This is a genomic window from Nonomuraea sp. NPDC050383 (assembly GCF_044459125.1).
In the GTDB taxonomy this organism is placed as follows: Bacteria; Actinomycetota; Actinomycetes; order Streptosporangiales; family Streptosporangiaceae; genus Nonomuraea.
Genome location: NZ_JBITIP010000008.1, coordinates 219048 through 271775 on the forward strand (window position 1 = coordinate 219048; position 52728 = coordinate 271775).

The window sequence follows — 52728 nt, forward strand, 5'->3', positions numbered from 1 at the left end:
CGCCGACGCGCTCGTCGGAGCCGGCACCGCCGGCTACTACGCCGCCCGCACCTCCCAGGAGGCCATCGAGACCTACCGCCCCATCTTCGACGCCCGCCGCGCCCTGTCCGAGAAGCACGGGGTGCGGCCCGTCTTCCACTCGCTGGAGGACGCCGTCGAACGCGGCTCCATCCTCGTCGGCAGCCCGCAGCAGATCATCGACAAGGTCCACCGCTACCACGGGCGTTTCGGCCACGAGGTCATGCACCTGCACGCCGACGCCGACGGCCTGACCGACAAGCAGCACCGCGAGGCGATGGAGCTGTTCCAGGCCGAGATCGCGCCCGTGCTGCGCAAGGAGATCCCCAGCCGGCCCTTCCCGGAGGCACGCGCATGACGACCCCGCTGTCCGTCCTCGACCTGTCACCCATCCCGTCCGGCGGGAGCGCCGCCGACGCGCTGCGCAACACCCTCGACCTGGCCCGGCGGGCCGACGAGCTCGGCTACCACCGGTACTGGCTGGCCGAGCACCACCTCGCCGCCGGGGTGGCCGGCTCGGCGCCCGCCGTGCTCATCGGGCTCGTGGCCGCCGCCACCAGCCGCATCAGGGTCGGCTCCGGCGCCGTCCAGCTCGGGCACCAGACGCCGCTGGCACTGGTCGAGCAGTTCGGCCTGATCGAGGCGCTGCACCCGGGCCGCGTCGATCTCGGCCTCGGCCGCTCCGGCCACCGCGGACCGTCGTCCGAGAAGACCCCCGGAACGCCCCGTGAGCCGGTCACCCGCGCCGGCCGCGTCGTGGACGGGCTGCTCATCCCGCCGCCCTTCGACCCCACCCGGCTGATCGCCTCGCCCCGCCTGGCCTTCCAGGCGTCGCTGCTGTGGCAGCCCGGCGGCCACGCCCCGGCCTTCGCCGACCAGGTGGACGACATCCTCGCCTTCCTCCGCGGCGAGTACCGGGCGCCGGAGGGCTGGACCGTCCACGCCGTGCCGGGCGAGGGAGCCGACGTGGAGGTGTGGATCCTCGGCAGCAGCGGCGGCGAGAGCGCCCGGGTGGCGGGCGAGCGCGGCCTGCCCTTCGCGGCCAACTACCACGTCAGCCCGGCGACGGTGCTGGAGGCCGTGGCCGGCTACCGGGAGGCGTTCAAGCCGTCGGCGGCGCTGGCCGAGCCGTACGTCATCGTCTCGGCGGACGTGCTGGTGGCGCCCGACGACGACACCGCCGCTGAGCTGGCCGAGCCGTACGGGCTGTGGGTGCGCGACATCCGCACCGGGGCGGGCGCGCCGCCGTACCCGACGACCGGCCAGGCCCGCGCGCACACCTGGAGCGACGAGGATCGGGCGCTCGTCCAGGACCGGATCGACACCCGCTTCGTCGGCACCCCCGAGCGGGTCGCCGAGCGGCTGGATGTGCTGCGCCGCGTCACCGGCGCCGACGAGCTGCTCATCACCACCATCGCCCACGGCCACGCCGAGCGGGTCCGCTCGTACGAGCTGCTCGCCGCCGCCTGGCACGAGCTGGAAGCCCGCACGGAAGGAACGGCGGCATGACGGAGACCCTGCACGGCCGGGCACGGGGCGAGGCGGTGGACGCGGACCGGTTCAAGGAGGCGCTGGCCGTCCACGCCGCCGGCGTCGTCGTGATCACCGCGCGGAGCGAGGGCGTCCCCGTGGGGCTGACCGCGACGTCGTTCTCGTCCGTCAGCCTCGACCCGCCGCTCGTCTCCTTCTACGTCGATCGTTCCTCCACCACCTGGCCCTGGCTGCGCACCGCCGACCACTTCGCGGTGAACATCCTGGCCGGCGACCAGGCGGAGCTGGCCGCCCGGTTCGCCCGCAAGAACGTCGACCGCTTCGCCGAGCCCACCCGGTGGCGGCCGGGCCCGCTCGGCGCGCCGCTGCTCCAGGACGTGTCCGCCCACCTGATCTGCCTGCCGTACGACACCTCGCACGTGGGCGACCACGTGCTCGTCGTCGGCCTCGTCGCCGAGGCCACGGTGCACGGCGAGAGCCGTCCCCTCCTCTACCACCAGGGCCGGTTCGGCCGTTTCCTCGCCCATCCCCCGTCGTGAAGGGAACATCCGTGAAGCACCTCCGCAGGACGCTTCCCCTGCTGGTCGCCGCGTCGCTGACGGTGACCGCGTGCGGCGGCGCGCCCCGCGAGACGGCCGCGGCCGCCGGCGGCGGCAGCCTCACCTGGGCCGTCGAGACGCAGCCGGTCACCTTCAACCCGCACCTGTGGGCGCAGAACAAGGCCCGCCTGCTCGTGTGGAACCAGTTCGACGCGCTGCTGTCCCGGGGTGAGGACGGCTCGTTCGGGCCCTGGCTGGCCCGCTCCTGGGAGGTGTCGCCCGACGGCCGCACCTACACCTTCCACCTGAGGGAGGGGGTGACGTTCCACGACGGGGAGAAGTTCGACGCCGCGGCCGTCAAGGCCAACCTCGACCAGTTCCGCGTCCCCGGCTACAACCCGACCGTGGCGTCGATCCAGCTCAGCGCCTTGGAACGGGTCGAGGTGGTGTCCCCGGCCGAGCTGAAGGTCCACCTCAAGCGGCCCGACGCGCTCTTCCTCGACTTCCTCGCCTCGCCGTACGGCGGGCAGGTCTCCCCCAGGTCGCTCAGGACGGCCAAGAACCTCAAGGCCGGCGGCCCCGACCTCGTCGGCACCGGACCCTTCATCCTGGACCGGTACGTCCAGGGCCAGGAGGTCCACTACCGGCGCAACCCCGCCTACGCCTGGGCGCCCCCCACGGCCGCGCACCAGGGGCCCGCCCACCTGGCCGAGGTCACCTACCGGTTCCTGCCCGAGGCGGCCGTCCGGGTCGGCGCCCTGACCTCCGGCCAGGCCGAGGTCATCGAGGGCGTCCCGGCCACCGAGGTGGACCTGGTCAAGAAGGACCCGGACCTCGCCTTCCAGACCGCGCTCAACTCCGGCTCCGCCTACACCTACTACTTCAACACCGGCCACGCCCCCTTCGACGACAAGCGGGTGCGGGAGGCGTTCCGCGAGGCCGTGGACCTCGACGCCGTGCTCGCCTCCGTCTACCGGGGACAGGCCACGCGCGCGTGGAGCGTCGTCGGCAAGGCCGGCCCGTTCTACGACGCCTCGCTGGAGCGGACGTACGGAGGCGACACCGCCAAGGCCAACGCCCTGCTCGACCAGGCCGGCTGGACCACCCGCGACGCCCAGGGGTTCCGCACCAAGGACGGGAAGAGGCTGACGGTCCGCACGGTCTCCGCGGCCCCGTTCGTCCGCGACCGGCGCGAGATCCTCGCCCAGGCCATCCAGGCCCAGGTCAAGCAGAACGCCGGGATCGACTTCCAGATCAGGATCGTGGACCAGGGCTCGGCGCAGCAGGCGCTGGACCGCGACGAGTACGAGGTGTTCGAGAACTCCCGCGGCGACACCGACGCCGGCGCGGCGCTCAACCTCATCCTGGCCAGGCAGGCGCCCATCAACCGCACCCACTTCTCCGACGCCTCGATCGACACGTGGCTCACGCGGGCGTCGCGCGTGTCCGACGTCAAGACCCGGACCGCCCTGTACGCGAAGGTCCAGCGGGCCGTGGTCGCCGAGAACGCGATCGCCTTCCCGATCTACGTGCCGTCGGACCAGCTCGCCGCGCGGCGCAGCGTCGGCGGGCTCGGCTTCGACCCGGTCTCGGGCACCCCGAAGAGCGCCTACGACGTCCGGATCGCCCCGTGACCGCCCTCGTGAATCCGTTACGGGTGGCGGCCCTGCGGGCGGTGCTGCGCATCGGGTCGGCCGTGGCCGTGCTGTGGGCCGCCGCGACCGTCTCCTACCTGGCGCTCTGGCTGGCCCCCGGCGACACCGTGGACATCCTCGTCGGCGACGGCCCCGACACCCCCGAGATCAGGGCGAGGATCGTCGCCGAGTGGGGCCTGGACCGCCCCGAGGTGGTCCAGTACCTCGCCTGCCTCGGCCGCCTCCTCCACGGCGACCTCGGCCGGTCGTACCAGCTCCAGCGGGGCGTCGGCGAGGTGCTGGCCACGCAGGTGTGGCCCACGGCGCAGCTCACCCTCGCTGCGGCCGGCGCCGGCGTGGCGCTGGCCGTCGTGATCGCCCTGCTCACCGCGGGCCGGTCACGGTGGCCGCGCCGCCTCGCCTCCGCCGCCGAGCTGGTGTCGGTGTCCGTGCCGCAGTTCGTCATCGGCATGCTGCTCCTGGTCGTGTTCTCGTTCTCGCTGGGCTGGTTCCCCGTCTCGGGGGCGCGGGACCTGTCGGCGCTGGTCCTGCCGGCCCTGGCTCTCGGGCTGCCGATCGCCGGGGTGCTGGGGCAGGTGCTGCGCGAGGGGCTGGAACGGGCGCTGGAGCAGCCGTTCGCGGTCACGGCCCGCTCGCGCGGTCTCACCGAGCGGGCCCTGGTGGCCCGGCACGCGCTCCGGCACGCCGCCCTCCCCACCGTGACACTGACCGGCTGGTTCGTCGGCGTGCTGCTGGGCGGGGCCGTCATCACCGAGGCGCTGTTCGGCCGGCCCGGGCTCGGCCAGGTCACGATGCAGGCGGTCACGGGCAAGGACATGCCGGTCGTCATGGCCGTGGTCATCCTGTCGGCGGGGGTGTACGTGACCGTCAGCACGCTGCTGGACCTGGCCTACCGCCTCATCGACCCGAGACTGAGGAGCACGTGATGACCGCCGCCGCGGACGCCGCCCCGCCTCGCCCCACCCGCGCCCCGCTGGTCCTCCCGGCCCTCTTCCTCCCGATCCTCTTCCTCGCCGTCCTGGCCGTGGCCGTCGCCGCCCCCGGCCTCGTCGCCGGCGCCGACCCGCTCGCCGCCGACCCGCTGCGCGCGCTGGCGCCCCCCGGCGCCGGGCATCTGCTGGGCACCGACCACCTGGGCCGCGACGTGCTGGCCCGGGTCGTCCACGGGGCGCGGCACTCGCTCAGCATCGGCGTCCTCGCCACCGCCGTCGCCGTGACGGCCGGCGTGCTGCTGGGCCTGGCCGCCGGGCTGGCGCACCGGTGGGCGGGCGAGGCGCTGGCCCGCGCGTTCGACGTGCTCTCGACCTTCCCCGAGCTGCTGCTCGCGCTCCTGGTCGTCGCCGTCACCGGCCCCGGCACGGTGAACGTGGTGCTCGCCATCGGCATCGCCCAGATCCCCACGTACGCGCGGGTGGTGCGCGCCCAGACCTTCGTGGTCCGCAGGTCCGGGTACGTGGAGCAGGCGGTCACCTTCGGCCACTCCCGGGGCCGGATCGTCGCCCGCCACGTGCTCCCGAACGCCCTGGGCCCCATCCCGGTCCTGGCCACCCTCGGGCTCGGCCAGGCGATCGTCGCCGCCTCGGGGCTCAGCTTCCTCGGCATGGGGCCGCAGCCGCCCGCCGCCGAATGGGGCGCGATGCTCTCCGAGGCCCGCAACTACCTGCGGGTCGCCTGGTGGGAGGCGCTGTTCCCCGGGCTGGCCGTCACCCTGACCGTCGTCTGCGTGACCGTGGTCGGCCGCCGCCTGCAACGCCGCTTCGAGGGGAGGGCCGCATGACCCGCCCGGCCGTACAGGACATGACACCGGAGGACGACCGATGACCGAGCTCGCCGTACGTCAGGAGGGTCCCGTCGCGGCCGGTGGGCCGCTGGTGGAGGTGCGGGACCTGCGCGTGTCGTTCCCCGGCGCGGGGGTGGAGGCCGTGCGGGGCGTGTCGTTCACGACCGCGCCCGGCGAGTGCGTGGCCGTCGTGGGGGAGTCGGGGTCGGGGAAGAGCGTCACGGCCCGCGCCCTGCTCGGCCTGGCCGGGCCAGGCTCGGTCGTCGGGGCGTCGGCGCTGACGGTCGATGGCCGGGACGCGCTCGCCTTCGGGCCGCGCGACTGGCGGCGCGTGCGCGGCGGCTTCGCCGGGCTGGTGCTGCAGGACGCGCTGGTCTCGCTGGACCCGCTGCGCACCGTGGGCGCGGAGATCGCCGAGGTCCTCGCCGTCCACGGCCCCGGATCCTCCGCCGTCTCCCGAGCCGGGTCCCGGGCGGAGCGGGCGGCTCGCGTACGGGAGCTGCTGGAGGCCGTCGGCGTGCCCGAGCCCGAGGTGCGGGCGGGACAGTACCCGCACGAGCTGTCCGGCGGGCTGCGGCAGCGGGCGCTCATCGCCTCCGCCATCGCCGCCGGGCCCCCGCTGATCATCGCTGACGAGCCCACCACGGCGCTGGACGTCACCGTGCAGGCCGGGATCATCCGGCTGCTCGCCGCCCGCAAGGCCGCCGGCACGGCGCTCCTGATGATCAGCCACGACCTGGCCGTGGTGTCGTCGATCGCGGACACGATCCTCGTGATGAAGGACGGCCGCGTCGTCGAGGAGGGCCCCGCCGGGGACGTCCTGGCCTCGCCCGCGCACCCCTACACCCGCGCCCTGCTCGCGGCGGTCCCGTCGGCGGCCACCAAGGGCACGCGCCTGTCCGCCTCACCTCCCATCCGCACCGCGCCCACTCCTCCCGTGCCCACCCCGTCAGTGCCACCGGACCCGGCCGCCGGGAACGGTCCGGCCGCGCTCGACGCGTCCGGCCTGTCCGTCCGGTACGGCCCGCGCACCGCCGTGGACGGCGTCTCCTTCACCCTGCGCCCCGGCGAGGCGCTGGGCGTGGTCGGCGAGTCGGGCTCGGGCAAGACCACCCTGGCCAGGCTCGTCCTCGGCCTGCTGGAGCCGCACGCTGGCGAGGTGCGGCTGCACGGCCGCCCCTGGAGCGGCGTCCCCGAGCTCCACCGCCGCTCGCGCCGGTCCCTCATCCAGGTCGTCTCCCAGAACCCGCTCGACTCCTTCGACCCCCGCCACACCGTGGGCCGCCTGGTCGCCGAGCCGTTGAGGGGACCGCGCGGGCCGCGCCTCGTGCAGGCGCTGGAGCTGCTGGAACGCGTCGGCCTGCCCCCGGAGCTGGCCCGCAGGCATCCACGCGAGCTGTCCGGCGGGCAGCGGCAGCGCGTGGCCGTCGCGAGGGCGCTCGCCTCCCGCCCCGAGGTGCTGGTCTGCGACGAGCCGGTCTCCGCGCTGGACGTCTCGATCCAGGCCCAGGTGCTGGACCTGCTGGCGGAGATCCAGCGGCGGGACGGCACGGCGCTGCTGTTCATCTCGCACGACCTGGGCGTCGTCCACCACCTGTGCGACCGGGTGCTGGTGATGAAGGACGGCCGGGTGGTGGAGGAGGGCGGCGTGGACGAGGTGTTCCACCGCCCCCGCGACCCGTACACGCGGGACCTGGTCGCCGCCGTGCCCCGGCTGACCCCGTCTCCTGGGAGGGCGTGAACGCGGCCCGCCGCCTGCGGAACTCCTCGGCCGTGGGACCCGCCCGCGTGAGACTCGCCGGTGTGAGCTCACGGCGGTGGCGGCTCCGCGGGGGACGGCGGGTCGTCGGGCAGGCGGAACCAGAAGACGGTACTTCCGGGCCCGCCGTCCACGCCGGCCGTGCCCCCGTGCGCGGAGACGACGGCGCGCACGATCGCCAGCCCGAGGCCCGTGCCGCCGGAGGCGCGCGAGCGGTCCTTGTCCACGCGGGAGAACCTCTCGAAGATCTCCTCCCGCAGCTCAGCCGGGATGCCGGGGCCGTCGTCGGCGACGGCCAGCTCGGCGCCGTCCGGCAGCCGCCGCACGGTGACCGTCACGGTGGTGCCGGCGGGCGTGTGGACCCGCGCGTTGGCCAGCAGGTTGGCCACGACCTGGTGCAGGCGGAGCGGGTCACCCGGGACCGTGACAGGCTCGTGCGGCAGCTCCAGCCGCCACCGGTGGTCCGGTCCGGCGGCGCGGGCGTCGCCCGTCGCCTCGATGGCCAGGCGCGTCAGGTCCACCTCGTCGCGGGCCAGCGGCCGTCCCGCGTCCAGGCGGGCGAGCAGCAGCAGGTCCTCCACCAGCTCCCCCATCCGGCCCGACTCGGCGTCGATGCGGTCCAGCGCGTGTCGTACGGAACCCGGCATGGGCTCGGTGGCGCGCAGCGCCAGCTCGGCGTGCCCGCGGATGGCGGCGAGCGGGGTGCGCAGCTCGTGGCTGGCGTCGGCGGCGAAGGCGCGCAGCCGCTGCTCCACGGCATGGCGTCGGCCCAGCGCGTCGGCCACGTGCCCCAGCATGCGGTTCAGGGCCGCGCCGACCTGCCCGGTCTCCGTCCGCGGGTCGGTGTCGGGCACCCGCTCGGCGAGCGTCACCTTCCCGCTGGCCAGCGGCAGCTCCGACACCCGGCGGGCCGTCGCCGTCACCCTGTCCAGCGGGCGCAGCGCGAGCCGCACCCACACCGCCCCGGCGACGCCCGTCACGGCCAGCGCGGCGCCGAACAGCACGACCTCGAAGAACTGGAGCCGGCGCATCGTCTCCTCCGCCTCGTGCAGCGGCAGGCCCGTGATCAGCACGTCGCCGTCCGCGCCGGGCAGCGCGAGCACCCGGTAGTCGTCCAGGTCGCCCAGGTCCACCGTGCGGGGCACCCCGTCGGCCGGGACGGCGGCCAGCACGGCCTGGTCCTCCGCCGTGAGCACCGGCTCGGCGCCGAGCCGGGAGGTCACCACGGCCGCATTCGTGATCTTGCCGTTCAGCAGCCGCACGCCCAGCGTGCCCCGCGCCTGGCCCCGGGTGTCGCCCCGTTCCCTGGACTCCTCCGCGTGCTCCAGGCTCGCGGCGTACCGGCCGCCGGCCCCGACGAGCTGCTGGTCGACGCGTTCGAGCAGGAAATGCCGCATCGCCAGGGAGGTGGCGACGCCCACGGCGACGCAGGCCAGCGCCAGCAGCACCAGCAGCCCCGCGATCAGCCGCCCGCGCAGCGTCCGCGGCGCCGCCGGCCGCCACGCCCGGCGCCCCTTCCCGGCCGCCGGGCCGGTGGCGGCCTCGGTCACGGGTCCGGTCATGGCCTGAGCACGTACCCGACGCCGCGGACGGTGTGGATGAGCGGGGCGCGGCCCGCGTCGATCTTCTTGCGCAGGTAGCTGATGTACAGCTCCACCACGTGCGCCTGCCCGCCGAAGTCGTACGACCAGACGTCGTCGAGGATGCGTGACTTGCTCAGCACCACGCGCGGGTTGCACATGAGCAGCCGCAGCAGCTCGAACTCGGTCGGTGTCAGGTCGATCAGCGTCCCGCCCCTGGTCACCTCCCGCGCCTCCTCGTCCATCACCAGGTCGGCGACGACCAGCCGGTTGCCGTTGCCGGGGCGGGCCATCCCGGCGCGGCGCAGCAGCCCGCGCAGCCGCGCCAGCACCTCGTCCAGGCTGAACGGCTTGGTCACGTAGTCGTCGCCGCCGGCGGTGATGCCCGCCACGCGGTCCTCCACGGCGTCGCGGGCCGTCAGGAACAGCACGCACACCTCGGGGGCGTCCCGCCGGATCCGGCGCAGGATCTCCAGCCCGTCGAAGCCGGGCAGCATGACGTCCAGCACCACGGCGTCGGGCCGGAACTCGCCCGCCAGCCGCACCGCCGCCGGGCCGTCGCCGGCCGAGCGGACCTCCCAGCCCTCCTGGCGCAGGACCTCTTCCAGGACCTCGACGATGTCGGGCTCGTCGTCCACGACGAGCACGCGGATCGGCGCGCCGTCGGGACGCAGCAGCATCGTCATATCCACCCCCGTTCCCACAACATATGTCCCAGCTCTGAGACTCCTCTGAAAACTCCTGGTACACGGTCTTTCAGAGGACTCTCAGAGGTTCGGCTGGCACGGTGACTCCGGTGTGACCCGCACACGAGCGACGCGAGGAGGATCCGTGACCACCGCTTACGCCCCCACCCGGGTGTCCGGGCCGCCGGCCCCGGCGCCCCGGAGCGCCGCCATCGTCCGCCCCGAGCCGTTGCTCGCCCTGATCGGGCTGGGCGCGGTGGCCGTCGTCGCGCTGTGGTGGCGCGACACGCCGTACGTGGCGGGAGCCGACGGGTGGCTCACCAACGCCGCCCGCATCACCGGGCTGCTCGCCGGCTACGCGATGGCCGTCCTCATCGGGCTCATGGCCAGGGTCCCGGCGCTGGAGCACGGCGTCGGCACCGACCGGCTCACCCGCTGGCACGCCCTCGGCGGCAGGTACGTCGTCGGGCTCGCGGCCGCGCACGTCCTGACCGTCGTCTGGGGGTACTCGCTGGCCGACCGGATCGGCGTCGTGGACGAGACGGTCACGATGGTGCTGACCTTCCCCGACATGCTGAAGGCCACTGTCGCCGTGCTCCTCCTGCTCGGCACCGGCATCGTCTCCGCCCGCGCGGCACGCCGCCGGCTGCGTTACGAGACCTGGTACCACCTGCACTTCTACACCTACCTGGCGGCGTTCCTGGCGTTCGGGCACCAGCTCGGGACGGGGGCCGAGTTCACGGGTGATCCGGTCGCCCGGGTCGCCTGGTACGCGCTCTACCTGGGGGTGGCGGCGCTGGTCATCTGGTACCGGTTCCTGGCGCCCGTCCGGCTGTCGCTGCGGCACAGGCTGCGCGTGGCCGAGGTGGTCAGGGAGGCGCCGGACGTGGTGTCCATCCACGTCACCGGCCGTGACCTGGGCCGGCTGCGGGCCGAGCCCGGCCAGTTCTTCCGCTGGCGCTTCCTCACCCGTGAGCTGTGGTGGTCGGCCAACCCGTACTCGCTGTCGGCCGCGCCGGGCGGGACGCTGCGCATCACGGTCAAGGCGCTGGGCGACCACAGCGCCGCCCTCACGGCGCTCCGGCCCGGCACCCGGGTGCTCGCCGAGGGCCCGTACGGCGCGCTCACCGGCCGCCTGCGCCGCCGCGACAAGGTGCTGCTGATCGCCGGAGGGGTCGGCATCACGCCGCTGCGGGCGCTGTTCGAGACGCTGCCCGGCGAGGTCACCCTGCTCTACCGCGCCCGCACCGAGGCCGGCCTGGTGCTCAAGGAGGAGCTGGAGCGGATCGCCCAGGCGCGCGGCGCCCGGCTGTTCTTCTCGACCGGGCCCAGGAGCGACGCGGAGCCGCTGTTCGACCCCGGCGTGCTCGCCCGCCTGGCGCCCGGCCTGAAGGACCACGACGTGTACGTGTGCGGGCCGCCCGAGATGACCCGCGCCGCCATCGCGGCGGTGCGGGCCGCGGGGGTGCCGGCCGGCCGCGTCCACCACGAGTCGTTCACGTTCTAGGAATCTCGCGATCTTCCAAGGGGGAACCGATGCGCAGGGCGCTGCTCGCCATCGTCGTCACAGCCGCGGGCCTGGTGCTGCTGCTGTCGTTCAAACCGCACCAGGTCACCTCGGCCGCCACGCCGCCGGCCGCGGTCGCGCAGGCGCCGGCGGGGCGTTCCGGCGGCTCGGACGACTCCGGCGACCGCGACGGCTTCGACCGTTCCGGTGACTCCGACGGCTCCGGCGGGTCCGACCGGCTCGATCTCCCGGCGCCCGCCCCCACGACGAGCGCCACGCCGCCGGCCGCGGGCTCCGGCGGGAAGACCGTCACCGGGGCGGCCGCCGACACCCGCTGGGGCCCGGTGCAGGTGCGCATCACCGTCGCCGACAAGAAGATCACCCAGGTGGAGGTGCTCCAGGCGCCCGACGGCAACCACCGCGACATCGAGATCAACCAGCGCGCCCTGCCCGTCCTGCAGCAGGAGACGCTGACGGCGCAGAGCGCGCGGATCGACACCGTCTCGGGCGCCACGTACACCAGCGAGGGCTACATGACCTCCCTCCAGAGCGCCATCGACCAGGCGGGCCTGTGACCGCCGCCGCGGTGCCCATGACACGGCACGCCGAGCACGTCATGGGCACCGTCTTCTCCTTCGACGTGCGCGGCGACGGCGACCACCGGGACGGCATCGGGCGGGCGGTCGCCTGGCTGCGCCACGTGGACGCCGTTTTCTCCACCTACCGCCCCGACAGCCCTGTCAGCCGGCTCGGCCGCGGCGAGATCGGCCTCACGAACTGCCCCGCCGAGGTGGCCGAGGTACTGGCGCTGTGCGCGCGGGTCGAGCGCGACAGCGGCGGCTACTTCACGGCCCACCCGCCCGGCGGGCGCCTCGACCCCTCGGGCCTGGTCAAGGGCTGGGCGATCGAGCGCGCCTCGGACCTCCTCACGGCGGCCGGCCTGCCCCGGCACAGCGTGAACGGCGGGGGAGACGTCCAGCTCGGCGCCGAGCCCGAGCCCGGCCGCCCCTGGCGCGTCGGCGTCGCCGCACCGCCGACGGCGGCCGGCCGTCCCGCGGACGGCGCGCTGGCCACCGTGGTCGCGGGGGCCGGCCTGGCGGTCGCCACCTCCGGCACGGCCGAGCGCGGCCACCACATCGTGGACCCGCACACCGGGCGGCCCGCCACCGCCCTCGCTTCCATCACCCTGGCCGGCCCCCGTCTCACGACCGTCGACGCCTACGCCACCGCCGCGTTCGCCATGGGGGAGGCGGCCCGCGACTGGGTGGAGGACATGGAGGACCTGGAGGCGCTCGCGGTCACGGCTGCGGGGCAGACGTGGCGGACCAGCGGCTTCCACCGGCACGTGCCGCCCGAGTTCAGAGGATTCCTGCCCGCTTGGCCGCCCCGTTGATGAGCGCGGCCGTCAGGCCGCCGTGCTGGTACGGGAACGCGTGCGCCCCCGGAACGGTCACCGACCGCCCATCGGCGGCGGCCGTGGCCAGCCGGTCGGCCCACGCCTGGGGCGAGAACGCGTCGTGGACGCCCCGGGCGACGACCATCGGGCACGACACGGCCGGGGCCAGCTTCTCCGGCTCGTCCTCCTGCGCCGTGCGCACGAACCGGGCCAGCGCCTTCAGCCCCGCCCGCCCGTAGTACGGCATCGTGGCCGGGAGCAGGCCCGCCGGCTCGTGACGGGTCGTCCGGAGGTACGGCACGAGCAGCCCGGGACCGGTGCGCAGCTTCGGCGGGAACGTCGGCCCCAGCAGGACCAGCGCCCGCACGAGATCGGACCGCTCGGCGGCCACCCGGAGCGCGACCTGCGCCCCCGTGGAGTGCCCCGCGAGCACGACCGGCCCGGCCGGCACGGACTCCAGCCACCGCGTGACCAGCTCGGTGACGGCGGGCAGCTCGGGCGCGCACGACCACGGCGGCCGGCGCCCGAACCCGGGCACGTCCAGCAGGAACGAGCGCGCCCACGAGCCGCACCCGGCCAGCGTGTCGAACAGGTAGCCCAGGGCGCCGAGCCCGGGGACGATGACGACGGTCCGGCGGTCGGGGTTCTCCCGGCCCGTCTCCAGGCTGCGTACCCGCCGCCCTCCGGCGCCGTCCCAGCGCTCGTCCACCCGCACTCGCCCCATTCCTTCACCCACTCGTCCGTGTCCCCGCCATCCCGGACTACCTATCATGAGTCCCGCCAAACCCACCCGCGTGCCTACAAGCGGTAACACTCGTGACGATCGGGTAGCGACAGCACCATGAGCACGAAGGAATACCACGCCACCCGCGAGGTGGCGGCCCTGGCCGAGGTCGTCTACAACACCGCCGGCGACCTGGATCGGCTGCGCCGCTGGCTGCCCGCCGGCGTCACCGCCGAGCACCTGGAGGACGGGCTCGTGCTGGTCCGCTGGCGGCTCGGCGGGCGGCAGGGGGAGACGCGGTGCGCCCTGTCCACGGACGACGAGCGGCTGCGCGTGGAGTGGCGCGCCCAGGACGTGCCGGAAGTGGGCGGCTGGCTGGAGGTCGGCCAGGCCGGCGCCGGCGCGTCCCGGGTAGAGGTGTGCGTGACGGCCCCCGCCGACGTCCACGCGACCGTGGAGAGCCTGACGGAGAGCGCGCTGACCCACCTCCAGGAGGAGGTGGACGAGAACTTCACCGCCGGATGACGGCCGGGCGCTCAGCTCACGAGGGCCTGGGTGGCCGAGTCCTTGAGCCGGGCGTTCGCCCACCGCACCTGCCGGAGCGTCTGCGGGTGGCACCGCTCGGCCAGCTCCAGCAGGTCCCGGCGGCGCGCGCCCTGCGCGGCCTGGGCCAGCAGCTCCCGGTCCAGCGACACCCCCGACGCCACCCGGTACAGGTGGCGCAGGTCGATCGCCGTGTCCCAGTCGGTCTCGACCAGCCGCCCGTCCGCACGCACGAGCGGCCGCGTGAGCCGGTCGGGCGAGTGGTTCGCCTGCCAGCCGTACAGGTCCTTGGGGTCCAGCCGGCCGTGGTTGACCCGGTCGGCGGCGCGGCCCCGGACACCGACCACGCGGCCGTCCTTGACCGCGATGTCCAGGCCGTCGCCGTTGCTGTGCAAGATCGTGGCGCTCTGCACCCAACGGTTACCCCGGACACGGGGCGCCACGCCTTCCCACCCCGCCGCCTTACCCCGGCCCGGTGAACCCCCTGGTCACTGAGTGACCCGGGCGCGCAGGGCGTGGAGGGTCCAGTCGAGTGAGGGCGTCAGGCTCTCGGGAGGGGGCCAGCCGTTGACGACGGCGAGCAGGCGCAGGTAGCGCTCCCTGCGCGGATCGTTCACCGTCTCCAGGTACTCCAGCAACCCTCCGCCGCCCACGACATCATCGGCGGGCGCCCTCCCGCCGGGCGGGGGCGCGAGCCGGGCGCAGCGTGCCAGGACCGCCGCGACGACGGGCTCCGCCTCCGCCGACACCGGATCGACCCCCGCCGCCACCGCCGGCCGCACCTCCTCCCGTACCACCGCGACCGCGCCCGGCCGTGGCACGGCGCCGGGAGCCGTTCCCGCCGCGTGGGAGTCCGCCAGGCGCCGCATCAGCGCCCGGAAGCCGGGGTCGCGGGAGAGCTCGGCCAGCTCCACCCACGCCTCCACCTGCTCGGGCTCGGGATCGTCGGGCAACTCGGGCGTCATCGAGCGCCGGATCCCGGCGAACGCCTCGGCGCCCGCGTCGCCGGGAGCGCCGAACGCGCTGTCGAGGAACTCCCCGATCAGCCGGCGCCGCTCGTCCTCGGAAAGCCTGGCAAGTCTGTGCATGAGCTCCGTCTCCTCAGGGGTTGATCCGCGCCTGGCCACCGCCGTCAGCACCGCCCGCCGCAGCCGCAGCGTCCGGATCTGCACCGCGAGGGCCTCGGCGTGCGCCTCGGCGACCTCCGGCAGCGACACCTCCCGCTCCACGACCCTGCGCACCGTGGGCAGGTCCAGCCCCAGCTCGCGCAGCGTCCGTACGAGATCCAGCCGCGCGACGGCCTCGACGCCGTACAGGCGGTAACCGGCCGGGGTGCGGCCGGCCGGCGGCACGATGCCCTGATCGGAGTAGAACCGGATGGCCTTGACCGTCAGGCCGGTCCGCCGTGCCAGGTCACCGATCGAGTAGAGCGCGTCACCGTCCATGCCCTCACCCTGCCGTCTCCCCGTACGGGAGACTCAAGCGGCCGTGGCATGATGCCGGGATGGATGATCGTTCCCTCACGATGCCGGAGCTCCCGGCCGACGGCGGACTCCTGCTGCGCCCGTGGCGGCTGGATTACGTCGCGGACCTCGCCTGAACGCTAGGGGCGTGACCAGGAGGTCAGGGGATCGGGGGGCTCCAGGAACCGTTTCGCCTTGGCCACGCAGTCCGGGCAGACGGGCTCCTCGACCGACCGGACCACCGCTTCCGGGGTGGGCTCGCGCATCGAGCCCAGGACCGTCATACCGGGCGGAAAGCCGGTCTCCGGGTCGATCGCGAACATCGTGACCGCCGCCGGATCGAAGCCGAACGTCCGCCTGCAGCCATAACAGCGGCCGATCGTGGTGATCCGCTCGTCCGTCATGAGATGTCCACCAGGGCCTTTTCAGGGTCCATGCGCCCATGGTCGCACACCATGTCCGAGAGAGAGGTAGCCCGTGTCAGCGTTGAAAGTCCGTCAGGCGACCCCCCAGGACGCCGCCCTCCTCGCCGGGATGAACCCCCACGTCCACGGCCTGCACGCCGACAATCGGCCGGACCTGTTCCAGGCGCGGCCCTCGGCCGAGGAGCTCACGAAGCGGTTCGCCGAGCGGCTCGGGCAGGAGTCCACGCGGATCTTCGTGGCCGAGCCGGCGGACGGTGAGTGCGCCGGGTACGCGGAGGCGACGGTGTACCACCGGGGGCCCAGCGTGCTGCTGAACGCGGACTCGTTCATCGCCCTGAACCAGATCGTCGTGGCGCCGGAGGCCAAGCGGCTCGGGGTCGCGACCGCGTTGCTGGACGCCGTGCGGGAGGCGGGCAGGGAGGCCGGGTGCCGGCGCCTGGTGACCGAGGTCTGGGAGTTCAACGAGGGCGCGCGCTCCTTCTACGAGGCGGCCGGCCTCCAGCCCATGAAGCGCCTGCTGGAGCAGCCCCTCTGACCCCCTTCACCGGTACACGGCGACGGCGGCCTCGGCGACCAGGGTGTCGACGATGTGCACGAGCTCCTTCACCGTCGGCGAGTGCTCGTCGGCGATGGCGCGCAGGCGTTCGACGAGCCGGCCCGACGGCTGGCTCAGGTACAGCTCGGCCTCCACCCGCAGCACCGCCACCAGGCCGCACAGCGTGGCGCACCCCGCGTCGGGCTGCTTGTAGCCCTCCGCGGCCGACCGCACCCCCGACGACGCCCGTACGGCCCAGGAGATGTCGGTGAGCTGGTAGCGCAGGTAGGGCAGCATGCCCATGCGCCGCCTGGTCACCGGGGCCAGCACACCCTTGGCGACCAGGTCGTCGCGGGTGCGGACGTAGATGTCCTTGGCCGCCGCCTTGAACCAGGAGCGCACGTCCCGGTGGTCCCGGTCCCGGGGGATCAGGTCGAGGAGGACGTCGATGACCGGGTCGTCCGTGCGGCGGCGGTCGGAGACGGTGATGCGGCCCTGGACGACGGCGACGCGTTCGGCCAGGACCAGCTCGGTCAGCACCGCCCCGGCCAGCGCCAGGGCCAGCGACGACTGGTGGGTCAGGAGCTTGCCGGCCTCGTTGTGGGCCATGAGGTGGAGGTCCTGGTGGAGCGGCAGCCGGTTCACACCCGCTCCCGTGGGGCTGCCAGGCCCTGGACGGTGGGCCGGCGTCCGGCGACGTACATGCCGGCCAGGATGATCGCCCCGACGCCGAGCCAGACGAAGCCCGTCATCTGCGCCAGGATGTTGGCGTTGATCACGACGAAGACCAGGATCGCCATCCCGATCAGCGGCGAGACCAGGTGCGACCAGAGGTCGGCCGAGCGCTGCCGGATCCGGTAGTGCACGATGACGGACACGTGCAGCACGATGAACGCCACCAGCGCGCCCATGTTGATCAGGCTGCTGAGCACCTCGACGCCGTCTTTGAGGGCGGACACCCACAGCCCGAGCCCGACGGACAGCGCGGAGACGAGCAGGATCGCGTTGGTCGGCACGGAGTTCTTGACCGACACCTTGGCCAGGAACGCCGGGAGCTGGCGGTCACGCGCCATCGCGTACAGCAGGCGTGAGACGGCGACCTGGGCGACCAGGGTGTTGGCCACGCCCCAGGAGACGGCGGTGGCGTGCGAGGTGAGCTGCCGCAGCCAGTCGCCCCCGGCGACGGCGGCGGCGTCCTGGAACGCGGTGTCGCTGCTGTGGTCCAGCAGGGCGGCCGGGTCGGGCACGAGCAGGGCGGCGACCCACACCTGGACGATGAACAGCACGCCGGCCAGGATCAGCGCGAATCGCATGGCCCTGCTCACCTGCGCCGAGCCGCCGGTCGACTCCTCGACCAGCATGCTGATCCCGTCGAACCCGAGGAAGGACAGTGTCGCGACCGACACCGCCGCGAACACCACCGGCCACGAGAACGTCTCCGGGTTGAACAGCGGCGACAGGCTGAACCCGCTGCCCGCGCCCTGGAGCATCGCCCAGACGCCGGCCACGAGGAACAGCGCCAGCACGACCAGCTCGGCGGCGATCATCACCCTGGTGAGCTTGATCGTCATGCGGACGCCACGCAGGTTGATCACCATGTTGACGGCCACGAAGATGATCAGCCAGGCCCACACCGGCACCTGCGGCACGCCGGCGTTCATGGCCTTGGACGCGATCAGGTAGAGCAGCCCCGGAAGGAGCAGGTAGTCGAGCAGGATCGCCCACCCGGTCATGAACCCGACCGGCGCGCTGATGCCGCGCCCCGCGTAGTTGTAGACCGAGCCGGACAGCGGGAACGCCTTGACCATCTGCGCGTACGAGGCCGCGGTGAAGAGCAGGGCCACCATGCCGACCAGGTACGCGAGGACCGGCATGCCGGCGGAGCGGTAGTAGACCAGGCCGAAGATGGCGAACGGCGCGATCGGCACCATGAAGTTGAGGCCGTAGAGGACGAGGTCGGTCAGCCCGACCCCGCGACGCAACTCCTGTCGGTAGCCGAACTGCTCGATGTGCTCTTGTGGCTGCACGACAGTCTCTCCATGTCGCCATGCACCGGTGTGCGGGGGGTGACCGCCGGTCCGGACGTAGGTTCGGACATCGCGGAGTTTCGACCCGTGATCCTCCCGTAGCGGAGGGTCGCGTCGCAAGGGGCGGATGGTGCAAATGGGTACTGAGTGCTTGTTGTGACCTCAGGGTGATCCTTTGGTGGTCAAAGCACTCTGTCAGGCGGGCCCGGCCTGCCGGGCTGCGTGGAGTGTGGCCTCGCCGATCTCGTCGTCGGCCACCGACGCCAGGGGTCGTGCCTCGCCGAGTCGGCTGGCGGACTTGCCGACGCCGACGGCGTAGACCGCGGACGGTGTCGGGGTTGGGACCGCGGCCGACGCCTTCCTCGACGCCCATGCGGGACCAGGTCGATGGGAAGGGGCGGCCCGGTTCAGAAGGCGGCGCGTGCGGGGCGCCCGGTGGCAGCGGGGACCTCATCGCCGCGGTCGATGTGGTCGGCGTGGAACAGGCCCTGCGTGGGCAGCCGGCGCACATGCTCATCAGCCGCGCTGTAGGAGACGAAGGTGCCTTCACGGCGGCCCTTGACCGGGCCGGCCAGGCGGAGCTTGGCCAGGTGCTGGCTGCCGCCCGCGCCTGCGGCTTTCGCCTCACCCCCGCCGCGCCGATCAGTCGCGAAGGCGCCCGAGACCCCCTGCTGGCCTGGCAACAGGCCCAGGTGGACATCTGACATCCGGCGGCTGGATCAGCGGCCGACGAGATCGTCCTGATTTTCGGCGGCCCACTGCGCGAGTTGCGCCAGGGGGCCGTTTGTGAACGATTCCCCCAGCATGGAGAGCCGGTAGACCGCGCCTGTGTGCGTTGACGCTTGATCGGCGCTGTTGCCTCTCACGACGAGCCCGCGTGCCTGGAGACGTTGTAGCGCCTGAGTCAGCACCTTGTCGCTGACTCCCGCGATCGTCGTGAGCAGTTCCTTGCGTCGCGTCGGCCCCAGGCGCAGGGCCGAGAGCACGACAGGATCCCAAGAGTGGCTGATGAGTTCGGCCGCCGCGCGCACCTGGCAATCGGAGACGAATGTCTGACAGGACCCCTCGAGCACGAAACCCAGTATCGCATCGGTCTCCTACCAAACGGTAGGAGCTCCGTTCGTAGCGTCCCAGGAACACAGCTCGAGACAGAGGAGATCGCTGTGAACGTAGGAATCTTGGGCACCGGAAACCTCGCCGTCGCGCTCGGCCGAGCCTGGGCTCCGGCAGGTCACTCACTATTCGTGGCAGGGCGCGACCCACTGCACTCCAAGGAGGCCGCCGACCAGATCGGCCCTATGGCGAAGGCTGTCGACCCCACAGAACTCGCAACTCAGATCGACGTGCTCGTGGTTGCGGTCGCTTGGGAAGGGCTGGAGGCGGCGCTGTCCCTCGTCGGCGCCCCCGAGGGGTCACTGGCCGGCAAGGCCGTGATCGACTGCACCAACCCCGTCGACTACACGACCTGTGAGCTGAAGCCGACATCCGGCTCGGCGGCGGCACTCGTGGCGCACACGGCTACGGGTGCACACGTGGTGAAGGCGCTCCACCTGTTCGCAGGAGCCTCGTGGCCGTACGTGGGTCCGCAGGAGTCAGCGCCGGTCGTGGCGATCTGCGGCGACGAGCCGAGCGCTCTCGATCGCGCTGCGGCGCTTATCCAAGATCTTGGTGCCCGGCCCGCGGTGGTCGGTGGGCTCAGCAGCGCCCGGCAGCTGGAGGAGGCCGCCGGATTCGTCATGAGAGTCGTCGCGGCGGGTTACAACCCGAGGCTCGCCGTTCCCGATGTGGATCCGGCCCTCCTTCGAGCAGCACAGACGACCGACTGAGCCAGCAGACCACCGGAGAGGGTCGTGACTCCGACCTTCACGGCCCTCTGGTTCACCCCTGATACCCCCGCCACGACTCACCCGCTGCCGGAGATCGCTAACCACTGATAGAGAACACTTTCTCATGATCGGCAGTGGTCTCCGGTCGGGTCGGCGGCCACGATGAGTGATCGCGAGGGGGCGAGGCGGGGGTGGCGGAGCGCCCTGGTCACGCCTGTCTCTGTTTGATCACGTTTGTGTGGCCTGCCGTGGAGTCCGGTATCCCGCGGAATACGCCCTTCTGCGCTCGGCCGGCTCAGTTCGCGCCCGGCCCGGCGCAGAACACCGCCTTCAGAAGCTCCTCCAGGGCCTTCGGGAACGCCTGCATCACGTCGATTGCGGCGTCCCCGCTGGTCAGCAACGCGGTCAGGGTCTTGCTGCCGTCGGGCGTGCTGTACATCAGCGCCCCGTAACCCAGGGTGCTGCCGTTGTGGTGGAAGACGGTGCCGCCGCAGTCAGGGCCCAGGTCCTGCACGAACAGCCCCAGGCCGTAGCCGAGCTTCCCGTGCGGCTTGCGCATCTCGGCCAGCAGCGGGGCCGGCAGGAGCTTGCCGCCCATCAGCGCGGAGACGAACGTCCGGAGATCCTGGGTGGTCGAGATCATGTCACCGGTGCCGGGCAGCAGGGACGGGTTCTGGCGGGTGACGTCGACCACCTTCCACTGGCCGGCGTCCTCGTACCGGTAATAGCCGTGGGCGTGCGGCCCGGGGATGTCCGTCCGGGACCCCGGCATCACGGTGTCCGACAGTCCGAGCGGCTCCAGGATCCGCCGCTGCATCTCCTCGGCGTAGGAGCGGCCGGTGACCTTCTCGATCAGCAGCAGGGCCAGCGTGTAGTTGGTGTTGGAGTAGCTCTGGTCCGTCCCCGGCTCGAACCGCGCCGGCTTCGACAACGCGAACCGCACCAGCTCCTCCGGCTGGTACGTCTTGAACCGGAGGTCCACCCACTCCTGGCCCACCGAGGGGATGCCCGGCACGTATGTCCCGTCGGGGTCGAGCTCGCCCGTGTGGTTGAACACCCCGCTGGTGTGCTGCAGCAGCATCCGCACCGTGATCCGCCGGTCCAGGCCGAACTGGGGCAGGTAGTCGTCCGCCGGGGTGTCCAGCCCGATCTCGCCGTCGGCCACCAGTTGCAGCACCAGGGTTGCGGTGAAGGTCTTGGTGGTGCTGCCTATCCGGGAGCGCCCGTTCGCCGGCGGCTTCGCATCCTCGCCCAGCTTGCGCACCCCGGCGCTGCCGGCCCACGCGCCCCGCTCATCGTGCACGCGCAGCTGCATCCCGGCGAAACCGGCATCGACGAACTCCTGGACAGCCTGCCGCAGGTCCGGGCGATCCTGCCCGGCTGTGGCCTTCGGCGCCGGCCTGTCCTCGACGGTGTGGAGGGATTCACCCATGACCAGTCCTCGCTTTGCGATAGTACGTGTTCTGTGCACCTCGAAAGCTACGTTGCATTCAGAATTTCGTCAATCCACGCAGCGGCGTTTGCGCAGGTTATTGAGGACAAATTGGTGCAATGACGCTGCGTCCGAAAGCAACACCGTGTTGCAATGGATGGCGGCGAAGGCAATACTGGCGGCATGCCAGGAGGACGATTGACCCAGCAGGACCGCCGGCACATCGCGGCCGGACTCGCCGACGGACTCTCCTACGGCGAGATCGCCAGGCGGCTCGACCGGCCGACCTCGACGATCACCCGGGAGGTCGCACGCAACGGCGGCCCCGCCGGCTACCGGCCCCAGCAGGCGCACCAGGCGACGGTCCAGCGGGCACGGCGCGGCACGCCGGCGCTGCCGCACGCGGACACCCCGCCGAGCAGCGCGATGGAGCAGGAGATCCTCGAGATGGCGGTCAAAGCGGGGATGCCGGCGACAGCCGCGCGCGTGCACCACGACCTGATGCTGTCCGAAGACGGCAGACGCACCGCCGCGGAGCTGACCCGCAGGCTGAACGTCAGCCCCGCCTCTGTCTCCGTGGCCGTGAACTACCTGGTCCAGCAGGGGTATGCCCGGCGCGAGCGCGATCCGCGGCGCCGTCGCGACATCTACGTGATCGACAACGACGCCTGGTACCACTCCATCGTGATCAGCAGGCGGCAGACCCTCGAAACGGTGCGGGCCACGATGGCGGTGGCCGAGACCTACGGGCTCGACAGCCCCGTGGGGCAACGGCTGGCCAAGACGGCGGAGTTCCTGGAACGCGTCAGCCTGGACATGATCGAGTCGGCCGACCGCTGGCGCACCCTGCTGGCGTGACGGGATTCAGCCCGGTCACCTGAGGAGCCCACCTGGCGCGCCGCCCGACGCGGCGCTCATGCTCCGGCGCCGAGCGCGACGATCGCGTACGGGTGTGTCTCCACGGCGCGTCGCACGGCATGGGCGCGGGCGGGCTCCCATTCGCGCTCGGCAGCCACCCGGCCGACGACCCGGGCACGCTCACGCAGCCGATCCATGGTCCAGCCGACCTCGGCATAGTACGGCCCGCCGATCTCGTCGAGGTCGACGAACCGGCGTCCGGTGGCTTCGGCGAGCACCCGGCCCAGCGTGCTCTTGCCTGCCGCGGCCGGCCCGATGAGGGCCATCCACGGCGTACTCGTCACCGCGGAGTCAGCGGCACGGACGGGCGAGAGCGCACGAGTAACGGCTGCCGGGCATCGGCACAGCCGTGCTCGTCAGACGGGGCAAGCGGAGAAAAGGCCCGCACCGTCCCACGCCGGACTGGCCGATCCGCCAGATCGACCGCCGACGTGGACGCTCTCGCGTTGACGTGCCTGCCCGCAGTGCGCGGGTTCAGAGCTTGTACAGCTTGTTGAACGGGGCCGTTATCCGCTCCTGACGGGAGCCGAAATCGACGAGCACGGCGACTTCGTCCTCCACGCTGATGACGACGCCAAGACCGTAGCGATCATGCGTCACCTGGTCGTTGACGCTGAACCGCTCGGCAGGCGGAGCCGGGGGCGGGGGTTTGAAGGGACTTGTGGGCATGTGGCGACGGGACGCGCCGCTAGCTGGCTTCATCCCCTCCAGTATGTGCCGCCTGCGAGGACACTCGCCACCGAAGATGGACAAGCTCTGCCAAAAGATCAAGCTCGGAGCGAGAAAATCGGCCCTCGACCTGGGCCTCCACGAGGGGTAGGTGACGGGAATCGCATTCCGGCCATCGGACGCGCGATGCCGGGCGTCCGTTGACGCGGGGCACAGCATTTCGTATGTTCCGCGTGAGCCGTCCCCCCGGGGGCCCGGATCGGAAGGGGTTGTGATGACCACCGAACGGAATCCGGACGGGACCTGGCCCGACATCGTCCCCGGACCACTCGCCACGCCGCCGCCGGAGTTCGCCCACAGGCGCGAATCCGGGCCGCTGGAGCCGGCGGCCATGCCCAGCGGCGACCGGGTCCCGCTGGCGGTCCGGTACGAGGACGTCCGCGCCCTGCTGGCCTCGCCCGCCTCCAGCCGCAACCTGCGGCTGCCGGGGTTGCCGCGGTTCGTGAGCGGCATCGGCATCGACGACGACCCCGACGCCCTGGTGAACCAGGACCCGCCGGAGCACACTCGCTACCGCCGGATCATGCACGGCACGTTCACCCCGCGCCAGATCGAGCCGTGGCGCCCTCGTATCGCGCGAATCGCCCAGGACCTCCTCGACGGCCTGGACGACGACTTCGACCTGGTCCAGGGGTACGCGCTGCAGTTACCCGGCCACGTCATCTGCGAGATGCTGGGCGTGCCGCTGGACCACTATGAGCAGTTCGTCCGGTGGACGGACATGTTCCTGACCACGTCCACGGCCACCGAGCAGGCCCGTTACGAGGGCTACACCGACTTCATGGCCTACGCCGCGGAGTTGGTCGCCCAGCATCGCGCCGAGCCCGGCGAAGACCTCATCGACCTGCTCATCCAGGCCAGGGACGAGGACGACCGGCTGTCGGAGGGTGAGCTGGTCAACACCGTCTTCTCCCTCATCACGGCCGGCCACGAGACGACCGCCTCGATGATCGCCCGCGGTGTCTTCCGCCTGCTCCTGCATCCCGGCCAGTGGGCCGAGCTGGTGGCGGACCCGGCCCTGACGGCTGTCGCGGTCGAGGAGATCCTGCGCTTCGACGGGCCGCCCGCCAGCGCCTTCATGCGCCGCGTCACGAAGGATATCGACCTCCCCAGCGGCTCGCTGAGCGCCGGAACGGTCGTCATGCCGAACCTGAACGCGGCCAACCACGACCCGCGGGCGTTCGCCGAGCCCGGCCGGTTCGACATCCACCGCTTCACCGGCCATCCCCCCAACCCGCATGTGGCATTCGGTTACGGCCCGCACCGCTGCCTGGCCGCCAGCCTCGCCAGGGTCGAACTCACCGAGGCGATCAAAGCGCTGGTCACCCAACGCCCCGGCCTCCGCCTGACCGGTACGCCCGAGTCGGTGACCTGGACCGACGGCCTGGTGTACCGGCCGGTCGCCCTGCACGTCACCACGGGTGGCTGACGCGCGTACCCGTACGACCTACTACGCCTGGCTCTCCTCCACGCGGCCGGCCAGCCGCTCGTACCGCTGCCGGGCGGCCTGCGGGGTGCCGAGCCCCAACCCGAACGCGATCTCCTGCCAGGTGAGGCCACGGCCCCGTGCCATGAGCAGCAGCGAGGTCTCCAGCTGGTCCATCTCGGCCCGGACGAGCGGCACGAGGGTGAGGGCGGCGGTGATGTCGGCCTGGTCGACCTCCGGCTCGCCGTCGTCGTGCTGGGCGGTTCCCGCGGCGAGGAACGACACCAGCCTGACGGCCTCATGCGCACCGACGACCTGCGGATGGATCTGACGATCGCGTTGGTCTCGCGTCGCGGCGTGCCGCTCGGCGATGCGGGCGAGGGCGGCGTACACGCGGTGCGCCCGCACCTGGTCGGGGTCCGGCGGAACGAAGGGATCTTCTGACATGCGACCAGAGTGGGCCATGGAACTAATCGTTGTCAACATTCTGTTCAAAAACTAGGGCTGGGAGCTGGCTTGATCTCGGAGGGGCTGGGTTACGCGACCACCTGCTGACCCCCTCGAAGGCCACCAGGGAGAGTGTCGTTCACGGTGTGCGACCCGTACTCGTAGACGCTCCTCTGCCGCCCCTCACCAGCTCAGTACCTTCGAGCGGCCGGTCGGAGCCGGCAGCCGCTCACGCAGCATCCGGACTCCCAGCGGCACCAGGGCGACGCAGAGCAGGCCGGTGACGAGCACATCGGAGATCGAAGCGCCCTTGAGCACGCCCATCCACGTGCCTCCTGCCAGGAGCAGCATCACGGCACGGGCGGTGCCGAAGAGGCCAGTACGCCAAGCGGCGACGGCCAGCAGGAGCGAGCCCGCGTACTGGCCGACCGAGGCCCAGACCGGTACGCGCCACGGTCCGTAGGAGATGTCGACGTACTCCTTCATGATCGCGCTCGTTGCCCGGTCCAGCCCGACGGCCTCGGTGAGCTGGAAGGCGGTCTGGTCGGCACCGGCGAAGTACAGGCGGGAGAAGAGCCCGGCCACGAGCAGGGTGGCGCCCCAGAAGGCGAGGCCGCCACCCACGCGTTGAGCCACGGTGACGAAGGCGGGGAAGAGCAGCACCGCTCCCAGGGCGAAGACCGCGTAGGAGAGGGTGAGCAGGGCGGGTGCCGAGGTGTAGGCGAGGAGTTGGCCGTAGGCGGCGAACGGCTGCCTCTCGGCCCACGCGTGCTGCTGAGGGCTGAGCGCGGTGACGGTGCTCAGGTGGCGCAGCAGGAATCCCGCGCACAGGACGACCGGCCCCAGGACGAGCGTCGCGCCCCCGATCCACCGTCCGGGAAAGTACGTGTTCATGCCGGCGAGCTTCTCGGCCGGGAGCCGCTCAGATCATCTGCCGACCGTCAGTCAGCACCCCTGCCGAAAGTCAGGTGAGCACGTGCCTCCGTCTCCCGGTGCCCGCGCCTGCTCGCGCAGGATCTGACGGCGTTCCACGCCGCGTTCCGCCGGACGGACCGCCCGTCTGTCGAGGTCGGCCGTCGCGGGAGTCTGCTCACTGCTGGAGCGTCTGACCGCGGTCGATGAGGTCCAGTACGGCGTCCCTGGTCTCGCGGAACACGGCGACGGTCTGGTCGGCGGCCGCGGTGATGGCCGGCTCTCCGGGGGCGGTGGCGGGTTCGAGCAGTTGGGCCACGGTGTCGGCGAGGACCTCGTAAGGGTCGTCGACGCCGAGTGGGGCGGTGGCCGGGTCGGTCATGGCGGTGCCGAACCCGGTGAGGACAGCGTGCAGGGCGTAGGCCTGGCTGGGCAGGGGGCGATCGTGGCGGACCAGACCGTGCCGGTGCAGGATCGGCATGACCGCGTTGCACAGGGCGCTGGGCCTGGTTCGGGCGAACACCTCGCGGTCGCCGGCATGCTGGGTGAGCAGCCGCAGCAGTTCGGCATCGCTGCGCAGACGGTGCGCCAGCGGGAGTTGTGATCCTGTGCGGATCAGCAGCGGGGCGAGGCGGCGCGGCAGCACGTCGGCGGGGTCGGCGGTGATGCTGCCGATGACCTCATCCAGGAAGGTCAGCAGATCGCGGGCGAACAGCCCGAGGATGAGATCTTCCTTGGTGGGCCAGTACAGGTAGACGGTGCCCTTGCCGACGCCGGCCGAACGGGTGATCTCGGTGACGGTGACCTTGCGCACGCCGTGGTCGAGCACCAGCCGGCGCGTGCTGTCCAGGATGCGGGCGGCCTTGCGCGAGTGGTGTTCGACCAGCTGGCTCACCGAAGCTGTTCCTCTTCGTTCACGCTCGAGTCGGGTCACACGGCGGCGACGTCGAGCTCCTTGTTGCTCATGTCCGGCCCTTCATTATCCGGCCCATGACCTGCGCGATGTGGCTCCCTCATCGCCGTGGGGAGGCCGAGGCCGGGGCGCGCACCATGAACACGTCCACCTCGTCCTCGGTCTCGACCGTGAACCCGTGCCGCTCGTACAGCCGGCGGGCCGGACTGCCCTGCAGCACGTTCAGCCGGACCACGGCGTCTTCGCGGTCGCACCGTTCCAGCAGCCTGCTCAGCACGGCGGCACCGATGCCCCTGCCCTGCAGATCGGGGTTCAGGTAGAAGTGCTCCAGCCAGTAGGCGTCCTTCGCCGGCCGCAGCGCCACGCAACCGGCGAAGGCGCCACCCACCTCGATCATCCAGGTGTGCACCGGCACGAACGCGTCCCGCAGGCGCTGTCGCACGCGCTGCTCGTCGTACCGCCCGAGCCGCACGAGATCCGGCCTCATCACCACGGCCCGCAACTCGGCCACCGCCTCGACATCCGCCGCCGAAGCCAGCCGAAGCTCCCAATCCGCCATGATGGGGATGGTATCGCCCCAAGATCCTGCCAACCCGGGGCCTCCCATCCTCTGTGTGGACAAGTATGTAGTCAGAGCGGACCTTGCCGTCGGGTACGGGGAAGCTCGGCTTCGATGAAGAAGCGGTGGTCACGCACGGTGAAAGCGCCCTCGGACCGCATGTGCTCGTGGAGCCGTCGTAGCGGTTTCTCGTAGCGCTCGTGATCGAAGCCGGGAACCTGCCACGGGACGGCGCGTAGGTGGAAGACCACGGCGCCGATGTCGTGAAAGGTGTGGGCGACCATCTCTTCGCGAGCGTCCAGCACGAGCATCCCGCAATCGTGGAGTCGCTCGACCGCGATGGCCAAGGTCCAGCTCTCCGGATCGGCGGAGGGCGGTGCGCCCAGGGCGAGGTTCAGCTCCAGACCATTGCGGCTGCCTACTTGCTGGGTGAGCAGTCGGCCGCCTGCGGCAAGAACTCGCGCCACCTCGGCTGCGTCAAGCCCACCGTGCCTGTTGAGCACGAGGTCGAAAGTGGCGTCGCGTGCAGGGATGTGATCTGCCGCACCACCCAGCAGGGCGACGTTCATCGGTCTGAGCCGCTCGGCGGCGATGGGTAGGTTGGGCTGCCAGCCTTCCATGGCCACGGTGTGGCGGGGCAGCGGTGCCAGAGAAGCCAGTACCTCTCCGCCGCCGGTGTCCATGTCGAGCAGTCGCCGCGTGGTCGCAAGCAGCACAGAGGCTCGCTCGGTGTAGGCCCAGGATGGTTGCCCGCCAGTCGTTCTGCCGCGCAACCAGCCGAAGTCCCATCCACGAAAAGATGCCTGAATGGCTTGTTCCACGAGAATGTCGTAACCGGGCACGCGGTCACGCTAATCAGGAAGGTCGCTGGTGGCCACCGGATTACTGGCTTGGCCGGCTTTCTTGGCCCTGCCGGCCCCAGCCCTGCCCATGCCGGAGGCAGGTCCTGTAGGTTGATCGCCATGGTGGGCGAGGATGATTCGATTCAGGCTGCTGTCGCCGGGGAAATTCGACTTCTCGACCATGAGGTCCGCTCGTCGGCCATTCTTATGGGCGAGTTGATGGATCCGGAGTTCTTCGAGATCGGCGCCTCGGGGCGTGTGTGGGACCGTAATTCGATCATTACGGCCCTTTCCCAGGACCCGGAACGATCGATGGCTCCGATTCAGGTGAGCGAGATGGCAGGGACGCTGCTCGCCCCCGGTTTGGTTCACCTGACCTATGTGTCGGACTACAACGGTCGTCGCGCGCGCCGTAGTTCGCTGTGGCGGTACTCGACCGAGAAGGGGTGGCAGGTGTACTTCCACCAGGGGACGTTGAGCAGGTACTGACGGTCGGGAACAGGAGGTCGTTCCGAAAGCCGGAGACGTCTCCCACCGGGTTTCGGGACTGACACGCGCACCTGCACGATTGATACGTTGATCTACATGGGCGCCGGGACGAGATCACTGAACCTGACGGATATAACGACGGCATTGGAGATGGCGCTCGTTGCCTTCGGAGCTGCGGGCACCGAAACGCCGTATCGCGTGTGTGGCACCAGCGCAGCGCTCATGCAAGGCGTCCCACTCCCTGTCGGGGACATCGACATCCTGCTCGCCGGGCGGGAGGACGTGGACACGTTCGCCGCAGCACTCTCATCGTTTCCCTGCCTCAACGCCGCCTCATGGCTGCCTGAGTCTTCGCAGTACTTCGCCAGGTTCGAGGTGAATGGAGTCGCAGTCGAGCTCAGCACAGTCGAGCGGCAAGTCGATTCGGATGTCATGGAATGCGTGGGCAGCGGGCCATGGCAGCATTACGTCCTGATCGCCTGCGGCTCTCACCATGTGCCGGTGGTCCGGCTGGAACTCCGGTTGGTCACGGAGCTCCTGCGAGACCGGGCTGATCGATATGGCCCTCTCCTCGACCACATGGGTACGCACGGGTTCGATCCTGATCTGCTGCACCGGGCCATGGATGCCCACCGCATTCCTGCTCACCACCGGCGACTGGTTCAAGACCGCCTCGCATGGACCGCCCCCGCCACCCCTCGCCTACGCCCCACCCCTCCTCCCGCCTGACGCCGCTACGTGCAAGAGGGCGCGCGATGGATCACGCCTGACAGGTGCCTGCGAACGCCGGAGGCAAGCCCAGGGCCGTGCTTCCCGGTGATCGTCACGAGTTCGAGGACGCGTACCCCGCCCGGCAGCTGGAGGAGGCGGTCCGATCGCCCGCGATCTACTCAGATCACTCCTGGGAGCGCCGGTCGTCCACCTCGACCGACAACATCCCCCACTGGCCGCGGAGCTTGACCAGCTCGCCGGCCAGTTCCTCGCTCGACCTGGCCAGGTGCTCGTGGGGGAGGAAGTGGACGACCGTCCCGGTCGTGCCGTCATCGCTGATCGGTGTCAGACCCGTGACGGGGATGCCGTGTTCGTAGCGCTGCGTCCAGGCTCCACCTCGGCGACGGTTGGTGTGGACGAGGTGGACGCTGAACGCCGCGACGACGGACATGCCCCGGCGCGGATGGCCATCGGGTAGCAACGGGGCGTCGGGGTTGTCGAAGAACCGCAGGTCTTTCGATGCCATGACGGGCTTCTTCACGGCTTGTCCGTGATCGTCGATGCGGGTGTCGGTGCCTCGTCCGTCATCCGCCACGGACACCGAGCCGTCAGGGTGGAGGGTGACGGTGCAATGCCCCCCGTTGTTGCTCTCGGCCTCGTCAGCCGCATAGGCCAGGACCTCGAAGATCAGATGCCGGACGCCACCCGGAGCGAACACGGCCGGGTTCTGCCGGATGTACGAGAGGTGCTCGATGTCCACGCCGCTCGCCCAGTCGTGCGTCGTGTTACGCCAGGAGGCCCTCGGAGTGTTCACCGGGGAAGACTACGCCCGCCAGAGCTCGCACCTGCGCCGGCGACCGCGATACCCCGGCGATCATGAAGGCGATGCTTGGTTCCCCGCCTGATCTGGAACGCGTCCGGCACGGAAGCTGCCGTGTGTCCATCGCTCGCGGGGCAGGCCGGCTGCGCTGCTCCGGCATCTGAAACCGTCGTGGACGGAATCTATGCTTCCGCCATGAGCAGAGACGGATCTTCAGCCGTGCGTACGAAGCGGATGGAGGTGGAGGTGGAGGACTGTGGTCAGGTCTATCTCATGGATCGGGGGGACTATGAAGCCGCCGACGGGTCAAGCGACTCACAAACTCACGCACCTGGGCTCATGAGGTCGGAGGGGAGAGGCCTCGCGAGCCTGAACATCGCCACGCAGTGGGGGGACATTCCGTTTACGGTGACCGCAGCCGACCGGGATCCAGGTGCTGACCTCGACGGCTATGAGGACATCGGGGAGATGAGTTTTGACGCCCCATCGGGCGAGGTCTTCCTGGTGGGATGGCTCATGGACTGGGACGACGAAAAGGCACACGACCTTTCCCCGCTGCTGTCCGGCTCCGGTACATACCGTTTGCGATATCACATCAGAGGAATCGATGAAGAGCGCTGCTGGGTAGATGACCACTACCTTCAAATATGGCCGGCGCCACTCCACGGCCCGGCCGTGCTGAAAACCACAGACGAAGCCTTCCGGCACCTTCTGAAGCCTGAATTCTGACGCGAATCGGACCCACGTCGTCAGCTCGGGAATCGCAGGGGCCTTGCTCGTAGAGGCGTTGACCTGAGCCTGAGGCCGGTCGTGAGTGACCGTGAGTTCCCGTGACTGCCCGCTGATCGCTGTGAGAACGGGTACGCACCTACGGCCATTCGATGCGAATAAGGTAGACCTCGCTGCCGGTCCAGAACCACATAGGTGGCGAGACCACGTTCTCCGAACGGGTGCGTAAGCATGTTCGCCCTTGGGTTCTTGGAGTTGTACGGGTCTCAACTCCAAGGAGCGGTCTCCAGCAGCGCGAACAGATCCGCGAGCGGACGCAGCGCATGATCGGGTAGCGCAGCGATCTGCTCCTCGGCTACGGGATCGATGATGAGCTTGAAGACCTAGACATCGATCCCACGAGCAGCCAGGATCTCCCGCCATGGCCTCCCCTGAGGAACGGGTTCGCCGGCCAGAGCCTGCTGGGCGCGGACGTGCATCTGACGGCGCGCCTCGGGATCCTTTGCGGTGTCACACGCGGAGATCCACCAGCGGTGCACGAAAGCGTTCAGCGCTCCAAGATCCAGGCTCACCCCGACCTCGTCGAGCCCAGCCTTGAGCCCGGCGTCGAAAGCCTCGCGATCCCGCGCTGTCAGCTCGGGAACTGCATCGATCACGGCCCGCTGGGGCACTGAGCTGGGCGGAAGGCTGGTCCTGAGTGACCGTGGTCGACCCCTCGTCACCCCTCTTGACGGCCCGCTGATGGCCCGGTGATCAGTCTGCGACCCGGTGTTTCTCGCGCGACGCGCGCATCCCGGGCCAGTCGGTGTAGCGGGTCATCTCTGGGTCGCCGGCGAACGCGTGCACGGCTGCGTGATCACTGGCACGGAAGTCACGCAGCAGCAGCCGAGGCGTGGTCAGCTCCATGATCTTAAGTATGGGCGCGCCCAGAATGAGAGCCGCAGCCCGGAGTGCGGCTCTACGAAATGTCTAGCTTCGTCACCATGCATGGTGACGATCCGTTACGCTGCCCAGCGTCAAGTATGATCTTGAGAAGAGTGAGCCACACAATGCGTAGCTTCAAACAGGCAGCGGTGTTCACGGTAGCCACGGCAGTCGCACTTGCCAGTTCCGTGGTGATGAGCAGCCCGGCAATGGCCGCGTCATCGCCGACCGCGGTGTGCGGCGGCGGCAGCTACCGCGTCATCGACAGCCACGCCATCGGCGGGCTCGCCACGATTTACCTGCTCTACAACGGCAGCACCAACTGTGTGGTGACGTGGAAGAGCAGCAAGTACCAGGGCGGTTACACCCTTACGGGGGCCACCATCCAAAAGAAGGGTGGCAGCAAGATCAGTGACACCGGCTCCTACAAGATCTACGCCGGTCCCGTGAAGGTCAACGCTGCCGGCACCTGTGTCTCGTGGGGAGGCCATGCTTCGAACAGCGCCGGTGTTGGTGAGGGCTGGCAATCGAACTGGACTCACTGCGGCTGATCACCGAGACAGGGCGTCATTTCAACGTCGGGGTGACTCGGCCCCGGGTTCACCGGCGGAGTTGGTGGTCCGGCATCGCGCACCGACAGAGACCTTCTGCCTAGGGTCGGCGGTATGAGCCAAGGCCCGGACGGGGATCGTGTCCCCGACCGGGGCCTTTGTGTATGGAGCGGGTGACGGGAATCGAACCCGCGCTGTCAGCTTGGGAAGTCTTTCAAGATCACACGTTCTGAGCTGGCGAAACGTCGACCTGGTTATATGCTGGTCGAGTGGCCGTGAGTTCCTGTGACTCCCCGCTGATCGCCGTCCGAACGGGCACGCAACGGGCACGCTGAGGGGACGCGTCCTCTATTCGACTCCGGTGAGCGTCCATCCTTGATCCAGCAATGTGATCAGCTCTTGGATGAGCCCACGAGCGCCTGAGTCCTGCTCGGCGATCACTTGAAGCATGCCGACCGCCAGTCGCACTCGCCGGACGATCGCAGGGATCACCTGGACGGTCTCGCCCTCCTGGCCGACGTAGGACTCAAAACCTGGTTCGGGTTGAAAGCATCCCCACCAGTCAAGGAGGACGCCCAAGGCGACGTTCCGTGGTCGGCCGGGGTGTCTTGCGATGATGTCCAGCAACACGTCCGTGCCTATGACGGCGGCCGGATAGAGCGTCCCAGCGTGATCGTTCCCTACCGCAGATCGAACGGCATGCCCCGGATCGTGATCGCCGCGACTGATGTAAATCAAGGTGGCAAACGCTTCCGCGACCGTTTCAGGCCGGTACCACTGCGGTCCCGGAAACGCTGCCCACTCCACCGCTCGGGGGTCCATGGGGGGATCGTACGGCGATCAGGCGGTGGCTCGTGATTTGTCGCGGCACGCACGCCACGCTCCTGATCATCCCGCCTGCCGTCGTCCCGCCCGAAGGGGAAGCGGGCCAGGGCCACGGGGACAAGGTGGAGCCCCCAACTGGAGGAACGACCTTGGCCCCGTGGCCCTGGCCCGCTCGGCTTGTCCCGGTCGATGGCGGGCGTGATGATCAGGCTTCCTCCTCAGCCAGCTACGGTCCCAACACCCGGCGCGGCGATCATCCCGGAGCCGGAGCGCCTCCGCCGGAGGCGGTTTTCACTCGGAGGGAGCTTCAGTAGTTTCGGGTACGGCTCCTTGTCTTCTTGATGGGGTTGCCAGATGCAGGGCACAAGCACGCTCAGGCGGGTGCGTCTGCCTCATCCAGCAGCGCCGACAAGCGCGGGTACCGGCGGCGCATTTCCTCGATGTCGCTGAAGTCCCACATCTCCCCGAGCCTCGGATACGCCCCGTTGCCCTGGGGAAGTTCGTGTCCTGTGATGCGCTCGTAAGCCCTATCGGGGGTGTACATGAATGGCTCGCACTCGCATTCGTCGGATCCGTCGAGTATGCAACTGCGGACCGGCTCGTGGTCTGCCAGGGAATCTGGATTGTCGAGCGCGGCTTCGTAGACCTCACGTCCTTGGGCGACCAGCCAGCAACGGAAATACTCGAAGCCGTCATCCGAGCAGCCAGCGTTGATCAGGTAGGCGGCTCCCCAGAGGTCGACCCTATGTGCGGCGAGACGGAGATCCGTGAGGTGGCGGTCGAATGCGACGATCTCCAGCGGGAGTAATCGGCTGAGCCTCGAGATCAGTTCGTCGCAGTCTTCGTCTGGGCCTGTCGGTGGAGGGCATTCCCCGAGGATCGCCCAGAAGTCGTCACGAGTCATGATCGGCATTTTCACGTGATGGCCGAAGCACCGTCTACCTGTTGGCCACCCGAATAGAGAGAACAGCGTGAGGCCCTGGAGCGGCCCGGGGCGCTGGCGGCCGGGACCGGCCCCCAGGCCGCATGCCCGGCCGCCGAGCGGCAGGAGGGCCGCGAGGCGGCGCGGAGCGCCGCCCTTGACACTGACGAGGACGCCGAACCTCTGCACGTGGTCCGCTTCGGACAGCAGCACAACATCCAAAGCGTCCTGGCGGGCACACCCGCCGCCGGCAAGTGGCTCGGCTACCTCACCAACTACCTGACCAAGAGCCTGGCCGAGCCCCTCGACGCCACCGCCGACAACCCGGCCCGGCGAGAGCACGCCGCCCGTCTCATCGAGGCCCTGCACACCGAACCATGCTCGCCCACCTGCGCCAACTGGCTGCGCTACGGCATCCAGCCCAAGAACGCCAAACCCGGAATGGCTCCGGGCCGCTGCCGGGGCAAGGCCCACAAGCCCGACCACCTCGGCTACGCCGGACGCCGCGTCCTGGTCTCCCGCAAGTGGTCCAACAAGACCCTCGCCGAGCACAAGCAGGATCGCCGCACCTGGGTCCTGGAAGCCCTCGGCCAGACCGACGAGACACCCGACCCGCACCGCTACGTCTGGCGGCCCGTCCCGGCCGGAGACGCTAACGTGCCGCCTCTGGCCACCCGCCTCCTCCGCTCGATCCGAGACCGTCAACGCTGGCGAGCCCACTTGCGCCAACTCGAAGACCAAAATCTTTCGGCAACTGAAGGGAGGGCGGCATGAGCACCAGAGAGAAGCCACCGGCCGACCGCCTCCTCACCGTCGCCGAGGTCGCCGAACGGCTCGGCACCAGCGAGCGGTTCCCCCGGCGCCTCATCGAGGAACGCCGGATCACCTTCGTCCGCCTCGGGCGCAAGGTTCGCATCCCCGAATCCGCGCTCGATGACTTCATCGCGGCGGGGCTCGTCCACCCCATCACCACCCGAACATGGAGGGCGGCATGAGCAAGCGCCGATTCGGTCGCGTTCGGAAACTCCCCTCGGGCCGGTTCCAGGCCAGGTATCCGGGGCTTGACGGCGTTGACCGGACGGCACAACACCTTCGCCACCAAGCGCGAGGCCGAGATCTGGCTGACCAAGAAGGAGGCCGAGATCCACGCGGGGGACTGGCTGAACCCGGACCTCGGCAAGGTCAGCTTCAAGGAGTACGGCACAGCCTGGGTCGAGGAACGCCCGGGGCTGCGACCCAAGACTCTTCAGCTCTACGAGGGGCTTCTCCGGATCCACCTGATGCCGACTTTCGGCAACCGCGCCATGAGCGAGATCAAGGAGGCGCACATCCGGAAGTGGCGCAAGACGCTCCTGGACGAGGGCGTCGGGCCGGTCACGGTGGCGAAGGCGTACCGGCTCCTGAAGGCGATCTTCAACACGGCGGTGGAGGACGGCCTGATCAAGTCCAACCCGTGCAAGATCAAGGGCGCGGGCAAGGAGGACTCGCCGGAACGGCCGGTGCTCACCATGAAGCAGGTCTTCGTCCTGGCCGACTCCATCGAACCTAGGTTCCGGATGCTGATCCTGCTGGCCACCTTCGCCAGCCTGCGATGGGGCGAGCTGGCCGCGCTCCAGCGGCGGAACGTGGACCTGGAGGCCGGGCACGATCCGCGTCGTCGGCACCACGACCGAGCTCAAGGACGGCTCGGTCACCATCGGCCCGCCCAAGTCGGAGGCGGGCAAGCGCTGGTCAGCGTGCCGGCCATGCTTCTCCCGCCCCTGCGGGAGCACATGGAGACCTACGCCGAGCAGACCGCCGCCGGGCACGTTTTCGTCGGCCCGAAGGGTGCCCGGCTCCGGCGAGCGAACTTCACTCGCGTCTGGACGGCCGCGCTCAAGAACGCGGGTTTCTCCGGCTTCCACTTCCATGATCTGCGTCACACCGGCAACACTCTCGCCGCCCAGTCCGGTGCGACGCTCCGTGACCTGATGACCCGCATGGGCCACTCCACGACCCGTTCCGCGTTGATCTACCAGCACACCGCGATGGAGCGGGACAGAGCCATCGCCGACGCCCTCGGAAGGCTCGCCGGGGAGGTCCTGAAGAAGCAAGATCCCGACGGATCGGGCACGTAACGGGCACGGAAGATCGAAGGCAAGCCCGTGAAAATCAAAGGCCAGGTCGGGAAGCGATCCCTGACCTGGCTTTTCGTTCGTGGAGCGGGTGACGGGAATCGAACCCGCGCTGTCAGCTTGGGAAGCTGATGTTCTGCCATTGAACTACACCCGCATCGGCCGAAGCCGCGGTCCCACTGTAGCGGAAACACAGGCCACTTCGACAAGCCCGCACGCGCCGGAAGCGAGCCGGTACACGGCAGGAGCAGGCCCGCACCCGGTAGGAGCGAGCCCGTACACGGTAGGTTGCTCCACGTGCTGCTCTCTGACCGTGACATCCAGAACGAGATCGACTCGGGACGGCTGGCGCTCGAACCGTTCGATCGGGACATGATCCAGCCGTCGAGCATCGACGTGCGGCTCGATCGGTTCTTCCGGGTCTTCGAGAACCACAGGTACCCGCACATCGATCCCTCGACCGAGCAACCGGACCTGACGCGCATGGTGGAGCCGGACGGGGACGAGCCGTTCATCCTGCACCCGGGTGAGTTCGTGCTGGCTTCGACGTACGAGGTCATCACGCTCCCCAGCGATCTGGCTTCCAGGTTGGAGGGGAAGAGCTCGCTGGGGCGGCTGGGGCTGCTGACGCATTCGACGGCCGGGTTCATCGATCCGGGGTTCAGCGGGCATGTGACGCTGGAGCTGTCGAACGTGGCGACTCTGCCCATCAAGCTGTGGCCGGGGATGAAGATCGGGCAGCTCTGCGTGTTCCGGCTCAGCTCGCCGGCGGAGCATCCGTACGGGTCGGAGAAGTACGGGTCCCGGTACCAGGGACAGCGGGGGCCGACGCCGTCCAGGTCGTACAAGGACTTCCACCGGACGCGGATCTGACCAGGCTGGCGGTACGGGAGGAAACTCACGAAGATGGTGACCGTACGGCAAACAAGTCCCCAGCGAGATGGCCCCCGGACCGACAGGTTCCCCGGTGTCGCAGAGCATACGGAGGGTAGCGACTAGGAGAAGGGGACATGAAGTTCGCATTTCGCCTGGTAAGCCGTACTCTCTTCCACGGACCATCCCCGCACATCTGGAGAACGACGTGCGCCTGCGTCTCACGCCACGTGAGGACAGCTACTACGACCTGTTCGCCGACTCGGCGAACAACCTGGTCACGGCCTCCCGTCTGCTGGTTGAGATCATCAGTGACGGGTCGGACAGGGAAGCCCTGGCCGAGAAGATGCGCGCCTGCGAGCATGCCGGCGACGACCGCACCCATGCGATCATGAACCGGCTCAATGAGAGCTTCATCACGCCGTTCGACCGCGAGGACATCTACCGCCTCGCCTCGAACCTCGACGACGTGATGGACGCCATGGAAGCGGCCTCCGACCTCATCGTCCTCTACCAGATCGACCACCTCCCCAAGGACGTCGTGCGTCAGGTCGAGGTGCTGGAGCGGGCGGCCGAGCTGACCGCCGAGGCGATGCCGCGCCTTCGCTCGATGAAGAACCTCAACGAGTACTGGATCGAGGTCAACCGCCTGGAGAACCAGGGTGACCAGGTCTACCGCCGGCTGCTGGCCAAGCTGTTCAGCGGCGAGTACGACGCGTTGACGGTCATGAAGATGAAGGAGGTCATCGACGCCTTGGAGGAGGCGGCCGACGCCTTCGAGCACGTGGCCAACACCGTCGAGTCGATCGCGGTCAAGGAAAGCTAGGCCCCGTGGACCTCACGCTCGCCCTCGTCATCGGCGTGGTCGTCGTGGCGCTGGCCTTCGACTACACCAACGGCTTCCACGACGCGGCGAACGCCATCGCGACCTCGGTCTCGACCCGCGCCCTCACCCCCAGAGCGGCGCTGTTCATGGCCGCGGCGATGAACTTCATCGGCGCCCACCTCGGCACGCAGGTGGCCCAGACCGTCGGCAAGGGCATCATCGACGCGCCACAGGGCTCGCACGGGCTGGTCATCGTGGCGTCGGCCCTGGTCGGCGCGATCGTCTGGAACCTCATCACCTGGTACTTCGGCCTGCCCTCCTCCTCCAGCCACGCGCTGATCGGCGGCCTCGTGGGCTCGGCGCTGGCCTCGGCCAGCGTCGTCCACTGGGACGGCGTGCTGGAGAAGGTCGTCGTCCCCATGATCCTTTCCCCGCTGCTCGGCTTCACGCTGGCGGCCGCGATCATGATCGGGATCTACTGGATCTTCCGGCACGCGCAGCCGGGCAAGACCAACCGCGGCTTCCGCTACTCCCAGACCGTCTCGGCCGCCGCCATGGCGCTCGGCCACGGCCTGCAGGACGCGCAGAAGACGATGGGCGTGATCTTCCTGGCGCTCGTGGTCGGCGGCTACGCCGGGGAGCAGGACCCCATTCCGCAGTGGGTCATCATCTCCGCGGCGAGCGCGATCTCCCTCGGCACGTACGCCGGAGGCTGGCGCATCATGCGCACGCTCGGCCGGCGCATCATCGCCCTCGACCCGCCGCAGGGCTTCGCGGCGGAGGCGGCGGCGGCGACGGTCCTCTACACCGCGGCGATCGGGTTCGGGGCGCCCATCTCAACGACCCACACCATCACCAGCGCCATCATGGGCGTCGGCTCGACCAAGCGGCTGTCGGCCGTGCGGTGGGGCGTGGCGGGCAACATCGTGACCGGCTGGATCCTCACGATCCCGGCCGCGGCGCTGGTGGCCGCTCTCACCTACTTCGCTCTGCACTGGGTGGTGGAGTAGCGGCGTACATGACGTCGGCGTCCCAGCGCGCGAACCCCAGCGCCTCGTACAGCCTGATCGCGGCCGTGTTCGTCTCGTCCACGTAGAGCATCGCCTGCGCGAGCCCGCGCGAGCGCAGGTGGCTCAGTCCGGCCAGCGTGAGCGCCTTGCCGAGGCCGGTGCCCTGCTGGGAGGGGTCGACGCCGACGACGTACACCTCGCCGAGCGGCTCGTGCCCGTGCTCGGAGGATCCGTGGATCTTCGTCCAGTGGAATCCCACGAGCCGCTCGCCCCGTACGGCCAGGAAGAACCCGGCGGGGTCGAACCACGGCTCCCGCTCCCGCCTGAGCAGGTCGTCCAGGGTCCACGCGCCCTGCTCGGGGTGGTGGGCGAAGGCCGCGGCGTTGACCTTGAGCCACTCCTCCTCGTCCTGGCCGGGCCTGAACGCCCGTAGCCGCACCCCGTCGGGCAGCGTGTACGGCGCCAGCGGGGCGTACAGCGACCGGCGCATCTGCCAGAGGGACCGCACCCGCCGGAGCCCCAGGGAGGCGGCGAGGGCCCCGGCCCCGTCGTGGTCGCCGTGCGCCCACAGCCGCAGCCGCCCGCCGGCCTCGCCGAGCACGGCCCCCAGCAACCGCCGGCCGTGCCCCTGGTGGCGGTGGGCGGGGTGGACGACGAGCTCCCCGCTCGGCCCCTCGACCTCGTCGGTGGGGTCCACGTGCGCGTACCCGGCCAGGACGTCGCCGGCGTACAGCAGCACCGACCGCGCGTGGGGGTCGCCGCCGTAGCGCAGGTGGAGCATGACGTGCTCGTTGAGCGGGCGGACGCCGTCGGCCTCCGTCGCCGCCTCGACGAGCGAGAGCACCTCGGTGATTTCCTGGTCAGAGAGCCGTTGCCGGACTTCCACGTGTGCCGTCACAGATCGAACTCTAGGCGTACGACTGGCAAAACACGCCATGCCACCGGCGGGTGAATCGTTACCTTTGCGACATTGGCCGCAAAGCTTCGCACCGTAACGTCTTGGGCCATGATGTCTCGTTCCCTCCTCCGGCTCGCGGTGGCCGGAGCCGTCGCCACCGCCTCGGCCCTGCTGGCCGCGGTCCCGGCGGACGCGAAGCAGGCCCCCCGGACGGTTCCCGTCCGCCTGCTCGCCCTCAACGACTTCCACGGCAACCTCGAACCCCCCACGGGCTCCTCCGGACGCATGGTCGACGAGACCGGCGCGACGGTGGATGCCGGCGGAGCCGCCTACATCGCCACCCACATGAAGGCCCACACCGACAAGAACACGATCGCGGTGGCCCAGGGCGACCTCATCGGCGCCACCCCGCTCATCTCCGCGGCCTACCACGACGAGCCGTCGGTCGAGTTCCTCGGCAAGCTCGGGCTGAAGGTCGCCGCGGTCGGCAACCACGAGTTCGACGAGGGCTACGCCGAGCTGCGGCGCATCATGAAGGGCGGCTGCCACCCGGTCGACGGCTGCTCGCCCGCCGGGGAGTGGAAGGGCGCCCAGTACGACTACGTGGGCGCGAACGTCCTGTTCAAGAACCGCGGGGAGAAGACCGACGCGCTGGCGGCGCTCGGCGACCAGCCCGCGGTCCGGAAGCTGCTGTCCGACTGGGGCGTTCCCGCGCTGCCGCCGGTCAGCGTCCAGTGGATGAACGGCGTGCCGGTCGGCTTCATCGGCCTGGTCACCCAGACCACGCCGGGCATCGTCACGGCCGAGGGCATCAAGGACCTCAAGTTCGTGGACGAGGTCAAGGCCGCGAACGTCGCCTCCAAGGTGCTCAAGGTCCTCGGCGTCAAGGCCCAGGTCGTGCTCGTCCACGAGGGCGACCAGGTCAACGCCGGGCAGTCGCCCGACGCGTGCAGCGCCGTCCCCGGAGCCGGCAACCGCATCGCCACGCAGGTCGACCCCGAGATCGACGTGGTGCTCAGCGGTCACTCGCACCAGGCGTACCTGTGCAAGGTCAAGGACCCGGCCGGCCAGGACCGCCTCTACTCGCAGGGCGGCTCGTTCGGCCGCGTCATCACGCAGGTGGACCTGAACGTGGACGTCCGCACGCGGGACGTCGTGCGCTCCTCGGTCGTGGCGGACAACCACGTCGTGACGCGCACGGTCGAACCGGACCGGGATATCTCGGACTTCGTGAAGGCCTGGAAGGACCGGGTCGCGCCGGTCGCCAACAAGCCCGTGGGCCGCATCACGGCCGACATCCCGAACACGGGCGGGCCGAGCGGCGAGACGCCGCTGGGCGACCTCATCGCCGACGCGCAGCTCGCCGCCACCAGGACCGGCGGCAACGCGCAGGTCGCGCTCATGAACCCGGGCGGCGTCCGCGCGGCCCTCACCTACGCGGGCTCGCCGGCCGGCGAGGGCCCCGGCGTCGTGACGTACGGCGAGGCGTTCACCGTCCAGCCGTTCAACAACCTCATGCAGGTGGTCACGCTGACCGGCGCGCAGCTCAAGACGGTGCTGGAGCAGCAGTTCACCGGTGGGCCCAACAACCAGGCGTTCACCAAGATCCTCCAGCCCTCGGCGAACCTGACCTACACCTACAGCACGTCCGCCCCGTGGGGCTCGAAGGTGTCGGACATCCGCATCGACGGCGCCCCTGTCACGGACACGCAGCAGATCCGCGTCGCGGCCAACAACTTCCTGGTCGGCGGCGGTGACGCGTTCCTTGCCTTCAAGGACGGCACGGACCTCTGGAGCGGGCCGCTGGACATCGACGCGTTCGTCGAGCACCTCGGCAAGGACAACCCGATCGCCCCGCCCGCCACCGACCGCATCACGGTGACGAGCTGACCCACCACTGAGGCCCGCCCATCGAAGGGGCGGGCCTCAGCCATGTCCGGGTCAGACGTGGGCCGGGTCGGTACGGTCCGGGACGAAGCGGTAGCCGACGTTGCGGACCGTGCCGATCAGCGACTCGTACTCCGTGCCGAGCTTGGCCCGCAGCCGCCGCACGTGGACGTCCACCGTCCGCGTGCCGCCGAAGTAGTCGTACCCCCACACCTCCTGCAGCAGCTGCGCCCGGGTGAAGACCCGGCCGGGGTGCTGGGCGAGGTACTTGAGCAGCTCGAACTCCTTGAACGTCAGGTCGAGCACCCGCCCCCGCAGCCGGGCCGTGTAGGTGGCCTCGTCGATGGACAGGTCGCCGCTGCGGATCTCGTCGGGCACGTCCTCGCCGCCGGCCTGCGAGATGCGGCCGGTCGCCATGCGCAGCCGCGCCTCGACCTCGGCCGGTCCGGCGCTGTCGAGCAGCACGTCGTCGACGCCCCACTCGGCGGTCATCGCGGCGAGCCCGCCCTCGGTGACGACCACCAGCAGCGGGCAGTCGATGCCCGTGGTGCGGATGAGCCGGCACAGGCTCTTGGCGTGGACGAGCTCCTTGCGGGCGTCCACGAGCACGGCGTCCACCGGTGGCGCGTCGATGAGAGCGGACGCCTCCGCGGGGGAGACACGGACCGAGTGGAGCAGCAGCCCCAGCGCCGGAAGCACCTCGGAGGACGGCTCGAGGGCGTTGGTCAGCAGGAGCAGGTTGCTCATTTCGGCCTCCTCAAACGCGCAAGGACCCGGGGGCTACATCGCCCAGGTCCTGTAGGGGAGGATAACCCACGCGAATGTCGCGTCCATTGGGCGTCCATCAGATGAACAGCGTTTTACCTGCGACGACGATGTTAAGGATGTCGCACAATGGCGGAACTACGAGTATGAGGTTGCCATGGCCACTGGAAAAGTGCGGTATTGGGCCGCGGCGAAGGAAGCGGCCGGTGTCGCCGAGGAGCCGTTCGAGGCGGCGACACTCGGCGAACTCATGACGAACATCACACGGGATCGCGCCGAACTCGCCCGGGTGGTGAGCCGTTCCTCCTTCCTGGTGGACGGCTCTCCGGTCGGCAAGCGCCCGCATGACGCCGTGGTCCTCGGCGAGGGGGCGACGGTCGAGGTGCTGCCGCCCTTCGCGGGCGGATGACGACTTCGCGGTGAGCACGCGGCCCGGCGGGGAAGGGGCATTGCAGTCGATAAGCTCATGATCCGTGGCCTGAGACAGGGAGCCCGATGCGCAAGCTGCTCGTTTTCCTGATCGTGCTGGGAGTCCTCCTCGCCGTCGTCGACCGGGTGGCGGTCGCGGGCGTGGAGCGGGACCTGTCCAACCGGATCGCGGCCTCCGCGGACCTGGACCGGCAGCCGGAGGTGTCGATCGAGGGCATCCCGTTCCTCACGCAGGCCGTCTCGGGCCGCTACCCGGAGGTGCGCTTCGATCTGGGCACGCTCACCTACGGCGGCGTGCCGGTGAAGAACCTCCAGGGCGTCGCCTACGACGTGACGGCGCCGCTCGCCGACGTGATCCAGAACCGGGCCGACGTCAGGGCCGGACGGCTGACCGTCCGGGGCACCCTGACCAGGGCGACGATCGACAAGTACGCGCCCAAGGGCGTCAAGATCAGCGGGAACGGCTCGCGGCTCGTCGCCTCGGGTGAGGTGGCGGTGGGCGTGACCAAGGTCAAGTTCGACGCCGAGATGCGGGTCGAGGTGGCCGACGGCGGCATCCTGCTGCGGGCGCAGAAGATCGAGGGGGTGCCCGACACGCTCGCCAAGCTGGTCAGCTACACGATCCCGTTCAAGGGCGATCTGCCGTTCGACGTGAAGGTGACGGGGGTGCGCAATGTGGCGGACGGGCTGGAGTTCTCGGCCGAGGCGAGGGACGTGCCGCTCAGCGGCCAGAAGTTGTGACCCGGCGCCGGCGCCCGGCGGGCTGACCGCCGGGGAAGCCGCCTCCGGGAGAGGGCCCGGTGGACGGCTCGTCGCGGGATGACGACGCGGCGCGTGACGGACTTCCGCGCGGCGTTGAACCGGCCCGCCCGCCCGTACGTGATGAGGGCGTGAGTCCAGCAGGCACCGCCGACGAGGAGCTCGTGCGGACCCTTTTCGACGAGCACGCCGGGCCGCTCTACGGTTACGTGCTGCGACTGACCGGCGACGCCGGACGGGCGGAGGATGTGGTGCAGGAGACGCTGCTGAGGGCGTGGCGGCACCCCGACGCGCTGACCGACCGGCCCATCCGCGCCTGGCTGTTCACCGTCGCCCGCAACCTCGTGGTCGACCAGCACCGCGCGCGCCGGTCGCGCCCGCAGGAGACCGGCGACGAGGCGCTGGCCGTCGTCCCCGCGGACGATGAGCTGGAGCGGGCGGTCGAGTCGTGGGCCGTGGCGGAGGCGCTGGCCGCGCTGCGGCCCGAGCACCGCGAGGTGCTGTTGGAGGTCTACTACCGGGGGCGATCGGTGAAGGAGGCGTCGGCCACGCTGGGCATACCGCCCGGCACGGTCAAGTCGCGCACCTACTACGCGCTGCGGGCGCTGAAGCTCGCCCTGGAGGAGCGGGGGCTGGCGCCGTGATGACGTGCGAGGAGGCGCGGATCGCGCTGGGCGCCCACGCCCTGGGGGCGCTGGAGCCGGACGAGGCGCTGGAGGTCGACGCCCATCTGGCGGGCTGCGAGGCGTGCGGCGCCGAGCTGGTGGAGCTGGAGGGCGTGTCGGCGTTCCTGGAGAAGGTGTCCGAGCGGGACGTGCAGCTGGTGACCAGCCCGCCGCGCCAGGTGCTCGACCGGCTGCTGAACGCGCGCGTCAAGCGCCGCCGCAGAGGGCGGATGCTGATGGTGGTGGCCGCCTCCGCGGCGGCGATCGTCGCGGGCGGCGGCGTGTGGACGGCCGTCGTGAACCAGCCCGGCACGACGGCGTCGGCCCCGGCGTCCCGGCCCGAGGAGGGCGCGTCGAGAGCTCGTGACGCCGCCCCCTCGGCGAGTGACGCGCCGCGCGCGAAGGCGACCGAGGAGCCGCGGGCCAAGGCGCGGGACGACCAGCCGAGGGTGCTGGCCGAGACCCGTCCGGAAGGGAGCGGGTCGCCCAAACCGGACCGACGGTCCGCCGACGAGCAGGAGTTCTCCGGCCAGAACAGGTCCACCGACGCCTACGCGAGCGTGGCGGCGTTCCCCGGCACGCACGGGACGGGGATCTCCGTGCGCGTGTCCGGGGTGCCCACCGGCACGACGTGCCGGCTCGTCGTGGTCGGCCGGGACGGGCGGCGCGACGTCACGGACGGCTGGACGGTCAACCGGGCGAGCTACCAGGACAAGCCGGTCTTCGCCGGCCGGACGTGGATCCCGATGGGCGACATCGCGCGGTTCGACGTGATGGACGTCTCCTCGAACCGGGTGCTGGTCACCGTCAAGGTGCCGAGCTGAGGCGGGCGGAAGGAATCCGGGGGCGCCGTGGTTGCACCTGGCGATGACAGGCGTGTGGGTGGTGCTGGCCGTGCTGGCGCTCGGTACGGGGATCGGGGTGGTACGGCTGCGCCGCGACGGACGCATGCGCGACAGGGCCGGCGACCGGCTCACCGCCGAGGTGCTGGGAGCGCCCCTGGGGCCGAGGGCGACGCTCGTGCAGTTCTCCACCGCGTTCTGCCAGCCGTGCCGCGCGACGCGGCGGATCCTGGCGGACGTGAGCGCGCTCGTGCCGGGGGTCGCGCACGTCGAGATCGACGCGGAGTCGCGCCTGGACCTCGTGCGGAAGCTCGACATCCTGCGCACGCCGACGGTCCTTGTCCTCGGCCCGTCGGGGGACATCGTGAAAAGGGCCTCCGGCCAGCCGCGCAAGGCCGACGTGCTGACCGCCCTCGCCATCGCCGTGCCACCGGGCGAAACGCCCACCGGGACGCCGTCGTCTCAGGAATCGGACGAGATGTGACAGATGGCGAGACGACGAGTAGTGTCGTCGGCATGAACCTTTCGACAGAGCTGCTGACGAAGCGGCGGGCAGTTGATTTCTGCCGCGTCGCGACCGCGCTCTGTCGCGCTGCCTGAGGACGGTCTCGCGCGGACTTCCGATCCGCCCCAACCCGACCCCCTTCAGGGAGCATCTCTCGATGCGTGCCGACCCTAGAGCGCTGCGCTTCGGCGCGGCCGTCACCACCCTGGTCCTCGCTCTCGTCCTCGTGACGGATAGCGCCTGGCTGCTCGCCGCGCAAGCGGTGGTGTTCGCGCTGGGTGTGGCCGGTCGCTCGCCGTACGGGATGGTCTTCCGGGCGCTCGTCAGGAGCGCGCCGAAGGTGACGGAGGACGCCCGCCCGCCGCGTTTCGCGCAGGGGGTGGGGCTCGTCTTCGCGGTCGCGGGACTGGCCGGACTTCTCGCCGGGATCACGCCGCTGGCCCTCGGGGCCACGGCAGCGGCTCTCCTCGCCGCATTCCTCAACGCAGCCTTCGGACTCTGTCTCGGCTGCGAAACGTACCTGCTGATTCGCCGTCTATCGCCCGCCGCCACATGGGAGGTTCACCAATGAGCCGCGCCGCCGTCCTGGTGGATGCCGACTGGGTCGAGGCCAACCTCGACACGCCAGGTGTCGTTCTCGTCGAAGTCGACGAGGACACCAGCGCCTACGACAAGGGCCACATCCGTGGCGCTGTCAAGATCGACTGGAGGCAGGACCTCCAGGACCCCGTCCGCCGTGACTTCGTCGACAAGACCGGGTTCGAGACGCTGCTGTCCGAGCGTGGCATCTCCAACGACGACACCGTCGTGCTCTACGGCGGCAACAACAACTGGTTCGCGTCCTACGCCTACTGGTACTTCAAGCTCTACGGCCACGACAACGTCAAGCTGCTCGACGGCGGCCGCAAGAAGTGGGAGCTCGACTCCCGCGAGCTGGTCAAGGACGTCCCGCAGCGCGACAGGACGCAGTACGTCGCCCAGGACCAGGACGCCGCGATCCGCGCCTTCCGCGACGACGTCGTCTCGGCCATCGGCAAGCTCAACCTGGTCGACGTCCGCTCGCCCGACGAGTTCACCGGCAAGCTGCTCGCGCCCGCCCACCTGCCGCAGGAGCAGGCGCAGCGCGGCGGCCACGTGCCGACCGCCCGCAACATCCCGTGGTCCAAGGCGGCCAACGACGACGGCACGTTCAAGGCCGACGACGACCTGCGCGCCCTCTACCAGGAGGCCGGCGTCGACTTCGGCAAGGACACCATCGCCTACTGCCGCATCGGCGAGCGCTCGGCGCACACGTGGTTCGTGCTGCACGAGCTGCTCGACCAGGCCAACGTCAAGAACTACGACGGTTCGTGGACCGAGTACGGCTCGCTCGTGGGCGTGCCGATCGAGCTGGGGGAGGCCCGATGACCACCGCGCAGGGATGCGGAGCCCCGGAGCAGACGATCGCTCTGCCCGCCGGCATCGACCTGACCAACCAGGCTGTGATCCAGGGTGTGGTCACGGGCGTCGGCACGGCCTACGCCCGGCTGCTCGACCACTCCGGCGAGTTCACGGGTGAGGTCGTCGTGTCCGACGACGGCGTCTTCCGGTTCTTCGCCGCGCCGGGCGACTGGACCGTGCGCATCATCGCGGGCGGCGGCGTCACCCGTGACGTCCAGGTGGAGGCCAAGCTGGGCGAGGTCTCCCAGCTCGCCGTAGCCGTCTGAGCTCTTTGAACGCCGGCTGAGCCCGGTGAACGAAGGACCCGCGCCGACACCGGCGCGGGTCCTTCCGGCTTTCCGGCTCGGCTTTCCCGCTCGGCTTTCCGGCGAAACAGCGGGCGCCGGGTGCCACCGAACGGGTCGTGGCGGTGTTCGTGTAGATGTGAGTCATATGGACTGTCTCGACCCGGTGCAGAAGGCGCTGCTCGACGACCTCGACGCGGGCTTCGCCGAGCTGTACGGCGCCCACCGCGACGTCGTCTTCTCGACGGCGCTGCGGCTGAGCGGGCGCTGGGCCGATGCCGAGGACCTCACGGCCGAGACGTTCCTGCGCGCGTACCGGGCGCTGGCCGGCTACGACCAGGAGCGTGTCGCGGCACTGCGGACGCGTCCCTGGCTCCTGACCATCCTCATGAACATCTGGCGCAACTGTGCCCGCGCCAAGTCCCGCAAGCCGCCACCCGACCTCCGCGAGGAGCCGGTCGACGTCGTCGATGCCCGTGAGGGCGTCGAGGACACGGCGGTGCGCCGCGAGACCGGCGAGGAGCTGGCGGGGCTGCTCGCGCTGCTGCCGGACGAGCAGCGCGCCGCGGTGGTGCTCCGGCACGTCGCCGACCTGCCGGTCAGCGAGATCGCCACGGTGCTGCGGATCCCGCAGGGCACGGTCAAGTCACACGTGTCGCGCGGGCTGAAGCGGCTGCGCGCGCTAGGAGGTGCCCGATGAACCAGGATCCCCTGCTCGACGAACTCGCCGGCCTGGCCGTGGAGGCGCCCGCGGGGCTGCTCGACCGGATCGCGGCGCGCTGGACGGTGCTGCCGAGCCCGATCGGGGAGCTGTCCGTGGCCTGGACCGGGCAGGGCGTGGCCTACGTGCACCACGGCGACGGGTTCGCCGCGGCCTTCCGGTCACGGTTCGGCCGGCCGCTGGTGGCCGCTGCGAGGCCGCCGGCGGGGCTGGGGCCCGCGCTGCGCACCGGGCGGCTGTCGGGGCTGTCGCTCGATCTGGGAGGGCTGGGCGGCTTCCAGAGGGACGTGCTGCGGGCCGTCCAGGAGATCCCGCGCGGCGAGGTCAGGCCGTACGCGTGGATCGCGGCCCGTGCCGGCCGGCCCGCGGCGGTGCGCGCGGTCGGCACGGCGCTCGCCCGCAACCCCGTGCCGCTGCTCATCCCCTGTCACCGGGTGACGCGCTCGGACGGGGTCGTGGGCGAGTACGTCTTCGGTGCGGCGGCCAAGGAGCGGCTGCTGCTGGCCGAGGGCGTGGACCTGGGGCGGCTCGGCGGGCTGGCCAAGGAGCGGGTGTTCTATCTGGCCAGTGACACCACGGGCGTGGTGTGCTTCCCGACCTGCCACAACGCCCGGCGCATCACGGCCGCGCACCGGCACGGCTTCCGCACGCTCGACGCCGCCCGCACGGCCGGGTACCGCCCGTGCCGCACGTGCCGTCCGGACGCCCTGGCCGGCTGAGCGCCGGCGGGGGGCGGCCGGGGCGGGCCGGGGCGGGCTGAGGGCGGGCTGGGGGCGGTTGAGCGCGGGCTGGGGCTGCGGCGAAGGGGGCAGGCCGCTACGATTCACCAGATGTCAGGTTCGTCTGGTGTGGCGGCACCACCCCGACCTGCGCCTTCACCGGCCCGGAAGCTGCCGTCGCCGTTCTCGCTGCCCGTGCACGCCCTTCGCCTGCTCGGGCGCTGCGTGCTGCCACTCGTGCTGTGGTTCGCGGCGGGGGAGGCCGTCCGCTTCGCGCTGCTGTACGGCGCCACCGAGGTGGCCTACGGCGACTTCCGGCAGGTCCGGCTGGTGGCCACGATCACGCTGCTCACCCTGGTCGTCCTGGCGGCGCTGACCGTGGTCACGGGCATGCTGCACACCCTGCGCGGCGCCCTGTGGGAGATGCGCGCACGGACCGCCGAGGGCGCGGAGGACGAGCGGTTCTTCACCGCCCTCGACCGGGTCGCCCCCGCCTTCGCCGTGCTCTACATGGCCTGGGGCTTCCAGACGGAGGATGCCCGCGACCTCCAGCAGATGGACCTGTTCCACCACTTCTACGACATGACCGACGCCGCGTTCTTCGGCGAGAAGTCGAGCGTCGGCCGCAGCCTCCTCGACCTCGACTGGCGGGTGTCGGTCGGCACGATGGTGGTCGCGTTCGGGCTGAAGACGCTGTTCGCCCGGCTGGTGGAGAAGGGCGGCGGGCGTTTCTACGGCTTCGCCGCCGCGTTCTCCGAGTTCGCGTTCGTCTTCTACGGGCTCAACGCCACCGTGGCCGTCGCGGACGCGCGGTCGGAGTGGGTGGACCACCGCACCGTGGTCGTCGGCACCGAGAGCCTCTGGACGAAGGCGCAGGACGCCGTGCCGGTCCTCAAGGCCGTCACGACCTGGTTCGGCGAGGTGTGGCCGTTCCTCCTCGACTCCATCGCCATCCCGCTGGCCTGGCTGACCGTGGCGATGCTGGTGTTCGGCGCCTACGCCGACGACACCCGCACCATGGTCAGGGGCACCCGGTTCGAGCGCGGCATCGACCGCCTGGAGAGCAGCCACGACCTGACGAAGCGGTCGTTCGAGCGGGTCACCGGCGGGTTCCAGGAGCGCTGGGTGCCGCTGGTCAACTCCCTGCGACTGGTGATCAGGGGCGGGGCGCCGCTGTTCGGCATGATGTGCCTGTGCTACGTGGCCGTCGCGGTGGGCGCGCAGTACGCCGACCGGGCGGTCCGCACGCTCGTCGGGTCGGAGGTGGAGTGGGCGTGGGCCTACCTGGAGCCGCCGCTCTCCTTCGGCCGCGACCTGCTGGTGACCGTGGTCACCATGGCGCTGCTGGCCGCCACCTTCGACCTCGCCGCCACCCGGGCCCGCCTGCGCGGACAGGCGTTCACGACGGAGTGAGCCGCTAGCGCCGGAACCGCAGCACGTCCACGTCGGGCTTGGACGTCTTCCGCTTGAACAGGTCCTTGGTCGGCGTGTCGGCGCGGTAGCCGCTGGGCCGGAACGACAGCTCCACCTCGCCGGCCACCCCGGCGGGCACCACGGCGAGCCCCTCCAGCGCGTACTCCTTGCCGACCTCCAGCCGGTCGGCCGGCCGGTCGCCCGCCGCGAGCTCCACGACCCAGGTGCGGCCCGCGCGGTCCTGGAGCCGCACCTCGTCCGGCTTCGCGGTCATGGTGGCGCTGCCGGGGTCCACGACCTTCTCCGAGATGTCCACCTTGAGCCAGGCGACGGTGTCGCCGTGCTTGCTGCCCGGCGGGGCCTCTGTGGGCGCGAGCGCCGCCTTCCACTCGATGCCGTACACGGTGCCGGCCTGCCCGGGCGCCACCGGCACGAGGCGCGTCTCCGTGGACGCGACCTTCTCGTAGAACAGGTAGCCGTCGTACGTGGTCGCGCCCACGGCCACGGCGACGCTCACCAGCGCGGCGGCGGCCACCAGCAGGAGCCGGCCGCGCCTCCGGGGACGCGGCGCGGCCTCCCGGGGCGGGCCATCCGGGGACGGAGCCTCCCGGGGCGGCGCCGGAGGGAGCCGAGGCGGGGGAGGGGGCGGGAGGGGCAGGCTGTCCGGTACGGCCGGCAGCGGCTGGGTGACCCCCTCGACGGACTCCGGCGGCACCGGCGGCCACACCTGCCGGTCGGGCCAGATCCGCGACCCCGACCCGGGCCTCGGCCGCGCGGGCCGCAGCCCGCCTCCCTGACCGGGCGGGGCAGGCCGCGGCGGCATCCCCTGGGGCGGCATCCCCTGGGGCGGCGGTCCCTGAGGCGGCGGTCCCTGGCCGTTCCGGGCCGCCCCGTTGGCGGGGCGGGGGTTGCGGGGCGCGAACCAGTCGCGGTCGTCTGCGCTCATGTGCCCGATCACTTCTTGACGAGGGAGTAGACGTCCTGGGGCTTGGCGGCGAGGTCGCGGGCCGCCTTCTCGTCGAGCCCCAGGTCGATCTCCACTTCCGGCTGGTACGGCTCGACCACGACCGACGGCGGCAGCCCGAACACCACCTTGGCCCCCGGCAGCGCCGAGGCGGGCACCTCGAAGAAGAACCGCCCGGTGACCCAGATGTCCGGCTGCACCCAGGTGGCGGCCATCGTGAGCGTGCCGTCCACCCGGTCGGTGGCGTCGAAGCGGTGGCCGTCGGCGGTCAGCAGCGTGGGCTGGCCGAGGTGGTACGGCTTGAGGCTGGACTTGGCGGCGGCGTTGACGACGAGGAACAGGTTGTCCGTCTCGACCGTCTCGGTGCTGCGGGTCTGGATCGCCCTGGCGACGGTGAAGGAGTCGAGCCGCACGTGGAAGCGCCGGGCGTCCACGTCCTGCCCCTTGTCGCCCGTGTACGTCAGCGGAGCCCCGGTGTCGTTCTCCGTCAGCGCGAGGGTCTGCAGGCCCACGGCGCCGCCGGCGAGGAGCAGGCCGAGCAGCGCGTTGAGCGCCCGCGAGCCGCCCCGCCCGGAGCCGGTGCGGCGGGCGCCCCGGCCGTCCGAGGCCGCCGCGCGGGGCTGGACGGCCGTCATGCCGTGGCGTCTTCCTGGACGGGCAGGGTCACCTGCGCCTTGACCTCGGGGACGAGCTTGTCCCCCTCGTCCTGGGTGATCATCGTCCACCTCTCGGACGGGTCGTTGAACCCGGCCGCGTACTCGTACGAGGCCACGTCCAGCGTGACCTTCTCCGGCGGTTTCCGGCCATCCTTGAGCTGGTACCGGACGATGACCGTGGTCTTGATCCCCGGGTGGAGCTGCCCGGTCTGGCCGCCCTTGGCCAGGGCGAAGGCGAACGGCCCGGAGTCGGCCGGGAAGGGCGGGCTGATCTTGACCAGCGAGCTGCCGAACGAGTCGCCGTAGCCGGCGTCCTCCTGTCTCGGGGGCACGCCGACGGAGGCGGTGTCGTCGCCGCGGTTGGTCACCTCGAAGACCAGCTCCACGAACCGCTTGTCCTCGTCGAACTGCGTCTGGGCCTTCTCCAGCCGCACCCGCGACTCGACGAAGCGGGTGGCGAACCGGCCCTGGTCGAGCACGGCGCCCTTGCCGAGCTGGGGAGGGGCGTCCGGAGCCTCGCTGAGGCCGCCCGCGAGGGCGGTGACGCCGAGGGCCGTGACCAGCACCAGGGCCACAGCTGGCACCACGACCGGGCGCCTGGGCCTGCCGCTGCCGCCGGAGGGTTCGGTCATGGGTAAGGATGGTAATAGGTCACGCTTGTCCCATCCGCCGCTATCCTCCCAACGGGCCGGTCCAATTGCCGAGAACCCTGCCGTAGAAGGGGTTCTAGCTCATACGCTGTCACGGAGCGGGCGGGACAAGCCTCTACTACTAACGACATATCGCGGCCGGAGGGTCACGTGGTGGACGTGCATCCTGAGCATGCGCAGCTCCAGGCGGACCGCATCTACCTGG

Annotated in this window: 65 protein-coding genes, 1 tRNA gene and 1 pseudogene (2 of these 67 running past the window's edge); 38 read left to right on the plus strand and 29 right to left on the minus strand. The window is 70.8% G+C overall.

Features of this window, described 5'->3' with window-relative positions; translation table 11 throughout:
• The 7 genes in view from ACIBG4_RS21715 to ACIBG4_RS21745 are tightly spaced (at most 40 nt apart) and all read left to right on the plus strand, a layout consistent with a single transcriptional unit that may run on beyond the window.
• A protein-coding gene (locus tag ACIBG4_RS21715; protein WP_310706981.1) for an LLM class flavin-dependent oxidoreductase crosses the window boundary here: on the plus strand, nt 1-376 show its end. It extends 659 nt beyond the left edge of the window; the window shows 376 of its 1035 coding nt (coding positions 660-1035); its start codon lies beyond the left edge, outside the window; the stop codon is at nt 374-376.
• Entirely contained in the window at nt 373-1527 is a 1155-nt protein-coding gene (locus ACIBG4_RS21720; RefSeq protein ID WP_397203316.1) for an LLM class flavin-dependent oxidoreductase, read from the plus strand. The genes ACIBG4_RS21715 and ACIBG4_RS21720 overlap by 4 nt, the downstream gene beginning before the upstream one ends.
• The gene (locus ACIBG4_RS21725) at nt 1524-2048 is read left to right on the plus strand and encodes a flavin reductase family protein (protein WP_310706979.1); all 525 of its coding nucleotides are present in this window, start codon (nt 1524-1526) and stop codon (nt 2046-2048) included. The genes ACIBG4_RS21720 and ACIBG4_RS21725 overlap by 4 nt, the downstream gene beginning before the upstream one ends.
• 11 nt (nt 2049-2059) lie before the next feature.
• Complete coding sequence (locus ACIBG4_RS21730) at nt 2060-3682, plus strand: ABC transporter substrate-binding protein (RefSeq protein ID WP_397203317.1); 1623 nt, start codon at nt 2060-2062, stop codon at nt 3680-3682.
• Entirely contained in the window at nt 3679-4629 is a 951-nt protein-coding gene (locus tag ACIBG4_RS21735; RefSeq protein ID WP_397203318.1) for an ABC transporter permease, read from the plus strand. The genes ACIBG4_RS21730 and ACIBG4_RS21735 overlap by 4 nt, the downstream gene beginning before the upstream one ends.
• On the plus strand, nt 4629-5480 hold the full coding sequence (locus ACIBG4_RS21740) for an ABC transporter permease (protein ID WP_397203319.1): 852 nt from the start codon (nt 4629-4631) through the stop codon (nt 5478-5480). Before ACIBG4_RS21735 ends, ACIBG4_RS21740 begins: the two co-directional genes overlap by 1 nt.
• Nucleotides 5481-5520: 40 nt before the next feature.
• A complete protein-coding gene (locus tag ACIBG4_RS21745; protein ID WP_397203320.1) occupies nt 5521-7224 on the plus strand; it encodes a dipeptide ABC transporter ATP-binding protein in 1704 nt (567 codons plus the stop codon).
• Nucleotides 7225-7292: 68 nt separating this feature from the next.
• On the opposite strand, the gene ACIBG4_RS21750 is transcribed toward ACIBG4_RS21745, so the two are convergent.
• Nucleotides 7293-8804, minus strand: a complete 1512-nt coding sequence (locus ACIBG4_RS21750) for a sensor histidine kinase (RefSeq protein WP_397203321.1) — start codon at nt 8802-8804, stop codon at nt 7293-7295.
• The gene (locus ACIBG4_RS21755) at nt 8801-9508 is read right to left on the minus strand and encodes a response regulator transcription factor (protein WP_397203322.1); all 708 of its coding nucleotides are present in this window, start codon (nt 9506-9508) and stop codon (nt 8801-8803) included. The genes ACIBG4_RS21750 and ACIBG4_RS21755 overlap by 4 nt, the downstream gene beginning before the upstream one ends.
• Before the next feature lie 145 nt (nt 9509-9653).
• Between ACIBG4_RS21755 and ACIBG4_RS21760 the strand changes: the two genes are divergently transcribed.
• The 3 genes from ACIBG4_RS21760 to ACIBG4_RS21770 are packed head-to-tail and all read left to right on the plus strand — an operon-like array spanning nt 9654 to nt 12408.
• Entirely contained in the window at nt 9654-11015 is a 1362-nt protein-coding gene (locus ACIBG4_RS21760) for a ferric reductase-like transmembrane domain-containing protein (protein ID WP_397203323.1), read from the plus strand.
• A gap of 29 nt (nt 11016-11044) precedes the next feature.
• A complete protein-coding gene (locus ACIBG4_RS21765; RefSeq protein WP_397203324.1) occupies nt 11045-11590 on the plus strand; it encodes an FMN-binding protein in 546 nt (181 codons plus the stop codon).
• Nucleotides 11587-12408: an FAD:protein FMN transferase gene (locus ACIBG4_RS21770; protein WP_397203325.1), complete on the plus strand. Its 822-nt coding sequence runs from the start codon at nt 11587-11589 to the stop codon at nt 12406-12408. The genes ACIBG4_RS21765 and ACIBG4_RS21770 overlap by 4 nt, the downstream gene beginning before the upstream one ends.
• On the opposite strand, the gene ACIBG4_RS21775 is transcribed toward ACIBG4_RS21770, so the two are convergent.
• A complete protein-coding gene (locus ACIBG4_RS21775) occupies nt 12374-13135 on the minus strand; it encodes an alpha/beta fold hydrolase (protein WP_397203326.1) in 762 nt (253 codons plus the stop codon). The two genes, ACIBG4_RS21770 and ACIBG4_RS21775, sit on opposite strands and share 35 nt — an antisense overlap.
• 117 nt (nt 13136-13252) lie before the next feature.
• On the opposite strand from ACIBG4_RS21775, the gene ACIBG4_RS21780 reads away from it, so the two are divergent.
• Entirely contained in the window at nt 13253-13660 is a 408-nt protein-coding gene (locus ACIBG4_RS21780) for an SRPBCC family protein (RefSeq protein ID WP_397203327.1), read from the plus strand.
• 197 nt (nt 13661-13857) lie between these two features.
• On the opposite strand, the pseudogene ACIBG4_RS21785 reads toward ACIBG4_RS21780, so the two are convergent.
• The 3 genes and pseudogenes from ACIBG4_RS21785 to ACIBG4_RS21795 form a co-directional block, all read right to left on the minus strand.
• Nucleotides 13858-14121 (minus strand): annotated as a pseudogene (locus ACIBG4_RS21785) (nitrate reductase); the annotation flags it as partial.
• 45 nt (nt 14122-14166) lie between these two features.
• On the minus strand, nt 14167-15123 hold the full coding sequence (locus ACIBG4_RS21790) for a MerR family transcriptional regulator (RefSeq protein ID WP_397203328.1): 957 nt from the start codon (nt 15121-15123) through the stop codon (nt 14167-14169).
• Nucleotides 15124-15281: 158 nt separating this feature from the next.
• On the minus strand, nt 15282-15545 hold the full coding sequence (locus tag ACIBG4_RS21795) for a hypothetical protein (protein WP_397203329.1): 264 nt from the start codon (nt 15543-15545) through the stop codon (nt 15282-15284).
• Nucleotides 15546-15618: 73 nt separating this feature from the next.
• Between ACIBG4_RS21795 and ACIBG4_RS21800 the strand changes: the two genes are divergently transcribed.
• Complete coding sequence (locus tag ACIBG4_RS21800; RefSeq protein ID WP_397203331.1) at nt 15619-16101, plus strand: GNAT family N-acetyltransferase; 483 nt, start codon at nt 15619-15621, stop codon at nt 16099-16101.
• Nucleotides 16102-16107: 6 nt separating this feature from the next.
• On the opposite strand, the gene ACIBG4_RS21805 is transcribed toward ACIBG4_RS21800, so the two are convergent.
• The 4 genes from ACIBG4_RS21805 to ACIBG4_RS21820 form a co-directional block, all read right to left on the minus strand.
• Nucleotides 16108-16746, minus strand: a complete 639-nt coding sequence (locus tag ACIBG4_RS21805; RefSeq protein WP_397203332.1) for a GPP34 family phosphoprotein — start codon at nt 16744-16746, stop codon at nt 16108-16110.
• Nucleotides 16743-18128: an APC family permease gene (locus ACIBG4_RS21810; RefSeq protein ID WP_397203333.1), complete on the minus strand. Its 1386-nt coding sequence runs from the start codon at nt 18126-18128 to the stop codon at nt 16743-16745. The genes ACIBG4_RS21805 and ACIBG4_RS21810 overlap by 4 nt, the downstream gene beginning before the upstream one ends.
• 407 nt (nt 18129-18535) lie before the next feature.
• Nucleotides 18536-18835, minus strand: a complete 300-nt coding sequence (locus tag ACIBG4_RS21815; RefSeq protein WP_397203335.1) for a hypothetical protein — start codon at nt 18833-18835, stop codon at nt 18536-18538.
• A 12-nt stretch (nt 18836-18847) separates the two neighbouring features.
• A complete protein-coding gene (locus tag ACIBG4_RS21820) occupies nt 18848-19201 on the minus strand; it encodes a winged helix-turn-helix transcriptional regulator (protein WP_397203337.1) in 354 nt (117 codons plus the stop codon).
• A gap of 90 nt (nt 19202-19291) precedes the next feature.
• Here ACIBG4_RS21820 and ACIBG4_RS21825 point away from each other — a divergent pair, with 90 nt between their 5' ends.
• Nucleotides 19292-19954, plus strand: coding sequence for an NADPH-dependent F420 reductase (locus ACIBG4_RS21825; RefSeq protein WP_397203338.1), 663 nt, complete (start codon nt 19292-19294; stop codon nt 19952-19954).
• Between the two features lie 295 nt (nt 19955-20249).
• Here ACIBG4_RS21825 and ACIBG4_RS21830 read toward each other — a convergent pair whose 3' ends face one another.
• Nucleotides 20250-21386: a serine hydrolase domain-containing protein gene (locus tag ACIBG4_RS21830; protein ID WP_397203339.1), complete on the minus strand. Its 1137-nt coding sequence runs from the start codon at nt 21384-21386 to the stop codon at nt 20250-20252.
• Nucleotides 21387-21584: 198 nt separating this feature from the next.
• Between ACIBG4_RS21830 and ACIBG4_RS21835 the strand changes: the two genes are divergently transcribed.
• A complete protein-coding gene (locus tag ACIBG4_RS21835; RefSeq protein WP_397203340.1) occupies nt 21585-22244 on the plus strand; it encodes a helix-turn-helix domain-containing protein in 660 nt (219 codons plus the stop codon).
• A gap of 56 nt (nt 22245-22300) precedes the next feature.
• On the opposite strand, the gene ACIBG4_RS21840 is transcribed toward ACIBG4_RS21835, so the two are convergent.
• Together ACIBG4_RS21840 and ACIBG4_RS21845 are read right to left on the minus strand one after the other, a co-directional pair.
• Nucleotides 22301-22570, minus strand: a complete 270-nt coding sequence (locus ACIBG4_RS21840; RefSeq protein WP_397203342.1) for a shikimate kinase — start codon at nt 22568-22570, stop codon at nt 22301-22303.
• A gap of 208 nt (nt 22571-22778) precedes the next feature.
• Entirely contained in the window at nt 22779-22973 is a 195-nt protein-coding gene (locus ACIBG4_RS21845; protein WP_397203343.1) for a hypothetical protein, read from the minus strand.
• Between the two features lie 274 nt (nt 22974-23247).
• Here ACIBG4_RS21845 and ACIBG4_RS21850 point away from each other — a divergent pair, with 274 nt between their 5' ends.
• Nucleotides 23248-24462 (plus strand): cytochrome P450, encoded by a 1215-nt coding sequence (locus tag ACIBG4_RS21850; RefSeq protein WP_397203344.1) that lies wholly within the window; start codon nt 23248-23250, stop codon nt 24460-24462.
• 21 nt (nt 24463-24483) lie between these two features.
• Here ACIBG4_RS21850 and ACIBG4_RS21855 read toward each other — a convergent pair whose 3' ends face one another.
• The 5 genes from ACIBG4_RS21855 to ACIBG4_RS21875 all read right to left on the minus strand — a co-directional run bounded on the left by ACIBG4_RS21855 (nt 24484) and on the right by ACIBG4_RS21875 (nt 28132).
• Nucleotides 24484-24906, minus strand: a complete 423-nt coding sequence (locus ACIBG4_RS21855; RefSeq protein WP_397203345.1) for a DNA-binding protein — start codon at nt 24904-24906, stop codon at nt 24484-24486.
• A 183-nt stretch (nt 24907-25089) separates the two neighbouring features.
• Nucleotides 25090-25800 carry a hypothetical protein gene (locus ACIBG4_RS21860; protein ID WP_397203346.1) on the minus strand — a complete coding sequence of 237 codons (711 nt, stop codon included), beginning with the start codon at nt 25798-25800 and terminating at the stop codon, nt 25090-25092.
• Nucleotides 25801-25996: 196 nt separating this feature from the next.
• Complete coding sequence (locus ACIBG4_RS21865; protein WP_397203347.1) at nt 25997-26713, minus strand: TetR/AcrR family transcriptional regulator; 717 nt, start codon at nt 26711-26713, stop codon at nt 25997-25999.
• Nucleotides 26714-26831: 118 nt separating this feature from the next.
• Nucleotides 26832-27290, minus strand: coding sequence for a GNAT family N-acetyltransferase (locus ACIBG4_RS21870; protein WP_397203348.1), 459 nt, complete (start codon nt 27288-27290; stop codon nt 26832-26834).
• 71 nt (nt 27291-27361) lie between these two features.
• On the minus strand, nt 27362-28132 hold the full coding sequence (locus ACIBG4_RS21875) for a methyltransferase domain-containing protein (RefSeq protein ID WP_397203349.1): 771 nt from the start codon (nt 28130-28132) through the stop codon (nt 27362-27364).
• Nucleotides 28133-28252: 120 nt separating this feature from the next.
• Here ACIBG4_RS21875 and ACIBG4_RS21880 point away from each other — a divergent pair, with 120 nt between their 5' ends.
• A complete protein-coding gene (locus tag ACIBG4_RS21880) occupies nt 28253-28621 on the plus strand; it encodes a DUF4440 domain-containing protein (RefSeq protein ID WP_397203350.1) in 369 nt (122 codons plus the stop codon).
• A gap of 96 nt (nt 28622-28717) precedes the next feature.
• Nucleotides 28718-29350, plus strand: coding sequence for a hypothetical protein (locus ACIBG4_RS21885; RefSeq protein WP_397203351.1), 633 nt, complete (start codon nt 28718-28720; stop codon nt 29348-29350).
• Between the two features lie 166 nt (nt 29351-29516).
• Here the strand turns inward: ACIBG4_RS21885 and ACIBG4_RS21890 are convergent, their stop codons facing one another.
• A complete protein-coding gene (locus tag ACIBG4_RS21890; RefSeq protein WP_397203352.1) occupies nt 29517-30146 on the minus strand; it encodes a hypothetical protein in 630 nt (209 codons plus the stop codon).
• Between the two features lie 201 nt (nt 30147-30347).
• Between ACIBG4_RS21890 and ACIBG4_RS21895 the strand changes: the two genes are divergently transcribed.
• Nucleotides 30348-30881, plus strand: coding sequence for a hypothetical protein (locus ACIBG4_RS21895; RefSeq protein ID WP_397203353.1), 534 nt, complete (start codon nt 30348-30350; stop codon nt 30879-30881).
• 383 nt (nt 30882-31264) lie between these two features.
• Here ACIBG4_RS21895 and ACIBG4_RS21900 read toward each other — a convergent pair whose 3' ends face one another.
• Together ACIBG4_RS21900 and ACIBG4_RS21905 are read right to left on the minus strand one after the other, a co-directional pair.
• Nucleotides 31265-31537, minus strand: coding sequence for a DUF6247 family protein (locus ACIBG4_RS21900; RefSeq protein WP_397203354.1), 273 nt, complete (start codon nt 31535-31537; stop codon nt 31265-31267).
• A 97-nt stretch (nt 31538-31634) separates the two neighbouring features.
• Nucleotides 31635-31787, minus strand: a complete 153-nt coding sequence (locus ACIBG4_RS21905) for a GNAT family N-acetyltransferase (protein WP_397203355.1) — start codon at nt 31785-31787, stop codon at nt 31635-31637.
• A 143-nt stretch (nt 31788-31930) separates the two neighbouring features.
• Between ACIBG4_RS21905 and ACIBG4_RS21910 the strand changes: the two genes are divergently transcribed.
• The gene (locus ACIBG4_RS21910) at nt 31931-32356 is read left to right on the plus strand and encodes a spore-associated protein A (protein ID WP_397203356.1); all 426 of its coding nucleotides are present in this window, start codon (nt 31931-31933) and stop codon (nt 32354-32356) included.
• A 348-nt stretch (nt 32357-32704) separates the two neighbouring features.
• On the opposite strand, the gene ACIBG4_RS21915 is transcribed toward ACIBG4_RS21910, so the two are convergent.
• Both ACIBG4_RS21915 and ACIBG4_RS21920 read right to left on the minus strand, forming a co-directional pair.
• The gene (locus ACIBG4_RS21915; RefSeq protein ID WP_397203357.1) at nt 32705-33178 is read right to left on the minus strand and encodes a hypothetical protein; all 474 of its coding nucleotides are present in this window, start codon (nt 33176-33178) and stop codon (nt 32705-32707) included.
• Between the two features lie 376 nt (nt 33179-33554).
• Nucleotides 33555-34085, minus strand: coding sequence for a DUF4240 domain-containing protein (locus ACIBG4_RS21920; RefSeq protein WP_397203358.1), 531 nt, complete (start codon nt 34083-34085; stop codon nt 33555-33557).
• Between the two features lie 93 nt (nt 34086-34178).
• On the opposite strand from ACIBG4_RS21920, the gene ACIBG4_RS21925 reads away from it, so the two are divergent.
• From ACIBG4_RS21925 to ACIBG4_RS21935, 3 genes are all read left to right on the plus strand, one after another.
• Nucleotides 34179-34877 carry a replication initiator gene (locus tag ACIBG4_RS21925; protein ID WP_397203459.1) on the plus strand — a complete coding sequence of 233 codons (699 nt, stop codon included), beginning with the start codon at nt 34179-34181 and terminating at the stop codon, nt 34875-34877.
• Nucleotides 34874-35098 carry a helix-turn-helix domain-containing protein gene (locus tag ACIBG4_RS21930; protein WP_397203359.1) on the plus strand — a complete coding sequence of 75 codons (225 nt, stop codon included), beginning with the start codon at nt 34874-34876 and terminating at the stop codon, nt 35096-35098. The genes ACIBG4_RS21925 and ACIBG4_RS21930 overlap by 4 nt, the downstream gene beginning before the upstream one ends.
• Nucleotides 35099-35164: 66 nt before the next feature.
• On the plus strand, nt 35165-36220 hold the full coding sequence (locus ACIBG4_RS21935; RefSeq protein WP_397203360.1) for a tyrosine-type recombinase/integrase: 1056 nt from the start codon (nt 35165-35167) through the stop codon (nt 36218-36220).
• Between the two features lie 80 nt (nt 36221-36300).
• On the opposite strand, the gene ACIBG4_RS21940 is transcribed toward ACIBG4_RS21935, so the two are convergent.
• Nucleotides 36301-36374, minus strand: a tRNA-Gly gene (locus ACIBG4_RS21940).
• A 140-nt stretch (nt 36375-36514) separates the two neighbouring features.
• Between ACIBG4_RS21940 and dcd the strand changes: the two genes are divergently transcribed.
• From dcd to ACIBG4_RS21955, 3 genes are all read left to right on the plus strand, one after another.
• Nucleotides 36515-37090 (plus strand): dCTP deaminase, encoded by a 576-nt coding sequence (dcd, locus tag ACIBG4_RS21945; protein WP_397203361.1) that lies wholly within the window; start codon nt 36515-36517, stop codon nt 37088-37090.
• Nucleotides 37091-37298: 208 nt separating this feature from the next.
• Entirely contained in the window at nt 37299-37916 is a 618-nt protein-coding gene (locus ACIBG4_RS21950; RefSeq protein WP_310706939.1) for a DUF47 family protein, read from the plus strand.
• A gap of 5 nt (nt 37917-37921) precedes the next feature.
• A complete protein-coding gene (locus tag ACIBG4_RS21955) occupies nt 37922-38926 on the plus strand; it encodes an anion permease (RefSeq protein WP_310706938.1) in 1005 nt (334 codons plus the stop codon).
• Here ACIBG4_RS21955 and mshD read toward each other — a convergent pair.
• Nucleotides 38892-39824 (minus strand): mycothiol synthase, encoded by a 933-nt coding sequence (gene mshD / locus ACIBG4_RS21960; RefSeq protein ID WP_397203362.1) that lies wholly within the window; start codon nt 39822-39824, stop codon nt 38892-38894. The two genes, ACIBG4_RS21955 and mshD, sit on opposite strands and share 35 nt — an antisense overlap.
• Nucleotides 39825-39932: 108 nt before the next feature.
• On the opposite strand from mshD, the gene ACIBG4_RS21965 reads away from it, so the two are divergent.
• The gene (locus tag ACIBG4_RS21965) at nt 39933-41714 is read left to right on the plus strand and encodes a bifunctional metallophosphatase/5'-nucleotidase (RefSeq protein ID WP_397203363.1); all 1782 of its coding nucleotides are present in this window, start codon (nt 39933-39935) and stop codon (nt 41712-41714) included.
• A 51-nt stretch (nt 41715-41765) separates the two neighbouring features.
• On the opposite strand, the gene ACIBG4_RS21970 is transcribed toward ACIBG4_RS21965, so the two are convergent.
• Entirely contained in the window at nt 41766-42458 is a 693-nt protein-coding gene (locus ACIBG4_RS21970; RefSeq protein ID WP_310706935.1) for a response regulator transcription factor, read from the minus strand.
• Between the two features lie 175 nt (nt 42459-42633).
• Here ACIBG4_RS21970 and ACIBG4_RS21975 point away from each other — a divergent pair, with 175 nt between their 5' ends.
• From ACIBG4_RS21975 to ACIBG4_RS22025, 11 genes are all read left to right on the plus strand, one after another.
• The gene (locus tag ACIBG4_RS21975; protein WP_355435144.1) at nt 42634-42885 is read left to right on the plus strand and encodes a MoaD/ThiS family protein; all 252 of its coding nucleotides are present in this window, start codon (nt 42634-42636) and stop codon (nt 42883-42885) included.
• 86 nt (nt 42886-42971) lie between these two features.
• A complete protein-coding gene (locus ACIBG4_RS21980) occupies nt 42972-43646 on the plus strand; it encodes a DUF2993 domain-containing protein (protein ID WP_397203364.1) in 675 nt (224 codons plus the stop codon).
• 149 nt (nt 43647-43795) lie between these two features.
• Nucleotides 43796-44308 (plus strand): sigma-70 family RNA polymerase sigma factor, encoded by a 513-nt coding sequence (locus ACIBG4_RS21985; RefSeq protein WP_310706932.1) that lies wholly within the window; start codon nt 43796-43798, stop codon nt 44306-44308.
• Complete coding sequence (locus tag ACIBG4_RS21990; RefSeq protein ID WP_397203460.1) at nt 44308-45153, plus strand: anti-sigma factor family protein; 846 nt, start codon at nt 44308-44310, stop codon at nt 45151-45153. The genes ACIBG4_RS21985 and ACIBG4_RS21990 overlap by 1 nt, the downstream gene beginning before the upstream one ends.
• A gap of 43 nt (nt 45154-45196) precedes the next feature.
• Nucleotides 45197-45655 carry a thioredoxin family protein gene (locus ACIBG4_RS21995; RefSeq protein ID WP_397203365.1) on the plus strand — a complete coding sequence of 153 codons (459 nt, stop codon included), beginning with the start codon at nt 45197-45199 and terminating at the stop codon, nt 45653-45655.
• Between the two features lie 178 nt (nt 45656-45833).
• On the plus strand, nt 45834-46247 hold the full coding sequence (locus ACIBG4_RS22000; protein ID WP_397203366.1) for a DUF4395 domain-containing protein: 414 nt from the start codon (nt 45834-45836) through the stop codon (nt 46245-46247).
• Entirely contained in the window at nt 46244-47083 is an 840-nt protein-coding gene (locus ACIBG4_RS22005; protein ID WP_310706929.1) for a sulfurtransferase, read from the plus strand. Before ACIBG4_RS22000 ends, ACIBG4_RS22005 begins: the two co-directional genes overlap by 4 nt.
• The gene (locus tag ACIBG4_RS22010) at nt 47080-47382 is read left to right on the plus strand and encodes a DUF1416 domain-containing protein (protein WP_310706928.1); all 303 of its coding nucleotides are present in this window, start codon (nt 47080-47082) and stop codon (nt 47380-47382) included. Before ACIBG4_RS22005 ends, ACIBG4_RS22010 begins: the two co-directional genes overlap by 4 nt.
• 166 nt (nt 47383-47548) lie before the next feature.
• Nucleotides 47549-48100, plus strand: a complete 552-nt coding sequence (locus tag ACIBG4_RS22015; RefSeq protein ID WP_397203368.1) for an RNA polymerase sigma factor — start codon at nt 47549-47551, stop codon at nt 48098-48100.
• Nucleotides 48097-48840, plus strand: coding sequence for a methylated-DNA--[protein]-cysteine S-methyltransferase (locus ACIBG4_RS22020; protein ID WP_397203369.1), 744 nt, complete (start codon nt 48097-48099; stop codon nt 48838-48840). The genes ACIBG4_RS22015 and ACIBG4_RS22020 overlap by 4 nt, the downstream gene beginning before the upstream one ends.
• 195 nt (nt 48841-49035) lie before the next feature.
• A complete protein-coding gene (locus ACIBG4_RS22025; protein WP_310706925.1) occupies nt 49036-50253 on the plus strand; it encodes a hypothetical protein in 1218 nt (405 codons plus the stop codon).
• Nucleotides 50254-50257: 4 nt separating this feature from the next.
• Here the strand turns inward: ACIBG4_RS22025 and ACIBG4_RS22030 are convergent, their stop codons facing one another.
• From ACIBG4_RS22030 to ACIBG4_RS22040, 3 genes are read right to left on the minus strand one after another with little or no spacing between them, the layout of a single operon-like run.
• Entirely contained in the window at nt 50258-51199 is a 942-nt protein-coding gene (locus ACIBG4_RS22030; protein ID WP_397203370.1) for a hypothetical protein, read from the minus strand.
• Between the two features lie 8 nt (nt 51200-51207).
• Nucleotides 51208-51852, minus strand: coding sequence for a hypothetical protein (locus ACIBG4_RS22035; protein WP_397203371.1), 645 nt, complete (start codon nt 51850-51852; stop codon nt 51208-51210).
• Nucleotides 51849-52505 (minus strand): hypothetical protein, encoded by a 657-nt coding sequence (locus ACIBG4_RS22040; protein ID WP_397203372.1) that lies wholly within the window; start codon nt 52503-52505, stop codon nt 51849-51851. Before ACIBG4_RS22040 ends, ACIBG4_RS22035 begins: the two co-directional genes overlap by 4 nt.
• A 177-nt stretch (nt 52506-52682) precedes the next feature.
• On the opposite strand from ACIBG4_RS22040, the gene ACIBG4_RS22045 reads away from it, so the two are divergent.
• Nucleotides 52683-52728, plus strand: partial view of a hypothetical protein gene (locus ACIBG4_RS22045; protein WP_397203373.1) — the start only. It continues 1976 nt past the right edge of the window; the window shows 46 of its 2022 coding nt (coding positions 1-46); the start codon lies at nt 52683-52685; its stop codon lies beyond the right edge, outside the window.

What these genes read in the sequence shown, in the direction of transcription:
- ACIBG4_RS21720 (WP_397203316.1), top strand. Translation starts at nt 373, where the DNA reads ATGACGACCCCGCTGTCCGTCCTCGACCTGTCACCCATCCCGTCCGGC.
- ACIBG4_RS21725 (WP_310706979.1), top strand. Translation starts at nt 1,524, where the DNA reads ATGACGGAGACCCTGCACGGCCGGGCACGGGGCGAGGCGGTGGACGCG.
- ACIBG4_RS21740 (WP_397203319.1), top strand. Translation starts at nt 4,629, where the DNA reads ATGACCGCCGCCGCGGACGCCGCCCCGCCTCGCCCCACCCGCGCCCCG.
- ACIBG4_RS21745 (WP_397203320.1), top strand. Translation starts at nt 5,521, where the DNA reads ATGACCGAGCTCGCCGTACGTCAGGAGGGTCCCGTCGCGGCCGGTGGG.
- ACIBG4_RS21750 (WP_397203321.1), bottom strand. Translation starts at nt 8,804, where the DNA reads ATGACCGGACCCGTGACCGAGGCCGCCACCGGCCCGGCGGCCGGGAAG.
- ACIBG4_RS21755 (WP_397203322.1), bottom strand. Translation starts at nt 9,508, where the DNA reads ATGACGATGCTGCTGCGTCCCGACGGCGCGCCGATCCGCGTGCTCGTC.
- ACIBG4_RS21765 (WP_397203324.1), top strand. Translation starts at nt 11,045, where the DNA reads ATGCGCAGGGCGCTGCTCGCCATCGTCGTCACAGCCGCGGGCCTGGTG.
- ACIBG4_RS21775 (WP_397203326.1), bottom strand. Translation starts at nt 13,135, where the DNA reads ATGGGGCGAGTGCGGGTGGACGAGCGCTGGGACGGCGCCGGAGGGCGG.
- ACIBG4_RS21780 (WP_397203327.1), top strand. Translation starts at nt 13,253, where the DNA reads ATGAGCACGAAGGAATACCACGCCACCCGCGAGGTGGCGGCCCTGGCC.
- ACIBG4_RS21790 (WP_397203328.1), bottom strand. Translation starts at nt 15,123, where the DNA reads ATGGACGGTGACGCGCTCTACTCGATCGGTGACCTGGCACGGCGGACC.
- ACIBG4_RS21795 (WP_397203329.1), bottom strand. Translation starts at nt 15,545, where the DNA reads ATGACGGACGAGCGGATCACCACGATCGGCCGCTGTTATGGCTGCAGG.
- ACIBG4_RS21815 (WP_397203335.1), bottom strand. Translation starts at nt 18,835, where the DNA reads ATGTCAGATGTCCACCTGGGCCTGTTGCCAGGCCAGCAGGGGGTCTCG.
- ACIBG4_RS21830 (WP_397203339.1), bottom strand. Translation starts at nt 21,386, where the DNA reads ATGGGTGAATCCCTCCACACCGTCGAGGACAGGCCGGCGCCGAAGGCC.
- ACIBG4_RS21840 (WP_397203342.1), bottom strand. Translation starts at nt 22,570, where the DNA reads ATGGCCCTCATCGGGCCGGCCGCGGCAGGCAAGAGCACGCTGGGCCGG.
- ACIBG4_RS21845 (WP_397203343.1), bottom strand. Translation starts at nt 22,973, where the DNA reads ATGCCCACAAGTCCCTTCAAACCCCCGCCCCCGGCTCCGCCTGCCGAG.
- ACIBG4_RS21850 (WP_397203344.1), top strand. Translation starts at nt 23,248, where the DNA reads ATGACCACCGAACGGAATCCGGACGGGACCTGGCCCGACATCGTCCCC.
- ACIBG4_RS21855 (WP_397203345.1), bottom strand. Translation starts at nt 24,906, where the DNA reads ATGTCAGAAGATCCCTTCGTTCCGCCGGACCCCGACCAGGTGCGGGCG.
- ACIBG4_RS21860 (WP_397203346.1), bottom strand. Translation starts at nt 25,800, where the DNA reads ATGAACACGTACTTTCCCGGACGGTGGATCGGGGGCGCGACGCTCGTC.
- ACIBG4_RS21870 (WP_397203348.1), bottom strand. Translation starts at nt 27,290, where the DNA reads ATGGCGGATTGGGAGCTTCGGCTGGCTTCGGCGGCGGATGTCGAGGCG.
- ACIBG4_RS21880 (WP_397203350.1), top strand. Translation starts at nt 28,253, where the DNA reads ATGGTGGGCGAGGATGATTCGATTCAGGCTGCTGTCGCCGGGGAAATT.
- ACIBG4_RS21885 (WP_397203351.1), top strand. Translation starts at nt 28,718, where the DNA reads ATGGGCGCCGGGACGAGATCACTGAACCTGACGGATATAACGACGGCA.
- ACIBG4_RS21895 (WP_397203353.1), top strand. Translation starts at nt 30,348, where the DNA reads ATGAGCAGAGACGGATCTTCAGCCGTGCGTACGAAGCGGATGGAGGTG.
- ACIBG4_RS21905 (WP_397203355.1), bottom strand. Translation starts at nt 31,787, where the DNA reads ATGGAGCTGACCACGCCTCGGCTGCTGCTGCGTGACTTCCGTGCCAGT.
- ACIBG4_RS21910 (WP_397203356.1), top strand. Translation starts at nt 31,931, where the DNA reads ATGCGTAGCTTCAAACAGGCAGCGGTGTTCACGGTAGCCACGGCAGTC.
- ACIBG4_RS21915 (WP_397203357.1), bottom strand. Translation starts at nt 33,178, where the DNA reads ATGGACCCCCGAGCGGTGGAGTGGGCAGCGTTTCCGGGACCGCAGTGG.
- ACIBG4_RS21920 (WP_397203358.1), bottom strand. Translation starts at nt 34,085, where the DNA reads ATGACTCGTGACGACTTCTGGGCGATCCTCGGGGAATGCCCTCCACCG.
- ACIBG4_RS21930 (WP_397203359.1), top strand. Translation starts at nt 34,874, where the DNA reads ATGAGCACCAGAGAGAAGCCACCGGCCGACCGCCTCCTCACCGTCGCC.
- ACIBG4_RS21965 (WP_397203363.1), top strand. Translation starts at nt 39,933, where the DNA reads ATGATGTCTCGTTCCCTCCTCCGGCTCGCGGTGGCCGGAGCCGTCGCC.
- ACIBG4_RS21970 (WP_310706935.1), bottom strand. Translation starts at nt 42,458, where the DNA reads ATGAGCAACCTGCTCCTGCTGACCAACGCCCTCGAGCCGTCCTCCGAG.
- ACIBG4_RS21975 (WP_355435144.1), top strand. Translation starts at nt 42,634, where the DNA reads ATGGCCACTGGAAAAGTGCGGTATTGGGCCGCGGCGAAGGAAGCGGCC.
- ACIBG4_RS21980 (WP_397203364.1), top strand. Translation starts at nt 42,972, where the DNA reads ATGCGCAAGCTGCTCGTTTTCCTGATCGTGCTGGGAGTCCTCCTCGCC.
- ACIBG4_RS21990 (WP_397203460.1), top strand. Translation starts at nt 44,308, where the DNA reads ATGACGTGCGAGGAGGCGCGGATCGCGCTGGGCGCCCACGCCCTGGGG.
- ACIBG4_RS21995 (WP_397203365.1), top strand. Translation starts at nt 45,197, where the DNA reads ATGACAGGCGTGTGGGTGGTGCTGGCCGTGCTGGCGCTCGGTACGGGG.
- ACIBG4_RS22000 (WP_397203366.1), top strand. Translation starts at nt 45,834, where the DNA reads ATGCGTGCCGACCCTAGAGCGCTGCGCTTCGGCGCGGCCGTCACCACC.
- ACIBG4_RS22005 (WP_310706929.1), top strand. Translation starts at nt 46,244, where the DNA reads ATGAGCCGCGCCGCCGTCCTGGTGGATGCCGACTGGGTCGAGGCCAAC.
- ACIBG4_RS22010 (WP_310706928.1), top strand. Translation starts at nt 47,080, where the DNA reads ATGACCACCGCGCAGGGATGCGGAGCCCCGGAGCAGACGATCGCTCTG.
- ACIBG4_RS22015 (WP_397203368.1), top strand. Translation starts at nt 47,549, where the DNA reads ATGGACTGTCTCGACCCGGTGCAGAAGGCGCTGCTCGACGACCTCGAC.
- ACIBG4_RS22020 (WP_397203369.1), top strand. Translation starts at nt 48,097, where the DNA reads ATGAACCAGGATCCCCTGCTCGACGAACTCGCCGGCCTGGCCGTGGAG.
- ACIBG4_RS22030 (WP_397203370.1), bottom strand. Translation starts at nt 51,199, where the DNA reads ATGAGCGCAGACGACCGCGACTGGTTCGCGCCCCGCAACCCCCGCCCC.
- ACIBG4_RS22035 (WP_397203371.1), bottom strand. Translation starts at nt 51,852, where the DNA reads ATGACGGCCGTCCAGCCCCGCGCGGCGGCCTCGGACGGCCGGGGCGCC.
- ACIBG4_RS22040 (WP_397203372.1), bottom strand. Translation starts at nt 52,505, where the DNA reads ATGACCGAACCCTCCGGCGGCAGCGGCAGGCCCAGGCGCCCGGTCGTG.